At 55.5% G+C, this 41,155-nt stretch carries 29 protein-coding genes; 17 read left to right on the top strand and 12 right to left on the bottom strand.

The window, feature by feature from the left end:
- The first annotated feature begins 834 nt into the window (after positions 1-834).
- Positions 835-1,656 carry a hypothetical protein gene (locus SBI19_RS26045; RefSeq protein WP_317972446.1) on the top strand — a complete coding sequence of 274 codons (822 nt, stop codon included), beginning with the start codon at positions 835-837 and terminating at the stop codon, positions 1,654-1,656.
- Positions 1,657-2,135: 479 nt separating this feature from the next.
- Here the strand turns inward: SBI19_RS26045 and SBI19_RS26050 are convergent, their stop codons facing one another.
- Positions 2,136-4,154, bottom strand: coding sequence for a glycoside hydrolase family 127 protein (locus SBI19_RS26050; RefSeq protein ID WP_317972447.1), 2,019 nt, complete (start codon positions 4,152-4,154; stop codon positions 2,136-2,138).
- Between the two features lie 164 nt (positions 4,155-4,318).
- Between SBI19_RS26050 and SBI19_RS26055 the strand changes: the two genes are divergently transcribed.
- The 3 genes from SBI19_RS26055 to SBI19_RS26065 all read left to right on the top strand — a co-directional run bounded on the left by SBI19_RS26055 (position 4,319) and on the right by SBI19_RS26065 (position 6,398).
- Positions 4,319-5,170, top strand: coding sequence for a helix-turn-helix transcriptional regulator (locus tag SBI19_RS26055; protein ID WP_317972448.1), 852 nt, complete (start codon positions 4,319-4,321; stop codon positions 5,168-5,170).
- 78 nt (positions 5,171-5,248) lie between these two features.
- Positions 5,249-5,917 (top strand): SOS response-associated peptidase, encoded by a 669-nt coding sequence (locus SBI19_RS26060; protein ID WP_317972449.1) that lies wholly within the window; start codon positions 5,249-5,251, stop codon positions 5,915-5,917.
- 37 nt (positions 5,918-5,954) lie between these two features.
- Entirely contained in the window at positions 5,955-6,398 is a 444-nt protein-coding gene (locus SBI19_RS26065) for a VanZ family protein (RefSeq protein ID WP_317972450.1), read from the top strand.
- An 80-nt stretch (positions 6,399-6,478) separates the two neighbouring features.
- Here the strand turns inward: SBI19_RS26065 and SBI19_RS26070 are convergent, their stop codons facing one another.
- Positions 6,479-9,241, bottom strand: coding sequence for an alpha-mannosidase (locus SBI19_RS26070; RefSeq protein ID WP_317972451.1), 2,763 nt, complete (start codon positions 9,239-9,241; stop codon positions 6,479-6,481).
- A 240-nt stretch (positions 9,242-9,481) separates the two neighbouring features.
- Between SBI19_RS26070 and SBI19_RS26075 the strand changes: the two genes are divergently transcribed.
- From SBI19_RS26075 to SBI19_RS26100, 6 genes are all read left to right on the top strand, one after another.
- A complete protein-coding gene (locus SBI19_RS26075) occupies positions 9,482-11,113 on the top strand; it encodes a response regulator (protein ID WP_317972452.1) in 1,632 nt (543 codons plus the stop codon).
- Complete coding sequence (locus tag SBI19_RS26080; protein ID WP_317972453.1) at positions 11,106-12,911, top strand: sensor histidine kinase; 1,806 nt, start codon at positions 11,106-11,108, stop codon at positions 12,909-12,911. The genes SBI19_RS26075 and SBI19_RS26080 overlap by 8 nt, the downstream gene beginning before the upstream one ends.
- Positions 12,912-13,185: 274 nt before the next feature.
- The gene (locus SBI19_RS26085) at positions 13,186-14,112 is read left to right on the top strand and encodes an ABC transporter permease (RefSeq protein ID WP_317972471.1); all 927 of its coding nucleotides are present in this window, start codon (positions 13,186-13,188) and stop codon (positions 14,110-14,112) included.
- A 24-nt stretch (positions 14,113-14,136) separates the two neighbouring features.
- Positions 14,137-15,018, top strand: a complete 882-nt coding sequence (locus SBI19_RS26090) for a carbohydrate ABC transporter permease (protein WP_317972454.1) — start codon at positions 14,137-14,139, stop codon at positions 15,016-15,018.
- Positions 15,019-15,121: 103 nt separating this feature from the next.
- Entirely contained in the window at positions 15,122-16,690 is a 1,569-nt protein-coding gene (locus tag SBI19_RS26095) for an extracellular solute-binding protein (RefSeq protein ID WP_317972455.1), read from the top strand.
- 116 nt (positions 16,691-16,806) lie between these two features.
- Positions 16,807-22,140 carry an S-layer homology domain-containing protein gene (locus SBI19_RS26100; RefSeq protein ID WP_317972456.1) on the top strand — a complete coding sequence of 1,778 codons (5,334 nt, stop codon included), beginning with the start codon at positions 16,807-16,809 and terminating at the stop codon, positions 22,138-22,140.
- Between the two features lie 243 nt (positions 22,141-22,383).
- On the opposite strand, the gene SBI19_RS26105 is transcribed toward SBI19_RS26100, so the two are convergent.
- Complete coding sequence (locus tag SBI19_RS26105) at positions 22,384-25,026, bottom strand: glycoside hydrolase family 3 N-terminal domain-containing protein (RefSeq protein ID WP_317972457.1); 2,643 nt, start codon at positions 25,024-25,026, stop codon at positions 22,384-22,386.
- Positions 25,027-25,251: 225 nt separating this feature from the next.
- Between SBI19_RS26105 and SBI19_RS26110 the strand changes: the two genes are divergently transcribed.
- Positions 25,252-26,475 carry an enolase C-terminal domain-like protein gene (locus tag SBI19_RS26110; protein ID WP_317972458.1) on the top strand — a complete coding sequence of 408 codons (1,224 nt, stop codon included), beginning with the start codon at positions 25,252-25,254 and terminating at the stop codon, positions 26,473-26,475.
- Between the two features lie 43 nt (positions 26,476-26,518).
- Positions 26,519-27,376, top strand: a complete 858-nt coding sequence (locus tag SBI19_RS26115; protein WP_317972459.1) for an NAD-dependent epimerase/dehydratase family protein — start codon at positions 26,519-26,521, stop codon at positions 27,374-27,376.
- 93 nt (positions 27,377-27,469) lie between these two features.
- Here SBI19_RS26115 and SBI19_RS26120 read toward each other — a convergent pair whose 3' ends face one another.
- Positions 27,470-28,741 (bottom strand): stalk domain-containing protein, encoded by a 1,272-nt coding sequence (locus SBI19_RS26120; RefSeq protein ID WP_317972460.1) that lies wholly within the window; start codon positions 28,739-28,741, stop codon positions 27,470-27,472.
- 325 nt (positions 28,742-29,066) lie between these two features.
- Between SBI19_RS26120 and SBI19_RS26125 the strand changes: the two genes are divergently transcribed.
- Positions 29,067-29,540: a GNAT family N-acetyltransferase gene (locus SBI19_RS26125; RefSeq protein ID WP_317972461.1), complete on the top strand. Its 474-nt coding sequence runs from the start codon at positions 29,067-29,069 to the stop codon at positions 29,538-29,540.
- Between the two features lie 433 nt (positions 29,541-29,973).
- Here SBI19_RS26125 and SBI19_RS26130 read toward each other — a convergent pair whose 3' ends face one another.
- A complete protein-coding gene (locus SBI19_RS26130; RefSeq protein WP_317972462.1) occupies positions 29,974-30,816 on the bottom strand; it encodes an AraC family transcriptional regulator in 843 nt (280 codons plus the stop codon).
- A 131-nt stretch (positions 30,817-30,947) separates the two neighbouring features.
- On the opposite strand from SBI19_RS26130, the gene mgrA reads away from it, so the two are divergent.
- Positions 30,948-31,946, top strand: a complete 999-nt coding sequence (mgrA, locus tag SBI19_RS26135) for an L-glyceraldehyde 3-phosphate reductase (protein ID WP_317972463.1) — start codon at positions 30,948-30,950, stop codon at positions 31,944-31,946.
- A gap of 97 nt (positions 31,947-32,043) precedes the next feature.
- On the opposite strand, the gene SBI19_RS26140 is transcribed toward mgrA, so the two are convergent.
- The 5 genes from SBI19_RS26140 to SBI19_RS26160 form a co-directional block, all read right to left on the bottom strand.
- Positions 32,044-32,250, bottom strand: coding sequence for a hypothetical protein (locus tag SBI19_RS26140; protein WP_317972472.1), 207 nt, complete (start codon positions 32,248-32,250; stop codon positions 32,044-32,046).
- Between the two features lie 163 nt (positions 32,251-32,413).
- Positions 32,414-32,767, bottom strand: coding sequence for a DUF4870 domain-containing protein (locus SBI19_RS26145; RefSeq protein WP_317972464.1), 354 nt, complete (start codon positions 32,765-32,767; stop codon positions 32,414-32,416).
- 147 nt (positions 32,768-32,914) lie between these two features.
- Positions 32,915-33,898 (bottom strand): ABC transporter ATP-binding protein, encoded by a 984-nt coding sequence (locus tag SBI19_RS26150; protein WP_317972473.1) that lies wholly within the window; start codon positions 33,896-33,898, stop codon positions 32,915-32,917.
- A 30-nt stretch (positions 33,899-33,928) separates the two neighbouring features.
- On the bottom strand, positions 33,929-34,720 hold the full coding sequence (locus SBI19_RS26155; protein WP_317972474.1) for an ABC transporter permease: 792 nt from the start codon (positions 34,718-34,720) through the stop codon (positions 33,929-33,931).
- Positions 34,720-35,496: an ABC transporter permease gene (locus tag SBI19_RS26160; RefSeq protein WP_317972465.1), complete on the bottom strand. Its 777-nt coding sequence runs from the start codon at positions 35,494-35,496 to the stop codon at positions 34,720-34,722. Before SBI19_RS26160 ends, SBI19_RS26155 begins: the two co-directional genes overlap by 1 nt.
- A gap of 175 nt (positions 35,497-35,671) precedes the next feature.
- Between SBI19_RS26160 and SBI19_RS26165 the strand changes: the two genes are divergently transcribed.
- Positions 35,672-36,373, top strand: coding sequence for a hypothetical protein (locus SBI19_RS26165; protein WP_317972466.1), 702 nt, complete (start codon positions 35,672-35,674; stop codon positions 36,371-36,373).
- A gap of 60 nt (positions 36,374-36,433) precedes the next feature.
- Here SBI19_RS26165 and SBI19_RS26170 read toward each other — a convergent pair whose 3' ends face one another.
- On the bottom strand, positions 36,434-36,991 hold the full coding sequence (locus tag SBI19_RS26170) for a glutathione peroxidase (protein WP_317972467.1): 558 nt from the start codon (positions 36,989-36,991) through the stop codon (positions 36,434-36,436).
- Positions 36,992-37,237: 246 nt separating this feature from the next.
- Here SBI19_RS26170 and SBI19_RS26175 point away from each other — a divergent pair, with 246 nt between their 5' ends.
- Together SBI19_RS26175 and SBI19_RS26180 are read left to right on the top strand one after the other, a co-directional pair.
- Positions 37,238-38,521 carry a stalk domain-containing protein gene (locus SBI19_RS26175; protein WP_317972468.1) on the top strand — a complete coding sequence of 428 codons (1,284 nt, stop codon included), beginning with the start codon at positions 37,238-37,240 and terminating at the stop codon, positions 38,519-38,521.
- Between the two features lie 19 nt (positions 38,522-38,540).
- Positions 38,541-39,776 carry a stalk domain-containing protein gene (locus SBI19_RS26180; protein ID WP_317972469.1) on the top strand — a complete coding sequence of 412 codons (1,236 nt, stop codon included), beginning with the start codon at positions 38,541-38,543 and terminating at the stop codon, positions 39,774-39,776.
- A gap of 188 nt (positions 39,777-39,964) precedes the next feature.
- On the opposite strand, the gene SBI19_RS26185 is transcribed toward SBI19_RS26180, so the two are convergent.
- Entirely contained in the window at positions 39,965-40,969 is a 1,005-nt protein-coding gene (locus SBI19_RS26185; RefSeq protein WP_317972470.1) for an electron transfer flavoprotein subunit alpha/FixB family protein, read from the bottom strand.
- Positions 40,970-41,155: the final 186 nt, after the last annotated feature.

Below are 41,155 nucleotides of genomic sequence, written 5' to 3' on the forward strand. Positions count from 1 at the left end.
GGAATAAGTGTGGTAGAGCCGCGCTTAAACGTGTGTAAACCTCGTGCACGGTGGATTAAGTGTGCTATCACCCACACTTATTGTCCTGCAGACGTTCGAGCAATGGGACGTCAACTGGAATAAGTGTGGTAGAGCCGCACTTAAACGTGCGTAAACCTCGCGCACGGTGGAATAAGTGTGCTATTACCACACTTATTCCCCTGCAGACGTTCGAGCAATGGGACGTCAACTGGAATAAGTGTGGTAGAGCCGCACTTATACGTGTGTAAACCTCGTGCACCGTGCAATAAGTATGCTATCACCACACTTATTGCCCTGCCGCTGTTCGAGCAATGAGCCGTCTGCTGGAATAAGTGTGGTAGAGCAAGCGCTTAAACGTGCGTAAACCCCGCGCACGGTGGAATAAGTGTGCTATTACCACACTTATTCCCCTGCAGACGTTCGAGCAATGAGCCGCCCACTGGAATAAGTGTGGTAGAGCCGCACTTAAATGTCTGTAAACCTCGCGCACGGTGGAATAAGTGTACTATCACCACACTTAATGCCCTGCAGACGTTCGAGCAATGGGACGTCAACTGGAATAAGTATGGTAGAGCCGCGCTTAAACGTGTGTAAACCTCGTGCACGGTGGATTAAGTGTACTATCACGACACTTAATGCCCTGCAGACGTTCGAGCAATAAGCCACCTGCTGGAATACGCCGTCATCAAACTGTTAAATTCTGCGGTCTGAGTTTTCCAAATGAGGGTTGACAATGCAATTGATAATCGTTATCATTGGAAACAACCAATTGATAACGATTATCAAACAATTCGGTGCGAACAGGAGGCTGGCATGATGGAGGGCGGAGAAACGCTCAGCAAGCAGACGCCATGGGATTGGATGACGTATCCGTTCTCGTCGGTAAAGACAGATGGCAGTCTTCTATACGCAGCTTCACCTGGCAATGGCATCTACTGCAGCGATGAATCCGGCGGATGGCAGCATATTAGCAAGCAGCTGCCGGAAGAGCTCGTCGTCAATCGGCTGCAGCTGATTCAAGGCAAGCTGTATGCTTGCACGAATGAAGGCTTATATACATTTGAGGATGGGCAGTGGGAGCAGCCGATGCATGCCATCCCATGCTACCAATATAAAACATCAGGACAATGCAGCTTTATGGCGACGGACTATGGCTTATGGCATCGGTGTGGAGATGGCGCTTGGCATAAGGTCGCTTACCCGGAGCGCAAAGTGTACGATTTTATAAACGTGCCTCAGTTTCTTATTCTTGGACATGAGGAAGGCGTCTCCGTCTACGATCGATTCACCGACGAGTGGGTGGACTTCGCGCTGGGCGTTGGCGTTACATCCTTGACCGTGTACCACGGCCATCTGCTCGGTGCAGGTGAAGGCGGGGAACTGATTGTCGGCAATAAGCAGGGCGGCTTCGATGTTGTCCAATTCGGCAATCGGCTTGTGTTCACACTCATTCGGCATGGACGCGATGTCTATGCTTGTACGGATAAAGGTTTGTATCGGATCGGCTACTTATGCGGTCAGATCACGATGTTCGCCGTTAAACTGGGATTCCCGGTGACGGATGTCGATACGCATGATGGCCAGCTGTATATGGCAACGCTGTTCGAAGGCATTCAACAGATGGACCTTCCGTAACCGCAAGGGCGCGCTGAAGCAAGAAGCAAGAAGCAAGAAGCAAGGCCCGACGTCGCAGGCGTGTGTACGTCGGGCAATGATGGCGAATGCTTCACTCATTCGCGTTTCACGTTTCGTACTACCCCCTTTTAATTAAATAAGGCAGCGGCGCTATGTGCCGCGCCACTGCCTTGCCCTGCCGGAGATGCCGGCAGGTCTTTTTTTTTATGGAGGAGATATCGTTAACGGTTGCCAGAGTGCTTATTCTTCTTTATAGCGCCGTTGAATCAAGCTTACGGTTACAGTGAAGCTTATTTGTTCGAATTTATCTCGTTCTTGATTATTTAAGCTCCAATCAATTCGCTGACAACCGTTATCCCAATGAAACCGTTGATTCAAGCACGATACCTTCAATAGCAACCGTTGGGCGATCGGATGCCAGCTGTTCGCTGTCGAGGCGTAAGGATGACGCATCACAGAATGATTCTCTATTACTGCAGCTAGTTGCGGTAGCGCACCCAGACCGACATCTCGCCCGGTGTACGGTTGCCCCACAGCGCATACGGTACGGCGCGAACTGCAGCCGCTTCTGGCTGCGGGATGGATGCCGCGCTGTACAGCTGATCCGCTTCGACAACCTCGGCATCCCGGTACCCTTCGCCTACGAGCACGACAGCGCCTGGAAGCAGGTTGTCGTTCTGTTCGGTCGTAAACTCGCCATCGGCTTTAATCGAGAGCGATGCGAGCTTGCTCCCGTTATCCATTTCTTCGAGGCAGTAGACAAGCGGGCCGCGCTGGAGAGCGAGACGTCCTGCATTGTAGCGAACCTCGGCATTCGCAGTCAGGCGTAGAACAGGCATCTCGAGCGTCAGCTCAATCTTATCTTCATTGTTCCATTCGCGCGTAATGACCAGGTAACCGTCGCGAATTTCAGCCGCGTTGTCAGCAAGCGGTTGACCGTTCAACAGCACAGTCGGACGATTGCCGTTCGACCAGCCTGGCAGGCGGAATGCGAGCGAGAACGAAGCGGCGGAACCGCTCAGCTCGCTCAGCTTGAACGAAACATTGCCGCTCCAAGGCATTGCCGTCGTCTGCGACAGGGTGAACGAAGCGTCGCCGAGCTGTACATTCGCTTCGCTGCCGATGTACAGATGCGTATAGGCCGTACGAGTTGCGGCATCCGTCGTGTAGATGTATTCGCCGAGCGAAGTGAGAAGACGCGCGATATTCGGCGGGCAGCAAGCGCAGCCGAACCAATGTTGGCGAACCGGCTTCACATGATGTTTGCCTGGATTGCACGAGCATGCATGCGGCCACACCTCAAGCGGGTTGACGTAGAAGTAGCTTTTGCCGTCGAGCGCGATACCGGAGATAACCGTGTTGTACAACGCGCGCTCCAGTACGTCCGCATACTCAGCCTTCGGCTCCAGACGCAGCATGCGGCTGGCGAAGAAGACGAGACCGATCGATGCGCATGTTTCCGCATAGACGGTATCGTTCGGCAGATCGTAGCTAGCTGTGAACGCTTCGCCATGATGCGTCGAGCCGATGCCGCCCGTCACGTACATTTGCTTGCGCGTCATGTCCTTCCACAGCGTGCGGCAAGCCTCCAGCAGCGTTGGATCATTGTTCAAGCCTGCGAGATCGGCCATTGCCGTGTACATATAGACGGCGCGTACCGAGTGGCCAACTGCGTGCTTCTGCTCGCGTACAGGTACATCCGCTTGGAAATATTTCAGATCCGGCTTGCGCGTATTGTCCGGCATATGCGGGTTCGGCGACCAGATCGAAGTACGGCCGCGCTTCTCGAATTCATCGAGGAAGAAGGCAGGAGACTTGCCGCGCTCATCGATGAAGTAAGCAGCAAGCTTCATATAACGCGCTTCGCCCGTTGTTTGGTACAGCTTCACAAGCGCAAGCTCGATCTCTTGGTGGCCGTCATAGCCTTGGATCTTGCCAGGCTCTGTGCCGAAGGTACGGTCGATGCAGTCTGCGAAACGGCAGGCGATGTCGAGCACCTTGCGTTTGCCGGTCGCATGGTAGTACGAGACAGCCGCTTCGATGAGGTGGCCTGCGCAGTACAGCTCATGCGCTTCCGTCAGGTTGGACCAACGTTTGTCCAGTCCGTTGATTTGATAGAAGGAGTTAATGTAGCCATCCGGCAGCTGCACTTTCTCGAGCAGGTCGATCGCTTCGTCCGCAATCGCCTCCCAATGAGGGTCCGGATGGGTGGAGAGGCGGTAGCCGACGGCTTCCAGCCATTTGTACAAGTCGCTGTCTTGGAATACAAAGCCGTTGAAGCTTCCCTGCTCGATGCCAGCCGCGATACGCAGATTCTGAATCGCATAGCTTGGTTCAGCGCCTTCGACACGGTCGTTAAGCGCTTCCCATTGATACGGAATGACCGCTTCGCGCGCCAGATTGGCATAAGAAGTCCAGAACGGGTCGTGGATGGAGACGCTCTTCAGCGGGACGGCGGATGCAGGATTAAGCTTTTCGTTCAGACGATCGATTGCCATATTGTCAGTCTCCTTAATTTTGCAAGATTCGTTCACATATAAGACGATATAAGTTTGCTTTACAACCCTATTTTATTTGATAAAATGAAAGGGAAACAGCAACTTATACAATGTTAATTTTGCATAATTACACAGTCTTCTAACTCGAGAAAGGGTTGCTCCCGATGACGAACCAGCAGCTGCTCACTTATTTATCGCCGCCGCTTCCTTATTTTATTGAATCCAACCGTACAACCTACGCGGCTGGAGAGGAGCATCCAACGAGGGCGAACCTCGGGGTGTTCGACATGTTATTCGTACATAAAGGCATGCTGCACATCGGGGAAGAGGATAAACAGTGGTCGCTCGGAGAAGGGCAGATGCTTATTCTTCGGCCGGATCGCTGGCATTACTCGATTAAGCCGTGCGAGCAGGAAACGGTGTTTGACTGGATACACTTCCAGGCGCCAGGCAACTGGGAGGAGACGGATGGACCGCAATCCGGCACGCTGCGAGGCGACTACTATACGTATGCGATTCGGCTGCCGAAGCATATGACGCTCTCCTATCCAGACGAAGCGAAGGAGATGTTCGCGGGCTTGCATGAGGCGGCGAGCGGATCAACCCACGCTGCATTCTGGGACCGCCAGCAGCGGTTTCTTCATCTGCTTCAGATGCTGGATGAAGGGTGGCGGACGGACGAAGCGAAGGCTGCCGTATCGGTTGCCGAACGGGCCGCTGCTTATATGAAGCTGAACTACCGTTCATCCGTCAGTAATCGCATGTTGAGCGAGGCGCTGCATCTGCATTCCAATTACATTGCTCGCTGCATGACCGAGGTGTTCGGCTGCACGCCGCAGCAGTTTCTGTTGTACTACCGACTCGATCAGGCGAAGCTGCTGCTCATTAAGACGGACTGGCCGATCGCACGTGTGGCGGAGGAGACGGGATTTAGGCAGACGCCGCATTTTTCAAGATTATTCTCCGAGCATACCGGTCTGTCGCCGCTTCGATTCCGCAAACGATTTACCGTCTAGAAATTGCGCTTCGCATGCATAATGCACCCGCTTTCTGCCAGATACTACCGTATCCTAGAGTGAAGGCAGGCGTGGCGTGTGGAGCGATTTGCACTGCGGTCGGATGTTACAGATATCGTCGATCAGTTTAATGTATGGAAGGTAAGGAATTGCATGGCCAATCGGTTCAATATTGCGCCGAGGCAGGCGGTGTCGATTATTATGAGCGATCGGCTGCGCCAGCGGACGATCGATTCGGCCCGGTGGGGCTTGTATCCGTTCTGGGCCAAGGAATCGGTGAACGCTGACGGCGAGCGGGTGGAATCGAAGCGGTATTTTTACCGGATGCTGAAGAGTCAGCGGTGCATCGTACCTTGCACGGGTTTCTTCGGCTGGAAGCCGGACGGGGTGGAGCGGGATCCGCGAGCGATGCATATCGTTGTGGACCGTCAACCGCTGTTCGGGATGGCAGGCATCTATGATATCTGGGTCAATCCGCAAGGCGTGGAGGAGCGGGCGTTTACGATTCTAACCGTGCCCGCGTCGGGGCCGATGGCGGCTTGGCAGCCGAGACTGCCGGTTGTGCTCGATGCCGAGGCCGTGGAAGACTGGCTGAATCCGGACATTACCGATTTTGCACAGGTGCGCACGTATGTTCAGCCGCTGGAGCCGTTCCAGCTGCGCTCGTATCCGGTGACGAATGCCGTGAACGACGAGGGCTATGAAGCGCCGGATTGCACGCTGGAATTGAATCTGGGAACGATATAGCTTTGTTGAGACTGTAGGAAAGCAGGTCTGCGTCAAATTGAGAAATGTTGTAATGGTTTTATGGTGCGTCGTTATTTTCGTATGCGTGTGTACGGTTAATTTTCAACAGCTGCTCGATCACGGGATTGTGACGTTTCAGTTGAATAAACACCCGAACTTGAGCGATTACACGTTGGTGAAGGACATTGATCTGCACAGCAGAATTTATGTCACGCAGAAGATCGGTCATTTCTCCTGCTTCTTCGTTCTGACGCTGATCGCGATTATCGGCGTGAAGAGCCGTCGGGCGTTCAAGCAGGGCGTGATTATTGCGCTTGGTTATGCGGTGTTCACCGAGCTGCTGCAGCCGTTCTTCGGCCGCGACGGACGCATCGTCGATATGTTCATCGATAGCGCCGGCATTGCGCTGGCAGCGACGATCGTATACTTAACGGGCGCTGTGAAGCGGAGCAATCGCCGTAGCAGCCGCATGTACTATTAGCAAATGAAGAAGGGACAGAGCCGCGGGCTCTGTCCCTTTGTTTTGTGTACTTTTTTCAAGCGGATGCGTGAACTAACATGTTAGTTATCGGATGCTTGCAGCTGACAACCGAAGGTTGAGATGGAGTAGCCGCCGATAGCTGTAGTCGAAGCTTCAATCGTATTGCCTCGCTGCTCCATGACATCGCTATTGTAGAAGCTGCCGGTTGGAGGGGTGGGCAGTGTCAATTCCGTTGGCGAATCGGACAGGTTATACCAACGCATCATCCAGTCGTCGCTTGCTTCGCCGACTTTCAGACTGGAGAACGCAAGCCGCTCGCCTTCCCAATCCAGGAAGCTTGCGCGGCTGTCGACAGCCCCTTCGTGAATGCCGGCGGCAGCGACGGTGTTCGGCACTTGGAAACGGTAAGCTTCACGATAAGCGCTGAACCGGCGGTCGCCGCCATGCGGGATAATCATCCACTCGGCATATTGCCGGCCAAGGCACTGTGCATCCGGCGTAGGGAAGACGCCCCAGTCGCCGAGCTCGCCGACGCTGCGCAGCAGTGTGAGCGCGATTGTGCCGGCCGCGTCCTGCAGCACCTCGTATTCGTTCAGTCCTTTGCCAGCGACAACAAGTCCGCGCTGCTCGTTATGCACGTCGACGAAAGCCTGCATATGCTGGCAGTTGCTCGGGTTCTGCCATTCCGGCGCAGGCACGGTTTGCCGCTCAGCCACCTCGAAGATCGAGTCGGCGTAATGAACGGCCGACTTGACTCCTGCAGGGACAAGCGCGCGAAGCCGATGGTCCTTGCTCTGGTTGTCGATATCGGTGCGAATGCGAACGCCGCGGCCGGAACGATCCAAGCTGATCGTCGTCTTGATCGTGAGCGGCACCATCCGATCGGAGCGTCCGGCTTGCCGTTTCATGAAGGGCACCATGGTTGCCACTTCTCCTGCGAGACGCGAATCTGCCCCGTCCGGGATGGCGACGACGTGGGTGATTTCGAACGCAGCGCGATAAGGCGTATCTTCTATAAGCCTGATGGCAGCAGGCAGTCCTTTCGTCGTAATCGCTTGGTCGCCATGAGGCTGCATGAAAATATACTCGTTGCCGATATCGCCGACGTTCTCGTATACGCCAAGCCCTGCGTAAGCCTCGCCGTTAAGCTTATCGAACAACTCGAAGCTGCCGTCGCCGACAATTGTAATGCGAATCTTATCGTTCTCCATCGTCCAGTCGCCCGTTACGAGCGAGACATTTCCCGTTACTGCTGCTAGTACTGCAGCTGTATCTTGCGTCGTCTGATCGTTCCGTTCAGGCACCCATGCATAAGCGCGGAAGCCGATCGCAGGAAGCTGATCGGTCTCGAACGTCAGCCGGAGGGCGCGGGCGTAATAAGGGGCACGGAATTTGTCCTTCGGCAGATCGTAGCCGAATCGGATGCCGAGATCGATCAGCGTATGGTCAATCCGCTCGCCCTTGTCGTTCACGAGATAGCCGGACGCATGCGTCCGGTCCGCTACTTCGCGCGCCACGGCAATCGGGTCTTCGCTTTGATTGAAATAACGCTTCGACCATTCGACTTCGACCGTGACGACATTCTTGCCTTCATAGCCGCTTGTGTTGAGAACGATGAACGGTTCAGCGGACTCGCCGTAAGCGGCGAAGGCTGAAGTATCGGCTTGTGCAGCGATGAACTTCGCGCTTTCCTCCGATAACGAGCGGGCGACCTCGGTGCTCTTGGCGAAACGCGTCTTCATCTCGTGGTACACTTCGTCCACGCTGCAGCCGCAGATGCTGTCGTGCGGATGATTCTGCATCAGCGTCTTCCATGCATAGTTAAGCAGAGCATGCGGGTAAGGCTTGCCAAGTAGAGAGGCAACAGCGGCCAGCGGCTCCGCCACTTTCTCCAGCAGCGTCTGATTGTGCGCATTAAGCTGTTTGATATAGACCCGGGCTGAAGCGGTGTTAGCCAGCGTGAACCAGCCGTCCGTGCGTTGTCCACGAAGCTCGCCGCGCGTTACGCTGAGCCGATCCGGCAGCGATGCCTGAACGGACGCAACATAATCTTCGAAGTTTGAGTGGACGAACTCGTAGTCCGGGTACAGCTCTCTTGCGACGCGGAGCGCTTCGGACAGGTCGGTCTGCACAGGCTGGTGATCGCATCCGTTCATGAGCAGCAGATGCGGCGTCGACGCATACTTTTGCGCCATCGCAATGCGATGATCCCAGTAGCGCTTCGCTTCTTCGCGGTCGACCGGGATTTCCATCCCGTTGTTGTACCAGTTGGCGAAGAGGATGCCAAGGACGCGGGAGCCGTCCGGCGATTCCCAGTAGAGCTCCGAATAAGGCGATTCCAGACTTGCCGAGTCATCGACCTGGTTGTTGAAGCCTGTCGCCTTGACGCCGCGTCCGAAGACAGCGGTATCGATGCCGGCCTGCTGCAGGATCTGCGCTGCTTGCCCCATATTGCCGAACGAGTCGGGGAAGTAGCCGAGCTTGGAGACGGGACCGAAACCCGCCGCATCGCGGTGGCCGATCTGGAGATTGCGGATATTCGCTTCGCTGCTGGTCAGAAATTCATCCTGCAGAATGTACCACGGGCCGGCGGACAGCTTGCCTTCTTGGACGAGCCGCTCCAGCAGCTCTCTTCGCTCCGGATACACTTGCAGATAGTCTTCCAGCACGATCGTCTGGCCGTCGAGATAGAAGCTGCGGAATTCGGAGTCTCGTTCGAACGTCTCGAGCAGCGTATCCATCGTCTCGATCAGCTTGACGTGATGGGCCTCGTAAGGCATATACCATTCGCGGTCCCAGTGCGTATGGGAGACGACGTGAATGACGGGTTTGGTTGGGTTCATTGGACAGTCCTCGTTTCATGGGTAATTGACGCTTGTATGGCTGTAATTATAAAAATCGGCCCGTCCGCCCACAATGAGGCAATAGCAAACTTTCCATGGCAGGCTTATCGTGTCCGAATGGAAGGTGAAAAGAGATTAGAATCGCCCATGCTAATATAAGATTGCCTCATTGCGGTATCTGCTTCGAAGACATAAAATTACGAATTACAAACCATTTCTTCATGGAAAGGCGGAGCCTGCATGCGCGTTTTGATCGTAGATGACGAGCTTGAAATTCGTGAGGGGCTGAGGACGAAGTTTCCATGGGCGGATTACGGAATCGATGATGTGGCGACGGCGGAGGACGGGGAGCAAGCCCTTACGGCTGCTCGTGAGCTGAAGCCCGAGCTGATCGTGACAGATATCAAGATGAAACGGATGAACGGTCTGGAATTTATACAAGCGCTGGCGCAGGAGCGGGGCGAGGGGTGGCGGTCGATCGTCATCAGCGGTTATGACGACTTCGCCATGGTCCGCCAAGCGATGAAGCTCGGCGCGATGGATTACGTGCTCAAGCCGATCAATATTACCGATCTGGGCGAAGTCGTCCGCAAGGCGATCAGCCAGCTGGAGCGAGAGCAGTTGGAACGGACGAACCAGTCGCTGATGGACAGCCATGTTCAGAACGCGATGGCCATCATGCGCGAGGAGCTGCTGCGCGAGATGGTCGAGCAGCCGTACAGCGCCGCGCGCGAGAGCCGGATCGTGCATCGGCTTCAGACGCTGCAGCTGGACTGGATGCTTCGGGATAAGCTGGCGGTGATGGTCATGGAGGCGGATGACCTGAAGGCGATCGAGAACCAGCGGGCAGGCAGCGAGAAGGATCTGATTCTGTTCGGCGTTGGAAACGTTGTCAAGCAAACGCTGGAGGAGGACACGCCGCTTGCTGCTGCGTTGTGTCAAGACGCGAAGGGACGCTGGGTTGTTATTGCCAGCTGTCCAGACCAGCCTGCAATGGAGCGGTGCATGGAGCTGGCTCAGCTGTGTATCGAACGAGTAAACCGATTCGTGAAGGTGAAGGTCAGCATCGGTCTCTGCTCGCTTACAGGCTCGTATTCGAAGCTGCATCACTTGTTCATGGAGAGCGGCGGCATTCTGGAACAGAAAGCGGTATTCGGCGGCAATCGGCTCCTGACGAGCCGAAGCTGGGAGGAGGAAGCGACGCAGGACAACCCTTCGATCCGCAATCCGGACGAAGTGCTCGACCTTATCCGCTACGGCTCCGACGAAGACATCGCGGGACTGATGGACGGATTCGTCGAGATGGTGCATTCGTGGTCGCTGTCGCATATTCGAGATATTCACCAGCAGCTGTTCGAATGGCTGCTGCATGTATATAGGAAAGCTGCTCAGCTCGGCTGGCAGGATCGCAGCTGGGAACGCAATCCGATCGCGCTCTGGGAGCAGCTGGAGCAGTACGACACGCTGGAATCGCTGCGCGGCAAGGCGGAGCAGCTGCTGCTCGCGGTCGCGCATGACTTCCGCAGCTACGCGTCGTCGCCGAGTCAGATCATTCAAGAGGCGGATCGCTATATTGCGAAGCATTACGCGGAAGGGCTGACGCTCCAGAGCGTTGCGGCCGAGGTGCATGTGACGCCCGTGTGGCTGAGCAAGCTGTTCAAGAAGGAGAAGGGCAAGACGTTCCTCGAGCACGTGACGGACGTTCGGATGGAGCACGCGAAGCGAATGCTGTCCGACGTGCAATATAAGATCTATCAGGTAGCCTCCGGCGTCGGTTATAAGGACCCGGTGCATTTTACGAAGCTGTTCAAGAAGCATATGGGGCTTACGCCGAAGGAGTTCCGCAACTTGCAGGGAATCGCGGATGATTAGAAGAGGACCGTTCCAGCTGCTATCGTCGTTTCGCAATCGGATGTTTCTCATCTTCTTCGCCATTATTATCGTACCGTTCCTGCTGTTCGCCTACTATGCGCACATCAAATCGATTGAGGGCATCATGAACGCCAATACGTCGATCCAAACCAGCTATCTGCTGCAAGCGAGAAAAAACTTCGAGATTTACTTGAATGACGTAAACGATCAGGTCAATGACTTGATCGGCAACAAGCGGGTCCAGGAGCTGCTGGAACGGGAGCCTGCCAACGGCACGGAGGAGGAGAACTTCACGGTCAACATGCTGACCGTGTTGTATCAGAACATGCCGCTCGTCGACGCGTTTCGGGTGAGGTTGTTCCCGATGCATCCCCAGGTCTATCCGACGTATATGAATACGATCCACGAATCGATGGATGTCATCACCGAAGACTGGTTCCGTCAGTCACAGACGACCGTCAGACCTTCCTGGCATTTGTCTCTGCCGGCTAAAGGCAAATCTTCGCGGCCGCTTCTTTCGTTCGTGAAACGATTCTCGGGGCTCTATGATCAGACGCCGCGGGGCATTATTGTGACCGATCTGTCGGAGGATCAGATTAAGCGGTATTTCTCCCCGTCCGATCAGGTCGTCGACCAGAAGCTGCTGCTGCTCGGGGATGATGGCACCGTTCTGTACGATTCCGCCGCGAATGAATGGACGGGAACTTTGTTTCCTTCGAAATCATTTGCGCTAGACGGCGAAGGTTCCGATTCGATCGAGATCAACGGCAGGACGTACTTGGCTACTTCTGTAGGCATGGACAGCGAGCCGTGGCGCATCGTCAGCTTGACGCCGATGGAGCAGCTAACAGGCACGATCGATGAGATTACAAGGCTGCTCATTATTATTCTGATCGTCTATTTGATTTGCTGCTTTGGGGTTGTCGCTTATATTACGGTCAGCTTTACCCAGCCGATCGTGAAGCTTGTCCGATCCATGCGCCGTTCGGAGGGGGGCGATTTCCGCTTCTCCCGTTCGCTTGCATCGCGATTCGACGAAGTGGGATGGCTGTACCGCGGCTACAGCAGTCTAATTGAACGAATTGAAGGGCTGGTAGAAGAGGCTTCCCGTTCCGAGCGGAAGAAGAAGGAGCTGGAGTTCCAGGTGCTCAGCCACCAGATCAATCCGCACTTCTTGTACAACACGCTGGAATCGATACGCTGGAAAGCGGAGAATCACGGCCGGACCGACATCAGCGAGATGGTATCGGCGCTTGGCAATCTGCTGCGGCTGAGCTTGAATTCGGGCAAGGAGATTACGACGCTGGGCAGGGAGATCGAGCAGGTCAAAGCGTACGTCCTTATCGAACAAGCACGGATGGGCAAGCCGGTGCGTATTCTATATATTTTCGATGAGGAGACGCTCGCTGTGCCGTTCCTGCGGCTGCTGCTCCAGCCGCTTGTGGAGAATGCGATCGAGCATGGCATTCGTCATCATCCGGAGCAGGGCAAGATCGTTCTGACCGGACGGACGGAGGGACGCGATGTCGTCATCGAGCTGTCCGACAATGGGGACGGCATTCCCCATGAAGTGCTCCAGCGGCTCGGGTTGGAGTCGGAGGAGGACCAGCGTTCGGCTGCTTCCGGCTCGTCCAGAAGCGGCGTTGGCCTGCGCAACGTGAACGACAGGCTGAAGTTGTATTTTGGCTCAAGCTATAAGCTAAGCATCGAGACCGGCGAGGGAATCGGGACCCGTATCACGCTCCGCCATCCGATCCTTCGCGAAGGGGCGCAGTCCGCCTCGGATCTGCTTCGTTAGGCTTGGTTGGATTTACACATTTCGTTACGAGAATCTCAAGTATGGAAGATGAGGGCCGTCCGGCAGCGGGCGGCTTTTTTGCTTATGTCCGCTGAACGGCATGCATGCCGGCGGGGGCCGAACCGGCTTCATTTGGAACCGATTGCAAGAGAGTTTTGCCGCTTGTACGCTTCGGGCTAATATCGCCCTGCAAACGTTAAGATCAGCTCATGGTGGCATGATTAGGCTTAACGCTAAGATAGAACTATCAAACAACGAAGAAAGGTAGATGGTTATGAGAACGAATGGCATCATGCGAGAGCTGATCCGTAACCGAACGCTGCTCCTGATGTTCCTGCCGGTTGCGGTGCTCCTCTTTCTGTTCAACTACCTGCCGCTTGCCGGACTGGTCATTGCCTTCAAAGATTTCAACTTCAAGGATGGCATCTTCGGCAGCGCATGGATGGACCCCTTATTCAGCAACTTCGATTATCTGTTTTCTTCCGATGTGGCGTTCCGTGCGATTCGCAACACGATTCTGCTGAACGCGCTCTTCATCGTCGTCGGCCTCGTGTTCGAGGTCGGGCTGGCGCTGCTGCTGAATGAAATGCGCAATAAATTTTTCAAACGCGTATCGCAGTCGCTGACGTTCCTGCCGTTCTTCATCTCGTGGATCGTCGTTGGCGTCTTCGCCTACAACCTGCTCAACTTCGAGAGCGGCGCGGTGAATCGATTCGTCATGTGGCTCGGGTTCGAGCCGATCGATTTCTACAGCAACGCAGGCTTATGGCCTTTCATTCTTACGATGGCGATCCGCTGGAAGGTGACGGGCTATGGCACGATCGTTTATCTGGCAGCTCTTACATCGGTTGATAACTCGTATTACGAGGCGGCTTCGATCGACGGAGCTTCCCGATGGCAGCAGATTCGATATATCAGTCTTCCAATGCTAAGGCCGACGATCATCATTCTGACGCTGCTTGCGGTAGGGCGCATCATGAACGCGGACTTCGGAATGTTCTACGCGATGGTCGGCGACGCTTCGCTCCTGTTCCCGACGACCGACGTTATCGATACGTTCGTCTATCGCAGCTTGCGCAAATCCGGCGATATCGGCATGGCATCCGCGGCAGGCTTCCTGCAATCGGCGATCGCATTCGTGCTCGTCTTAGCCAGCAACTATGCAGCACGGAAGATCGATAAGGATTCCGCTATTTTCTAACATCTAAGGAGGTCATGAGCCCTTATGGCCAGACGATTCTCGCTCAGCCAGACGATCATTGTTCTCGCTGTCTCGCTGTTCAGCTTATCTTGTCTATTCCCGTTCATCATGGTCATCTCCGGCTCGCTCAGCACGGAGAAGGACATCGTGAACTTCGGCTACTCGCTGTGGCCTAAGCATATTACGTTCGACTCGTACCGCATTCTGCTGCTTGGCTCCAATCGGATTCTCGATGCTTACGTCGTCAGCATCATTGTGACGGTTGTCGGCACGATCCTGTCGCTGTTCGTGACGAGCATGGGCGCTTATGTCATGGCAAGGCGGTCATTCAAATACCGGAACATCCTGTCGGTCTACGTCATCATCACGATGCTGTTTAATGGCGGCCTTGTTCCTTGGTACATCATCTGCGTGAACTATTTGCACCTGAAGGATACGATGTGGGCGCTCATTCTGCCGCCGCTGGCCAACGCCTTCAACATGTTCCTGATCCGCAACTTCATGCTCTCGATTCCGGAGGACCTGCATGAGTCTGCCAAAATAGACGGCGCCGGCGAGCTTCGCATCTACAGCCGCCTCATTATGCCGCTTGCACTTCCCGTTCTTGCAACCGTCGGTTTGTTCGTCGCGCTGGGCTACTGGAACGATTGGTTCCTCGGCCTCATGTTCGTCGACAAGCAGGAGCTTCAGCCTCTGCAATTGCTGCTTCGGACGCTTATCTCGAACGTCGAGTTTCTGAAGAGCTCGAGCAACGCCGCCGCTATGCAGCGGATCTCGGCGCAGATACCGTCCGAATCGATCAAGATGGCCCTTACGGTCATTACGATCGGGCCCATCATTTTCTTATATCCGTTCCTTCAGCGGTATTTTGTCAAAGGCTTGATGGTCGGAGCAGTAAAAGGGTAATCGCGTGGCTAAATCGGCTAGAATAGAGCGAGGGCAATCGATCGATGCCAAGCCGCGATACGGCCGTTTAGTATATACATTTTCACACAGGGGAGAGGTTGACATGAAGCAAGGGAGAAAGGCAAGGCTGATCCTGTTCACCACGATGATACTGCTTCTTAGCATGGTGCTTAACGCTTGCGGTGGCAGCGGCGGCAGTAACGAACCCGAGAAGAGCGCAGATACGGGCACGAAGCCAGCCGAAGAGACAAGCACGGACAAAGGAAACGACGAGGAAGAAGTGACGCTCAAGTTCTACTTCGGCGGCGACAAGAAAGCGGCAACGGATGAAGTATGGTCCGCAGTCAGCGATTATGTGAAGAGCAAGGGGCTCAACATCAAGTTCAATATCAACTTCATTCCGTTCGGCGATTTCAAAGAGAAAATGCTCGTTATGGCCGCTTCCGGCGACGAATGGGATATGAACTTCGACGGCGACTGGCTGTCGTATAAGCAAATGGCTGCTAAAGGATCCTACATGGCGCTCAACGATCTGCTTCCGAAGTATGCGCCGAACCTCTATAAGAAGTACGAAGAGCAGGGCACGCTTACAGCGGCTACGGTGAATGGCCAGATCGTTGGCCTGCCGTGGACAATGAAGATGAACGAGCGTAAATTCGCAGGCTGGCGTTCCGACCTGGCTGAGCAAGCAGGCATCGACGTATCCAAGGATTCCGTTAAGACAATCGAGGACATTGATAAGCTGCTCCGCGATCTGAAGAAAGCTTTCCCGAACGAGAAAATCTCCCGTACGACGCCATTATCCATCTATATGATTCGGGACGAGTGGGTTGACCTGAACTTCCACGGTCTCGGCTTCTATCTGGACGATCCGAAGATTACGGTGCAGCCGATCGAGCAGCAGCCGTTCTTCATGGAAGCATCGAAGCTTGCGAAGGTATGGTATGACGACAAGCTGATCAACCGCGATGCGATGATCGACAAGGAAGGCGCCGAGTCCCAATGGCGTAACGGCAAGCTGTTGTTCACGGTTACTTCCCACGAGTGGGCGAATGCGAACCCAGGCTTCGCGGACAGCTCGTACAAGCAGGAGATGTCGCTGCTCTACCCAGACAAGCGGTACGTTAACCGTACAGCACTCGCTAACGTAGTAGCGATCAACCAGAACTCGCAGCATCCGGACCGCGTGCTTCGTTTCCTCGACATGCTCGAGACGGACCGCACGTTGTATGACCTCGTACAATATGGCATCGAAGGCAAGACGTACGTGCTGAAAGGCGATGCAGCGGAATATCCGGAAGGCATGCAGACGACGACGAGCAACTACATGGAGTGGGGCGGCCAATGGGCGTTCTGGAAGCCGCAATACATGCGTCCAACGATGACGTACGGCCAAGACTTCTGGCTGAAGGAAGCGGAATTCGCAAGCCAACCGAACAACGTGAACTCGCCGATCGACGGTCTGTTCATCGCCGAGGATGCGATGCGCAACGAAATCGCGAAGCGCGACCAAGCATCTGACGAAATCAGCCGTCCGATCGAATACGGTATGGTGAAAGACGTCGAGAAGTCGGTTAACAGCTACATCGAGACGCAGAAGAAGAACGGTCTTGATAAAATCATTGCCGAAACGCAGAAACAAATCGACGCTTATCTGGCCACCAAGAAGTAATTCCGACACCACAGAGAGGCCGACCTTGCAAGCAAGCTACAGCTACGGCTACGGCGACAGCGGGCGAGGCCTCTCTTTTTCTATGCCCATAATGGACATGAACGGAGGAAATCCAAGTGAAGACGAGACGATTGCGGGATCAAATACGCATGGCGGCAGCTGCGGTATTAGCGCTGCTGCTCGCGGTTACCGGGTTGAACATTCCGCCTGCTTCTGCGCAGGCTAATAATGAAAGCGTTAGCATCACGCTTGGCGACGTACCCGTATCAAGCGGCATCGAAGCAAGGTCTGGCGACGACGCGACGGGACTCGTGACCGGTACCCTCGATAATCGCGGTTACTGGCAGACGAACAAGACGGATGGCTCGCGGATCATTTATTTCTATATGAACGTAGACGACGCGTACTTATACGATAGCGCGAATTACGACGTTGAAGTGAGCGTCGATTACTACGATCAAGGAAACGGCAGCATCGTGCTGCAATACGATTCGCAGACGGCATCGTACAAAGACGCGCCGCTGTTCAACTACACCAACACGGGAACGTGGAAGACGCATACGTTCAAGGTGACCGATGCGAAGTTCGCGAACCGGACGGGCGGCGGAGACTTCCGCATCGGCATCGAGGGCGGCGGCGCGAGCTATCAGACTAATGCGGATTTGAAGCTTGCTTCCGTTACGGTGAAGAAGACGCTGAAGGGCGCTGCGGCGGACAATGCCAGCATCGTGCTCGGCGATCCGAACATCGAAGCTGGCATTACGGCTAGAGCGGGCGATAACGAGAGCGGGCTGCTGAAAGGCGAGACGGCCGGCAAGAGCTATTGGCGCACGAACAGCGCCGCGCCTGGCGATCGGACGCTGTACCTGTACATGAACGTGGACGACGGTTATTTGTACGATAATAGCACGCAGGATGTTTATTTAACCGTCGAATATCTTGACCAGGGCAGCGGCACAATCGTGCTGCAGTATGACGCGGTCGGCGATGGAGCGTCGGCTTTTAAGGATGCGCCGCTCTTCGCCTATGGCAATTCCGGTCAATGGAAGAGCTATACGTTCAAGCTGAGCGATGCGAAGTTCGCGAACCGAACGAACGGCGCAGACTTCCGAATCGGCGTCAGCGGCGGCGGTGCGCCGGCGAACAACCCGGACGTCAGCATCCATGCTGTGACGGTCACGAAGGCTAAGCGGGTCGGCGCACCGGCACATGCGAAGGTGTATACGACCGTATATCCGACATCGGATGTCGTCATCGCTGATTACAATGCACGCGACTTCGGCGCACTGGGCGACGGCGTTGCGGACGATACGGAGGCGATTCAATTCGCGCTCGACGCGGCGGGCAACAATGGCGGCGGCGTCGTGTTCCTGCCTGCTGGCACATACCGCGTGAATGGCAGCTTCATCGTGCCGACGGGCGTGACGCTGCGCGGCGATTGGGCAAGCCCGGAATCGCAGGGCGGCGCGGTACGAGGCACGATTCTTGCTTCCTATGGCGGTCGCGGTAGCGAGAACGGCACGAGCTTCATTCGAATGGAGCCGGTCAGCGGCGTGACGAATCTGTCGATCTGGTATCCGGAGCAATCGGCGTCCAGTCCGACAGCGTACCCGTGGGCGATCGAGCAGCTGTCGGGCGACAGCATGACGGTTAAGAACGTAACGCTCGTGAACGCGTACAACGGCATTAAGATCGGACCGGTGTGGAACGAGCTGCACTACGTGAACAATCTGTATGGCACAGCGCTGAAGACGGGGATCTTCCTCGATTTCACGACGGACATCGGCCGACTGGAGCGCATTCGCTTGGCGCCGGATTATTGGGCGGGCTCCGGACTCGCGGGCGCGCCGGATCAAGCATCGCTGCGCAGCTATATGACGGCTAATGCGGAAGGCATCGTGATGGGCCGCTCGGACTGGGAGTATATGTCCGATATCGCTATCGCAGGTTTCAAGAACGGCATGCGCATTACGACGCGCACGGGCTCGCTCGAGACGGCGAATGCGCAGATGTACCGCGTTAACATCGAAGATTGCAACGTAGCGCTCAAGATTGAAGGCGTGAACGACTTCGGACTGCTCGTCTCGGACAGCAGCTTCAAGGCTAGCGTAGGTGACGCGCCGAAGGCGATTTATGCGACGCAAGGCTTCCATTCGATCGTTCAGTTCAGCAAGGTTAAGGTCGGCGGCAGCCCGCTGCATGCCGTGCTGAATGAAGGAAGCGGCGTGCTGTCGTTCGAGAACAGCACGTTCGAGAATTGGAATGAGGCGCTGGGCGGTTATGCGATCGCTGCCGAAGGCGGTTCCATTATTCTAGGTCAGTCGGATTTCGCTAAGCCGGACCACCATGTGCTGTTGAAAGGCGGCGTCGCAGAAGTACGCTCGCTCAATTCGGGGAATAACGGGCAGTTGAAGGTGGACGACCAGAGCGATGGCGCTGAGTTGAACATTCATCAGGACGCTCGGTATACGTTGAAGGAGCTGCCGCAATCGGTTGCGACCGATTGGGCGGAAGCGCCGAAACCGACCGGCGCCGGCCTGTTCGATATTACGCAAGCACCTTACAGCGCAGATAAGACAGGCGGGGCGGACGTCTCCGACAAGATCCAAGCGGCGCTCGATGCGGCAGCAGCTGCAGGCGGCGGCACGGTTTATCTGCCAGCTGGCATCTACCGGGTGGAACAGCCGATTACGGTGCCAAGCGGTGTCGAGCTTCGCGGCTCGTGGGATGTGGCGCATCATACGATTGGCGGCGGCACCGTTATTTTCACTAACTATGGAGAAAACGACGCGGACGGCGAACCGCTTATCGCGCTGGCGGCATCGGCTGGCGTACGCGGATTGTCAGTCTATTACGACCAGCAGAGCTGGAATGCGGTGAAGCCGTATGCATGGACGATCCAGGGCCGAGGTCATGGGGTTTATGCGATTGATACAACGCTGATCAACTCGTATCTGGGGCTTGATTTCGCAAGCTATGATACGAGCGGCCACTATATCGATTACGTATCGGGATCGCCGCTTAAGGAAGGCATTGCGATCGGCGGCGGTGCAGTTGGCGGACTCGTGCGCAACGTCCAGTTCAACCCGCACTATTACGGGCGGAACAACTTCCCGAACCACCCTTCGACGGATGCGGATTTCCAGAAGGTATGGGATTATCAGAAAGAGAACCTTGACGCATTCCGCGTCGGCGACGTGAGCGGACAGACGATTTTCAACACATTCGTGTATGGCTCTGAGTACGGCATTCACTTCGAGCATGCGAACGGCGGCGGACCGGAAGCGGTTATCGTCGGTCATGGCACAGACGGAAGTAAGAAAGGTGTTTATCTCGAAGGAGCGGGAGAGAAAGGGCTGGCCTTCATCAATACGGAGCTTGTCTCGCTCAGCACGACGGATAAGGTGTACGTGACGACGGCACCGACATTCGATGGGGAAGCGACGTTCTTCAACAGCTCCATGTGGGGCGACACGACACGGTCGATCGATGCTTATAACGGCAAGCTTCATATTCAACAAGCGAACTTCACGAATGTCGGCGCGCGGGGCGTGAATGCGTTAGGCGGCAACGTCGAATTGTACGACTCGTACTTCCAGCAGACTGGTACGACGCATGTATTTGCAGGTACTAGCATTGAGCGACTAAACGTGAGCAACAACTTATTCAAGAGCGGACTGCAGCTCGCGAACGAAGCGGGAGGCAAAGTGGTCGGAACGAACCTTGTTCCCGTTACGCTGATGCTGAACAAGGGCAGCTTCGACGAGGCGCATCCGGCTGTCTCGAACCTGTCGCTTTCGATCACGAACGCAACCGATCCGCAGCCAGTGAGCGGACGCATCGAATGGCTGCAACCTGCCGATTATGCGGGCATCCTGACGCCGATTCGATTCGAGCAGCTTGGGGCTGGCAAGAGCGTAACATTCCCGCTGCCATACGTGGCTGCGGACTCGCTGAAATTCAAGGTTGTGCTTGATTCGGGCTATTCGTACGTCACTTCTGTCAAAACGAAGCAGTCGTTCGCCTCGAAGCGCGGCGGCACGACTGACGCGCCGTCGGTGGAACTTCGTACAGCAGATCAATACTTCAGCCTTGGCGGCAAATGGAACGGCGTAAACGACTTGAGCTTGCAGTCGAACGTCACATGGGACGACCAGAATCTATACGTTGCGATCGATGTCCGCGACGATCACCAAGCGCAGGCATGGACCGGCGTTGATATCTGGCAGGGCGACAGCATACAGATCGCACTTGACTTGTCCCGCCAAGATGGCGCAAGCAGTGCGAACGTCAGCGAGCTTGGCTTCGCGCTAAGCGATACGGGCACGGTGACGCAGTGGAGATGGCGGGCGCCTGCAGGCCTTGCGACCGGCAATCTCGATGGCGCACATACGTCGATCGTCCGAGACGAAGACGTTACCTCCTATGACATTACGATTCCTTGGGCGCAGCTGCACGGGTCCGGCACGACATTCGACCCGTCCAAGCCGATCGGATTCGCGCTGCTGGCTAACGAGAACGATGGTGCGGGACGTGCCGCGTTCATGGAATACAATCAAGGCATCGGCACAAGCAAAGATTCGACCGCATTTGGCGATCTATATCTGCTGAACGGAAGCTACAACACGCTGCTGGAAAGCTCGGCTTCACGTGCGGTTCAGGATGCTGTATCGAGCGGAACGAAGACGCAGTTGGACGCGGCGCGCGAGTTTGTGGTTCTGCTGCCGACAGGCACGCTTAAACAATCCCTCACTGCGCAATTGAATGCGGCTGGTTCTGGCGGATCGACTGGCCCGACGGGTCCAACAGGTCCAGTCACTCCTACGGAACCGACCAAGCCTACTGAACCAACCGAACCATCAGGTCCTTCCGTACCGGGCAATCCAGGTGACGGCTCGAGCGTGAAGAAGTTCGCCGACTTAGCGAATGTTCCTTGGGCGAAGGAAGCGATCGAAGCGCTTGCTGCCAAGGGCATCGTGAAGGGCGTTAACGAGAAAGAGTTCAAGCCGAATGCGGCGATCAAACGCGCTGACTTTGTTCTGCTGCTCGTTCGGGCGCTTGGGCTGAATGCGGAATTCAAGGGCGGTTTCAGCGATATCACACCATCGGCGTATTATTATGAAGCGCTTGGCATCGCTCGTGAGCTCGGCATTGCAACTGGCCGTGGAGACGGCACGTTCGATCCGAACGCCAGCATCACGCGCGAAGAAGCGGCCGTTCTGCTGGCTCGCGCATTAAAGGCGAAGCAAGCGGAGCTGGCGGCAGGTGCGCCTGAGAGCCTGTCCGCTTACAAGGACGCGGCTTCAGTCTCGTCATTCGCGACGCAGGCGATGGCATCGCTTGTTGAGGCTGGCCTGTTGAAGGGAAGCGGCGGCAAGCTGAATCCGCATGGCGCGCTTACCCGCGCCGAGACGGCGGTCCTGTTGTATCGGGTGATCTCGATTGGATAACAGCATGATAGAACAATTTCTGTAATGACTCATTAAAGGCGGCGAGACTGGCTATGTCCAGCTCGCCGTTTTTATTTTGGGTATGGGGTAAGGGATGCGAGGGGGAGAGGGGAGTGTGGAGAGCAATTGATCTATGGAGTTAGAGCGATCGGGGAGAACATGTCACCAAAAAGCCTTGGATCACCTGCTTCGGGAAGAAGCGGTAACCAAGGCTTTGTCATATGGTTGGTCAGCTTGTGAAAGTTACACCACTGTAATCTCCGCAACAAGCGCGGCCCGATCCGAACTTGGACCGATCTGCAGCGCAAACGTGCCAGGCTCGACGACCCAAGCCAGCTGCTTGTTCAGCAGCGCGAGATCGCGCGGCTTCACCGTGAAGGCGATCGTGCGTGTCTCACCTGGCTGCAGCGAGAATCGGGCAAAATGTTTCAGCTGCTTCTCAGGCAGCGCGATGGATGCAACCTTGTCGATGACGTACAGCTGTGCGACCTCATCGCCTGCCATCGTGCCGTCGTTCGTGACATTGAACGAGACGTGTATCTCTTCGTTCGCCGAAATGACCGATTTCGCGACGTGCAAGTTATCGTAACGGAACGTCGTGTAGCTGAGCCCGTGGCCGAACGCATACAGCGGTTTGTTATCGCCGCCGACATAATGCTTCTGGCCGCCGCGGCGCTTGTTGTAGCAGACCGGAATCTGGCCGATCGTCCGAGGGAACGAGATGGGCAGCCGGCCTGCCGGATTGTAGTCGCCGAAGAGCACCTCCGCAACCGCCTCGCCGGCACGTTCGCCGCCGTACCATACCTCGACGATGGACGGAATGTGGCTGGACTCCCAATCGAGCGTAATTGGTCGACCGTTCTGTAGTACAAGCACGACAGGCGTACCCGTCTCATGGATTGCCTTCAGCAGTCGGAGCTGGTGGCCAGGCAGGTCGAGATTGGAACGGTCGACGCCTTCGCCGCAAGTCCGCTCGGAGTCGCCGAGCGCAACGATTGCGACATCGGCTTGACGTGCCAGTTCGACTGCTTCTTGAATGCCTTCTTCGTCGCGGCTCCAGCCGAACGTAATGTCGACGCCGTTCATGTCTTTGACGTATTCGACTCGCAGGTCATATTCGCGACCGGCATGCAGAGCGACCGGAACGCTGGCATTCGCGTTTTTATCCTTACCCCAGCCGTCGACGAGCAGCTCGCCGTCGAGCCACAACCGCATGCTGTCATGCGTCGCCGTTCCGATAAAGCCGGAGAAGCTCAGCGCAGGCACGAGCTTACCCGTCCAGCGGACGGAGAACCCATGCGACTTCAATTGCTGGTCGGCTTTCGTAATCGCCCAGTTGAAATGAATGTGCGGATCGTTCCGCACAAGCGTCGGCGCACCTTCCAGCTCTTCATTGTTGTAGTACTCGCCTCGAAGCCCTTCGCCGCCGCTTGGTTCGCGGAACCATGCCATCGGAATCGGCTCGAGCTCGCCGTCCAGAATGCCCGTGCCCGCAGCGTGCAAAACCCGGGTGCTCGAGGATACAGCTTGCTGGATGCCTTGAAGGACAGTCGACGGCTGGAAGCCCTCGATATAAGGCGTGTAGTCGCCGAGTCTCGCTTTGTCGGCGCTTGGCCCGATGACGGCGATCGTGCCGATATCCTTGCGAAGCGGAAGCAGATTGCCTTCGTTCTGCAGCAAGCAGATCGATTCTCTTGCCGTCTGCAGCGCCGTGCGAAGATGGCCTTCGCTGCGTACTACTTGTTCCGTCCGATTAGGATCGGCATACGGCTTCTCGAATAAGCCGAGCATGAATTTAACCCTCAGCACGCGTGCTACAGCGAGATCGACTGTTTCCTCCAGCAGCTCGCCGCTTTGCACCATTTCGATAAGAGCTTGCTGGTACACCTCATGTGGATAATCGTAATACTGCATGTCGACGCCTGCCTCCAGCGCCTGACGAATCGCTTCCTTCGCAGAGCCGGCCGTGCCGTGGGCATGCTCGAGCCGCGCAATGGCTCCTAGATCAGACCGAACGAAGCCCGGCATCTGCCACTCATCCCGCAGCACGCCTGTCAGCAGCTCGAAGTCGGATGCGCAGGGAATGCCATCGGTCGCGTGGTAGGCGCACATTGCGTTGATTGCACCGCCTTCCTTGTAGGCTGCTTCGAATACAGGCAGGTGGTACGTACGAATATCGTTTGCGCCGATGGAGACGGGCGAATGGTTAAGCCCGGATTCCGGAATGCCGTGTACGGCAAAATGTTTCGGCTCGGCGATAATGCTGTCCTCGTCGCGCAGCGAATCGCCTTGAAGCCCCTGAATCATTGCGACGCCCATGCGGCTCGCCAGATGCGTGTCTTCGCCGAACGTCTCCTCTACGCGGCCCCAGCGTGGGTCGCGGGCCAAGTCGAGCACTGGACCGAACGATTCGTGGATGCCGGCGCTGCGCGTCTCGGCCGCGATCTCGCGTCCGATCTGCTTCGCAAGCTTGGGATTCCATGTCGACGCCATCGCGATGGCGTGCGGATAAACGGTCATTCCCGGACGCAGCAGACCGTGAAGCGCCTCTTCGCTGAACAGGATCGGGATGCCGAGCCGCGTTTCCTCAACCGCGTAGCGCTGCAGCGCGTTGTTCATCGCGGCCGTGCCGTACAAGTCGTGTATGCAGCCGATGCCGTCCAGTCCGACTATCTCTTTGATTTTGTCCCAATCGATCTCGGCATCCTCCGCCATGACCGTAATCATATGGGGATGAGTTGCGCTAACGAATGACGTCCCGAAGTATTGGTCCAGCTGCCGAACTTTCTCTTGAATCGTCATGCGCGACAGCAAATCTTGAACCCGCTCGTCGATTGAAGCGGCGGGGTTGCGGTATATGGCAGTAGACAGCGTAGGCTTCGTCATGGCCTAATTCCTCCTAGCGGTTGTTGGCTTTCTTCTCGCAGCCGGGCGCATGCAGCAGCGTGCGAACCGGCGCTCTCAACGCCAGTCTATCGCATTCGCGCAGGGGCGGCATCGCTTCGGGCGGAACAAGCTAATAATGCGGTGCAAAGTTTAATAATGCCTCATTAAGCGGCCAAGCCGATCTCGATACAATGGACTCGACACCGCAATAGGGAGGGCTTGGACGTGGCGATAATTACGGGCATCACATGCATTCGGACAAGAGCGAACGGCGTCTGGACGATCGTGAAGGTGACGACGGATCAAGACGGGTTATATGGCATCGGATCGGCATCGGATATGTATAATCCAGAGGCCGTCATAGCGGTAATCGAGCAGTTGCTGGCGCCTCAGCTGATCGGCAGAGACTCGGCGAATATCGAAGATATATGGCACACGATGAATTTGAGCGGTTATTGGCGCAACGGTGCGATGCTGCAGACGGCGATCGGCGGCATCGACATGGCGTTGTGGGATATAAAAGGCAAGGAAGCGGGCATGCCCGTCTATCAGCTGCTTGGCGGCGCGAGCCGTGCGGCGGTGCCGTGTTATGGGCACGCGGGCGGCGCGGACATCGCAGAGCTGAAGGAAGACGTGGCCCGTTACATGGAGGAAGGGTATACCGTCATCCGCGCACAGCTTGGCGGTTATGGCGGAGGCGGCTTCATTCCGCCCGAGCGGGCGAACTTGCCCAAAGGCGCATGGACCAGGGGGCCGGTGTTCGACGAGCAGGCGTATCTGCATGCGATTCCGCATATGTTCGAAGAGCTTCGCGTCGCCTTTGGTTCGGAGATCGCATTCACGCATGACGTGCACGAACATCTGTCGCCGATTACGGCGATTCAGCTTGCTAAGCGGCTTGAGCCGTATCATCTGTTCTTCTTGGAAGACGCGCTTGCGCCGGAGCAGATTGGCTGGTACCGCCAGCTTCGCCAGCAGAGCGCAACGCCGCAGGCGGTCGGCGAGCTGTTCGTGAACGGGCAGGAGTGGCTCAGCCTCGTGCAGGAGCGGCTGATCGACTTCATCCGCGTGCGCGTGTCCAAGGCTGGCGGCATAACGGCCTGCCGCAAAATCGCTGCCCTGTGCGAAGCGTTCGGCGTCCGCACAGCATGGCAGGAGGGCGGCGAGAACGACCCGGTCAACCAAGCGGCGGCCGTTCATTTGGATATGGCCGTATGGAATTTCGGCATTCAGGAAGTGAATCACTTCAAGTCTGAAGAGCTGGAGGCATTCCCTGGCCATGTGGAGCGGAGAGGCGGTTATCTGTATCCGTCCAGCAAGCCGGGTCTTGGCATTGAGCTGGATGAACTGAAGGCAGCGATGCTGCTTGAAGAAGGATGGAATCGCACAACGTATCATATGCCTTATAAGCTGGACCGCAAAGCGGACGGGACGCTTGTTCGACCGTAACGAAGCGGTTGCTTGAAAGAGTAGCTAGAGAGGGGCTGACACAGTGCCAACACAACGAACAATCGCCGTTACCGGCGGAAGCGGCAAGCTTGGTAGAGCGCTCATTCCTGAGCTGAAGCGCCGAGGCTGGGAGGTCGCGTCGCTCGATACGAAGCGGTCGGACCTTCCCGGCGCGAGACAGATTACGGTAGACCTGAACGACTTTGGACAGGTGGTCAGCGCGCTGCACGGCGCGGAAGCGATTGTCCACCTCGGTGCGATTCCAGCGCCGCTCGGTTATCCGAACGCGACGATTTTCGCCAATAACACGGTGTCGACCTATCATATTCTAGAGGCTGCATCCATTCTCGGCATCGATAAGGTGGTGGTTGGTTCAAGCGAGTCTTCGTACGGATTCGCTTGGGCGTCGAACCCGTTCGCGCCGGACTACGTGCCGGTGGATGAAGATCATCCGCAGAAGCCTCAAGAATGTTATGGTTTGTCCAAAATCGTGAACGAACAGACGGCAGCGATGTTCGCGCGGCGCAGCGGCATGAGCATCTTATCGCTGCGATACTCGATGATCGTCGGCGTCCACGAATATGCAGGGCTGGCGACGCGCCAGCCCGAGCGTTATACGCGCAACCTGTGGAGCTACATCGACATTCGCGATGCGGTAAGCGCAACGATTGCGGCGCTTGAGGCGGATGTGCCTGGCGCGCATTGCCTGAACGTGACCGCAGACGACACGCTTAGCGATTGGGAGACGGAGCGGCTGCTGGAGCATTTGTTCCCGGAGGTAAGGGATATTCGCGGGAATGTGTCGGGCTGGCAGGCGGTCGTCAGCAATGAACGGGCAAAGCTGCTGCTTGGCTGGACACCTGTTCATTCGTGGACGAATCAGCCGTCCAAGGAAGAATAAAGAAGACTGCCTAGAAACTCTAGGCAGTCAAGAAGGGACAGAGCCACGGGCTCTGTCCCTTTGTTTTGTTGTGCCGACCGCGACAACCACTGCTTAGTGAATCGGCGTGATCGATTGGCCGATAGCGCTCATCACTTTATCGCCGATGAGTCCGATTCGCCAGATCGCGACGCCTTTGAGCCCGTAGCGTTTGGCGAGTCCGATTTTGCTGCCGATCGATTGTTCGGTCTCGCTGTAAGTGGATATGCCCAGCACCAGCTTCGATTTCGGCACTTCCTTGAGCGCCAGCTGAATCGCTTCGTTCACGAGCGTAAGCGGCTCGGGAGCCTTGGTGTACGTTTTATAGTCATAAGCCATAATGATGATTTCGTCTGCGTAGCCGGACAATGTCTTATAATCATAGCCGTGGTACGAGCTGTTCAGCGGGTGGAGCGCCAACGTTAGTGTCAGATCTGCTGCTTCTGCCTGCTTGTCGAGCTTTTGCACGAAGTTATTGAATGTTTGCTGCACCGCTTTGCGGTCACCCGTTAGGGCAAGACCCTCGAAGTCCAGTGTAATCCCTGTAAAATGGTGCGTGGTCGCCAGATCGATCAATTGATCGATCACGCGCTGCTGTTGTTCGGGATTGCCGAGCAGCTTCGTAAGCTCACCATTGCCGTCCATGGCTGCCGCCATCAGATTCGCGCTGCTGCCTTGCGCGGTAGTGTCATTAACGATAGAGTCCGGCGTAACGCTGCCTGCTGCTTCCGGCCAATAGAAATCTTTGCCCTCCAGCGTAAGATCGCCAGTAGAAGGATCGATTCGCGTCCAGCCGTACGAGACGGCATCGAAATTTTTCACAAGCTCAAGCTCGAAGAAGGAACGAATCGCATAGAAGGCTTCCGTATACATCGGCTCAACAGGCGAAGTAATCGTAACCGTCTGCGAGGGTCCATTCCAGCCAACCTGCGCTCCGAATTGCGTGCTGAAGAAGCTGAGCGGAACGAAGATGGTGCCGTTTCGGTTGATCGGCGCTTTGGCGAGCTGCTTCTTCTGTCCGTTAACCGTCGCAGTCAGCTGGGATTGACGGAGGATTACTTCCGTTGTTGCGTCTTCCCGAACCTTCTTAGCCGTTAAGGTATGGGTCTGATTCGACCAGACGACTTGAATGTTCAACGCCTCCGCGATCGCGCGGAAAGGCACCATGATCGTTCCGCCCGAGTTGAACGGAGCGGCAGGGAACGGAAGCGGGAAACCGTCGAGCATCACGGTGACCGGCTTGGTCTGTGCGGCGGCATTAACGGTATGGCTCGTCCCCGGAATAGCTGTAAGCAGCATGGTCGCTGCGCAGCAGGCGAGGAACAAGTTTCGCAATTTCATTCGCATCGTGTATCTCCTTGTCATTATCGGAATGATCGTCAAGCCATTGGCCGAACGTAATAGCGCTTCTCCGATCATAACGCGAAACGTAAGGGGATAGTTGCACAATTCTAGTTAAATATATGGAAAACGTGTATAGAATAAACAAAACGAAGGGATGGATAGATGGAACGTTGCGTTAGGCGGGAGCGGTGAGTTTTGTCTCTGACTGACGGGTTAGAGGTGAGAGATTGCTCCTTAGCGTCTGCTGGTGCGTGGCTGGCCGAATTGGAGCGAGATATCGCCCATTAACAAAGACAGGATAAACCTTATAGATAGGGGCGGCAGCAGGATGATCAGAGCTATACAACAAGGAGATAATCGAGAGATTGAGACCATTATTCGGAATTGTTTGATCGAGTTCGGCGGTAACCGTGCGGGGCTGGCGTGGGAGGACGAGAGCTTGAGTCATCTGTCCGATTATTATAATCATGAAGGCAGAGCCTATTGGGTTGCGTTAAACGACAGCGGGAAACTGCTCGGCGGCTGCGGGATTGCGGAATTCGGTTCGCCTGAGGGCGGGGTCTGTGAACTGCAGAAGATGTATTTGCTGCCGGAGGCGCGAGGGACAGGCCTTGCCGCTGACCTGCTTCGGCATGCACTCGCGTTTGCAGGCCATCATTATCGAACCTGCTATCTGGAGACGCTCCAAACGATGCAAGCAGCGAACCGCTTCTATGTGAAACAGGGCTTTCGAGCGTTGGAGGCACCGCTTGCCGGGTCCGAGCATTACTCATGTGATGCATGGTATATTCGCGAGTTATAAAAAGACGCCTCGAGTAAAAAATCTCTGGGCGCCTTTGCGTACAGTCTGATTAGTGAGATAGAAGCAAAAAGCGCTGGACGGATAGGATACGAAAGTATCCTAAGTGGCGTGAACGGCGAGCGGTGGAGCAGATAGAGCACAAAAAAGTATCCTAAGTGGCGTGAACGGCGAGTATGGAGCAGATAGAGCACAATAAAGTATCCTAAGTGGCGCGAACGGCGAGCGTGGAGCAGATAGAGTACATAAAAGTATGCTAAGTGGTGCGAACGGCAAGTATGGGGCAGATAGAGCACAATAAAGTATCCTAAGTGGCGCGAACGGCGAGCGTGGAGCAGATAGAGCACAAAAAAGTATCCTAAGTAGCGGGAACGGCGAGCTTGGGACGGACAGGATACATCAAAGTATCCTGTCCGTCCCAGCCCATCCCACCGCGTTACTGTTCCGTCTCGCGGGTGTACTTGCTTGGCGGAACGCCGACGACTTTCTTGAACATGCGCGAGAACAGCAGCGCATCTTTGTAGCCGACGGAGCGTGCGATCTCGGCAACCGTTAGTCCCGTGCTGCGCAGCAGCTCGCAAGCTTTGTCCATCCGATAGCGGAGCAAATATTGCTGCGGCGGCAGGCCAAGCGACTCGCGGAACAGCGTAGCGACATATTTGCGATCGAGTCCCAAATAGTCGGACAGCTGCTTCATCGACACTTCCTCGTCGTAGTGACGGTGGATGAAGTCCGCGGCGCGTCGCACATATTCTTCGCGAGGCTTAACCGTGTCGGGATTGCTGGCAGGAGCAGGCGCCTGTTTAATAAGCGCGGCAAGCAGCTCGAACAAGACGCCCTGCAGCAGCAGATCGCCGCCCGGACGATCCGACATGTCGGACAGCCGATCGAACCAGCTTTCATTCACGGCAATCGGGTTATCGAACACCGGTCGATCCGGCAGCGCCGTCCGACCGATAATCGCGCCAGCCTGACTGCCGCTGAAGCCGAGCCAGCTGTACACCCAGGGTTCGTCCGCATCCGCGGTATAATGAACAATCTCATTAGGCGGTGCATAGAAACCTTGTCCCTCGCTAAGCTCATAGGTCACGCCGCGAAAGCGCAATACACCCAGGCCGCTATGGATAAAATGAAGCTTATGATGATCGCGGACCCCTGGTCCCCAGGTATGTCCTGGCGGACAGGGCTGCGTGCCCCAATACGAGACGTGCAGATCGTTGTTCCCGCTCGAAGGGGCTGTTTTTTTGCGAATGCCATCCTTGGTTGGTTGTATGTTCAAGCGATATAACACCTGCTAACTTTATTATTGGAATTCTGACATTATACCATATGTTCTCGTCATTCTGTCATTGGGGATTGTTGTCACGAAATGCTACAATATTGGCATAACGGACAAGGAGTTGAACCCTAATGGTCTATGTTGCAGATGAGAAACGCTATGACACCATGACATATAATCGCAGCGGCAGAAGCGGTCTGCGCCTTCCAGCGCTGTCGCTTGGATTGTGGCACAATTTTGGCGGTATCGATAAATACGAGAACGGACGCGCGATGGTTCGCAGAGCGTTCGATCTGGGCATTACCCACTTCGACCTTGCGAATAACTATGGTCCGCCTCCAGGCTCGGCAGAGACGAACTTCGGGGAGATCATGCGTCAGGACATGGCGCCATACCGCGACGAGATGATCATCTCGACGAAGGCTGGCTACCATATGTGGAAAGGCCCTTACGGCGAGTGGGGCTCGCGCAAATATATGCTGTCGAGTCTTGATCAGAGCTTGAAGCGGATGGGACTGGAGTACGTCGATATTTTCTACTCGCATCGTCCTGATCCGAACACGCCGCTGGAAGAAACGATGGGCGCGCTGGATAGCGCTGTCCGCTCCGGCAAAGCGCTCTACGTCGGCATCTCGAACTACTCGCCTGAACAGACGGCAGAGGCTTCGGCGATTCTCAAGCGTCTCGGCACGCCATGCCTGATTCATCAGCCATCGTATTCCATGCTGAACCGCTGGATCGAGAACGGCCTTCAGGATGTGCTCGACCAAGAAGGCATCGGTTCGATCGTCTTCTCGCCGCTGGCTGGCGGCGTGCTGACAGACCGTTACCTGCAAGGCGTACCGGCCGACTCTCGTGCAGGGGGCTCGAGCGTGTTCCTGCATGAGCGCGACCTGACCGATGGCAAAATGGCGAAAGTCCACAAGCTGAACGACATCGCGCGCGAGCGCGGCCAGTCGCTGGCGCAGCTTGCGCTCGCATGGGTGCTTCGCGGCGGACGCGTTACGTCCGCGCTTATCGGCGCAAGCCGTGTGGAGCAAATCGACGATAACGTAGCGGCGTTGAACAACCTGTCGTTCACGGAAGAAGAGCTTCGCCGTATCGAAGACATTCTTGCGCTGCCGAACTAATCGCCGCAAGGCGCAGCCTGTCAACCAGAAGAGAAGCCTTCAGAACCGCTTATGCGGCTGAAGGCTTCTTCGCGTTATATGCCTATTCAAGTTGATATTAACGGCAAGCAGGGAATGGGATGATATCCGCGACCTGGTTGATTGGATAATGGAACGTTGCGAACTGCGATTGGTACAAATATTGAAGCACATAGATCTCGCCGCCTTGAACACTGCACAGAATGCCGGAATTGCCCGTGCCGTTGCGCATCGAGATGCCGACGGGGCGCCCGATCAGGCTGGTTGCTTTCTGCTGCAGCGACATCGCCCCAGGCTGCATCGCTCCTGGCATAGGGCCTGGTGTTGGCATGAACATACGAATATCTCATCCTTTTCTATGAGGTCTGGGATATTGTATGCGCCCGCCCGAATGGATGCCTGCTGATCAACAGTAAAATAGGCATAGCCAACAGCCTAATCTCTTGCCGTTACTTCAAGAAACGAATCGTAAGCGGGTACTGATAATGCCGCCCCTCATACGCGCGCAGCGTGCCGATGATGGTCAGGACGATCCAGGCGATTCCGATGATGATCGAAGTCAGAATGCCAATGAAGATGATGATCAGAATGCTGGAGATAATGCCGTAGATCAGCATGCTGATCTGAAAATTGAGCGATTCCTTGCCCTGCGCATCGACGTAAGCGTATTGCTCGCGTTTGATCAGCCAGATGACAAGCGGTCCGATAATGGACCCCAGCGGGACGACTAGTCCGACGAAAGCGAGCAAATGACACAGCATGCCGTACAAACGTTCATCACTCGACAACTGATTGGGCAGCATTGCTTACCTCCTCGAATCCGGCCTGTGAGCGGCGCGGATTGGAATGTTAGCCTATCGATCAACGATATGCGGTAAGCGGTCCTGACATTCGGCTCTAATATTGCGTGTTCAAAAAATCCGGTTGTCAGCGGTTTTCTTGAACAACCTCTAATAAAGATTATGGATCACATCTTCAAAATGCGGCTCCTCCATATGCACATCCTCAATGTCCCCGTATTGCTCCAACAGACGGAGCGCCTCCATCGCGCTGATCGCTTCGCGATTGCATTCGGCTGTAAGCGTACGGCCATCGATTTCCGCTAAGCGGAGCGATGTGTCGCCAGCATCGAGATCGACAGAAGGCAATACGGGCGCCTGCCGATACGTAACCCGAATGAGCGTCGGCAGCCCGATACGGCGCCGGAGCTCATCGATCGTACCGTCGAAGCCGAGCGTTCCGCGATTGATAACGATAACGCGGCTGCATAGCTGCTCAATATCGTCCATGTCGTGGGTCGTGAGCAGCACGGTTTTGCCAAGCTCTACGTTAATGCTGTGCAGATACGCGCGAATGCTGCGCTTCGCCACGACATCAAGTCCGATCGTGGGCTCGTCGAGGAACAGCACGTCGGGATCATGCAGCAACGCCGCTGCGAGATCGGCGCGCATTCGCTGGCCGAGCGACAGCTTGCGAACAGGCGTGTCCATGAACTCGCCAAGCTGCAGCAGATCGGCGAGTTCGTTCATGCGTGCATCCTTGCGTCCTGCATCGATACCGTACATCGCAGCGAGAATGTCATACGAGTCGCGAACGGGCAAGTCCCACCACAGCTGCGTGCGCTGGCCGAACAGGACGCCCAGCCGCCTTGCCACACGGCGTCGGTCCCGATGCGGATTAAGGCCGTCGATCCGAACGTCGCCGGACGTCGGATGGAGGATGCCGGCGAGCATCTTGATAGTTGTTGACTTGCCGGCGCCGTTCGGGCCGATATAGCCGACGAACTCGCCGGGCGCGATGGAGAAGCTGACGCCGCGCACGGCTTCCTTCTCCGTATATTGACGGGACACCAGCGTGCGCAGCCCGCGGAAAGGTCCTTCCGGCGCCGCGAGCGGCGAACGGAAGCTTTTGGACAACTGATTGACGGTAATCATTGGTTTCATCCGATTTCCTTCTCCTCTTCTTCAGCTTCCTGTGCTCTGATATCGGCTAATGCCGAATCGCCAGAATAATAGAGCGAACGCGAACAACGTGCAGGCGATGCCAGCGCTCAGCGGCAGCATCCACCAGCCTGTATCGCCGCGCAGCACGAACAACCCCGGCATATAGTTGGCGAAGCCGACGGGAATAATGCCGACCAGAATGCCCTGCAGCCAGCGCGGATAGATCGACATCGGGTACTGAACAGCGGTGCGGGCAGCATCTTCGGTAATGTTCTGCAGCTCGGTTATCCGTGTCAGCCAGAAGCCGGCAGTTGCCGTCAGCAATCCGATAGAGAACAGCAGCACAGCGCCGGACAGAATGACGAATAATGTAAGCGGGATGGACAACCAGCCGATCTGACCTTCCCTCATTAGCGTCGACATACTGACCACGAGAATACCGATGCCTTGGAATACTTCGCCGAATCGGAACGACACGTTGCGCGACATGAGTGCGGTGAGCACAGGAATCGGGCGCAGCAATAGACCGTCCAGTTCGCCGCTGACGAGGTAGCTCTCGATGTTGTGAACATCGTTGGCGACCGTCCGATAGAGCGCTCTCGACAATGACAATACGCTGAACAGCCAGCCGGCTTCTGCTAGACTCCAGCCCTTGATATGGCCGAATTTGAGCAAAATGATCGCGAGCAGCAGAAATTCGACGATGCTTATAACGGCCAGCATGACGGAGGAGAACCAGAAGTTGAATCGGTATTGCATCCGGCTTCGTATGCTCGCTCGGAACAACAGTCCATACATGCGCAATCCGTTCATCATCCGCCTTGCACCTCCACCTTACGCCGCATTATGCTTGTCAGCCCCAGACAGAGGACAGTCAAGAGGACCGCCCATGCCACAGATCCCACTAGCAACGAGGGAGAGGACATGCCCAGATAGATGCGAGTCGGAATATAGTTCATCGATGGATAGAAGGACCAGCGGGCAATGAAGGCAAGCGGCTGCGGCAGCCATTCCAACGGGATGAGAAAACCGGACAGCAGCGTACTGAACGCATGATTCACCCAATACAGCCAACGTGACTCTGTCGTCCATAGCGCAGCGGCACCGATGATGTAATTGATGCAGATCGATATGTAACCGGCGAGCAGCAGCGCAGCGGCTGTTGCCAGCCAAGTGACGAGCTTATGAGGCATGTAAATCGGGATAACGACGGCGTACAGGGCATAGATCGGCAGAAATTTGTAAATAAACTGGTACGCGATCTGTCCCCATTCCTTGCACATGAGCTGGTAGAACAGGTGAGTTGGACGCATAAGCTCCAGCGCGATGCCGCCCGTCCGAACCGATTGCTCGATGCCGAGCCCATTGGTTAAGAAGGCTGCAACCCATAGGCTGCATTGGTTGAATGCAACATAACTTATGATGCCGGCGCGACCATACTCGCCAAGCGGTTGATCCGAAGCAATTGCTGCCCAGATCGAGATGTAGATAAAGCCGAATAAGGAGCTTGCAATCGTGTTGATTAGATGTGCGCCGCGATACTGCAGGTTGCGGGCGTATGTTTTGCGGGCTAATACGTAGAACAACATGACAAGAGACACCTCCATCCTTTAACGTTAAGGCGAAAGTGCGTAGAGAGCGGAAGAAGAATATAGCATAAGGTAGTAGGATTTGACAACAGATTTGTCCTGCTGCCATTATTTAACTTTTAATAGAGGGAATAATTGTTTAGGATGAATGAAAACAAACAAGTGGGGCTTTCGTATGATAGGTAAAGTGAATATCGCACTATTTTTTCTTATTGCTGTTATTGTAGCTTTTTTTGCCGGCGTTCAGTTGTCCGATAATGTGAAGTCTGCTTTGAACCTTGGCGATAGCGTGGTGAAGATCGGGGAACAGAAGAATCCGAATGCAGAGGGGCCTTCTGCACCAGCTGCAGATCCAATTGTGGAATCGACAGAGAATGAAGCAGGTGTTGAAGAAGCAGGATTGAATGCAGGAGAGAAGGAAGTATCCGAGGATAAGATGCCGGAGGAATCGGATTTTCCATCGGATAATGATACAGGCAATATACTGGACAATGATACGGCTAGAGCAAGTGAGCGTTTCTCGGAACCAACAGATTTCAACTTCGGAAGAAATTCGGTTGATGGCATAACCCTATCTTGGTTTGCGAACAATTTGTCCGGCAAGAAGATCAATTACTATACGCTCAATGTCAGTACGTATAATGCAGTTGGCGATCCTTCGTACGATCAGCATTCAGGGGAGAGCACGTTCCGAATTAAGTATGTCGGGCCCGTAGAGGCTGGAGAAGAAATCGTCGTATTCAATCTTTTCACCTACCAGAGCGCATTGAGCTCCATCGTGATCGACTCTATCGATCTGGAGTATGCGGATGGAACCAAAGAGACGGTAGCGTATGACCGTTCCACATCGGATGACAGCGGTCTGAACGAGGGGTAGCGGGGAAAGGTGCTGTTGAACAGGGAGACCTGGTCGACAAGCACCTTTTTGTGCTAGGGCTTAATAGGGCTGGGCTAACAGTTGTCGGAGATCATCCTCTATCGCCGCTGGTTCGATCGTCGGTTCGTATCGGCGCACCACTTGGCCGCTGCGATCGATGAGAAACTTCGTGAAGTTCCATTTGATGCCGCTGCCCTCAAGGATGTCGGGATATTGGTCCTGCAGAAAATGGTGCATCCACTCGCCGCTCTGCGTACTGCGGTCGAAGCCTTGGAATGGAGCTGTCTCCGTCAGGTATCGAAACAGGGGATGAGCGGATGAATCTCTTACCTTGATCTTCTCGGAGAGAGGGAACGACACGCCGAAGTTCTTCTGGCAGTAGGTATGGATTTCGTCAGGGGCGCCCGGTTCCTTCCCGTTGAACTGGTTGCATGGAAAACCGATTACCGTGAATCCCTGCTCCTGATAGCCGGCGTAGAGTTGTTGAAGACCTGCGAACTGGCGCGAGTATCCACACTTACTGGCTGTGTTCACAATGAGCAGCACTTGGTTCTTGAAGCGGGACCAATCAAGAGGTGATCCGTCGATTGCGTTTACGGGATAGTCGAAGATGGACATTGTACAAACCTCCTTATGAGCGATGATGTAGGTGTTGGACTTGTTGGATCTATCATAAGGGGAAGATTTTTATTGGTCTAATATATAAATATAATTAACTTGATAGGAATTTACAATAAGTGGTTGAGGGGTAAAAATTCAATAAAATGAGGGTTGTTCCAGAACATTTCCATTTTATTTCTCGTTTAAGTAGAGGTGATGGTGTAAGTTTACTAAGTGAAGTTGAGATAGGAATGGTGAATCGGAATGAGGTTGACTTGGAGGGTAAGCAGGAAACAAGGGATCGCGATCAAAGCGATCGGAATGATGCTGCTGGCGGCGGTTCTTATTGGTTCATTATTAGCAGGGACAGTCGGGCAAGTCAGCGCGGATGGGATGCCAGGGCCTCAATATGGCGAGAGGGGACCATCATCGAAAGACCCGATGCCGGCTTCGATTGAATTGAAGCCTTCCAGCTGGGTGCTGAAGCTGCAGACGAAGGACCCCTCCGTTATTGTGACTGATGGGATGACCTATGTGTCCGTGCAGCGGCTGTCCAGCATGTTCACCGATTTGCTGTGGGTTGCGGATTACAAGGCGGGCGTGTTCCGATCAGCTGGCCCCAATCATACGTTGATCTGGCCGAAGGGCTCGAAGCAGGCTGTCGTGAATGGAAACAAGCGGACGATGGCGGGCGCGGCGCTGCTGAAGGATGATATGTACTACCTTCCGCTGCGCGATGTCGTGAAGTGGGCGGGCGGTTCGATCGAGATGAAGAAATCAGGTGAAGTAGAGGTTCGATATACGGTGAGAAGCATGCGGACAGGCAATCAACAGCAGTGGTTCTGGGTGCGAAGGGATAATGGGATCGTCTACACGTCGACCGGTACCGAAATGCCGCATTGGATCGGCCAGACGCCGGTTCGAGCGGAGGAGGAGTATTCGATTAGTACGGTGAAGTTAGCGGATGATTCGACGATGCTGTCGGTTATCCATAGTTATGGACCGGAGATAGTGGAAGGACAGCGATGGCAAAGCGATCGATATCGAATGATCGTGTACCGAGGCAAGCTGGTGCGACAGTCGTTTGTTCATTATACAGGTAGGGATCCCATTCATTATCCGGAGACTGCGGAAGGTTATGCGCTGCTTCTGGATGGCAACGAGCTGCAGATCGTGAAGCCTGATGGATCCTTGAAGCAGAGGATTAATTTGAAAGATGTGATGGATAACAACGGTTATCCGTACGATATCGCTTGTATGGTGGAGTACGTGTCGCCATCGGAGGGCATCGCGTTGATTAAGCCTTATAGGTTGGTCAAGAACATGCTGCTGTTCGATTTTCGTACGAAGAAGGTTGTTGAGCTGTATAAGGAGCTGCTTACGGAGGATGAAATCGCGATCATCGATAAGTGGAAGATCCCGTCGGATATGGGGAATACGGGCGATATGATTGAATTTGTCCGCAGGGATGGCAATGAACTCGTCTTTAAGCATGCGCATTTGGTGAATGGGACGGTTTCCGAGCTGCGATATACGTTGAGCTCATAAAGGGAGAGGTTGTGGCGAAATGAAATTAGGTAGAAAACGGCTTGGAGCTTGGCGCATGGCAATGGCGGCTGTGCTGACTATCATAATGGTGCTGTCGCCAATCCATGTGGCAGGAGCCGAAGGGACGAGAACGGAAGCTGTGATGGATCAGTCGGCGTCAGTTGCAGAGCAAGTGTCTCCAATAATGGCATTGTACGCTCCGCCATGGGTATACGACTTTAAAGGGAAGGACCCGTCGGTTCTCGTTAAGAACGGTATAACGTATATGGCGCAGGAGCAGTTGGCATCTATGTTGACCGATATGGCGTGGGACGTTGATGTCCAAAAGGGGATTGTTAAAATATCGGGTCCAAATCATACGCTGAGCTGGGCGAAAGATTCAAAGTATGCAATTGTGAATGGAATCAAGCGGAAGCTATCGGGAGCGCTGCTGTACAAGAATGGCCAGTTCTACATGCCGCTGCGCGATGTGATCACATGGGCTGGAGGTACAGTGAAAGCAGCGAATGATAGAGAGCTGATCGTAGCGTATACCCCGCTTAGCGTGATCGGCGGCGATAAGAATCGGTGGTATTGGGTACGACGGGACAATGGCATCGTCTATTCAGCAGTCGGCAGCGAAATGCCCTATAACATCGGCAAGTCGTCGGTTCAGGGATATCAGTCTGTATCGTTGGAAGTCAAGCAACTGACGAATGACTCGACTTTGCTCACTGTGACCCATGTGCATGGCGAACCGATGCTGGCGGATGATATTTATAAGCTGATCGTGTATAAGGGCAAGATTGTCCGGCAATCCGCCGCGTATTATTATGGGTTCCACAGTGCCTCCAGCATGAACGAAACCGAAGGGCAAATTGTGATGTTGAACGGCAATGAGCTGCAGCTTGTACGTCCCGACGGCAGCTTGCAAGGGCGTTACGATTTGGAGAAGCTGACGGGTTATAAGAATGAGCCTTTTACGGTGCCGTATGTTTCATCTTCGGATGGAATTGCGCTCGTTGAGCCTTATCGGACCTCTATCATGCTGCTAGTCGATCTTCGCACAGCGAAGGTCATTGAGCTGTATAAGGAGCTGCTCCCGGAAACGGAGCAGAAGATGCTTGCTGAGATGAAGCCGTATATGAATGATTTTGATTACCAAGGCGACCGGCTGGCGTTCGTGAAGCGGGACGGGGATACGTTCGTATTCAATCATGGGACGCTGCCGGTCGGGGAGAAAACGGTACAGTTGACCTATACGTTGAAGCGTTAATGGATTGCTGCAAAGCTGTATGGCATGATGATAGGGAGAGGAGGTGCTATTGATCAGGGTGAGCCTGGTCGATGAGCACCTCCTCTTTATGTGAAATTACGGTGAGGATGGGGGACGGATATGACAAAAGCGGCTCATTGTGAGTTGCTTTTTGTTATGTTTGACGGTGTGGATGCGCAGAAGGGGCTTCAGCCAGCACCAAGGATGCGGCGGAACTCGCCAGTGAGCAGCGGCACGACGTCGAACAAGTCGCCGACGACGCCGTAATCAGCAACGCCGAAGATCGGCGCGTCGGGGTCTTTGTTGACGGCGACGATGACGCGGGAGCCGCTCATGCCGGCGAGATGCTGGATCGCGCCGCTGATGCCGCAGGCAATGTACAGCTGCGGCGTGACGACCTTGCCGGTCTGGCCGATCTGCAGCGCGTAGTCGCAGTAGCCGGCATCGCAGGCGCCGCGGGAGGCGCCGACCGCGCCGCCGAGCAGCGAAGCGAGCGTCTGCAGCGGGGCGAAGCCATCGCTGCTGCGCACGCCGCGACCGCCGGAGACGATGATGTCGGCTTCCGCCAAGTCGACGGCGCCGGTCGTCTTGCGGACGACGGAACGCACCGTCGTCCAGAGCGTCGGCGCGCTGTAGGCCAGCGCCGACACCGCGCCAGGCGCGGCTCCTGCCGGCAGCGAGTCCGCTGGCGGCAGGTTGTTCGGGCGCACCGAGATGACCATCGGTGCGCCTGGGGCGATGCGCAGCCGCTCGACGGCTTTGCCGGCGTAGAGCGGCCGCGCGAACACGACGTCACCGCCATCGCCAGATGTTGCGATGGCGGTGACGTCAGCCGCGTGGCCTGCGCCGATGGCGGCGGCCACGCGGGGCGCGACTTCGCGCCCGAGCGCGGTGTGGCCGAGCAGCACCGCGTCTGGCCGCGCTGCGGCAATGGCGGCGGCGATGGCCGCTTGCACTGCCTCGGGCGCGCCGTCCTTGAGCGCCGCGTCGTCGGCGACGTGCACGACGGCCGCGCCGCGCGAGGCGAGCTCCGCCGCAGCCTCGGCGAGCGCGGTGCTGTCCGCGCCGGCGACCAGCGCGTGCACAGCGCCGCCGTCTGCGGCAAGCTGCCGCGCGGCGCCAAGCGCCTCGAGCGCGACGCGGCGCAGCTTGCCGTCTTTGCATTCTGCGAAGACTAGGCAGGTTATGCTCATATAGGGAGACCTCCTTGGGCGAATAGATGATCGGATATCGCTATAACCAAGTCGATACGACAGTACCTATGACAATCAAATCTCTGCACCATATCGCACGTCCAGCGCCCGCATCACGCACATGTGGTGCAAAACTGCACCTTATTTCGCTGTCAGCGACCGTATCACGCACACGAGGTGCAATAC

Origin of the sequence: Paenibacillus sp. CCS19, assembly GCF_033239625.1 — a bacterium.
Taxonomy (GTDB): domain Bacteria; phylum Bacillota; class Bacilli; order Paenibacillales; family Paenibacillaceae; genus Paenibacillus_T.

What these genes read in the sequence shown, in the direction of transcription:
- SBI19_RS26095 (WP_317972455.1), top strand. Translation starts at nt 15,122, where the DNA reads ATGAAGCAAGGGAGAAAGGCAAGGCTGATCCTGTTCACCACGATGATA.
- SBI19_RS26070 (WP_317972451.1), bottom strand. Translation starts at nt 9,241, where the DNA reads ATGAACCCAACCAAACCCGTCATTCACGTCGTCTCCCATACGCACTGG.
- SBI19_RS26090 (WP_317972454.1), top strand. Translation starts at nt 14,137, where the DNA reads ATGGCCAGACGATTCTCGCTCAGCCAGACGATCATTGTTCTCGCTGTC.
- SBI19_RS26075 (WP_317972452.1), top strand. Translation starts at nt 9,482, where the DNA reads ATGCGCGTTTTGATCGTAGATGACGAGCTTGAAATTCGTGAGGGGCTG.
- SBI19_RS26155 (WP_317972474.1), bottom strand. Translation starts at nt 34,720, where the DNA reads ATGAACGGATTGCGCATGTATGGACTGTTGTTCCGAGCGAGCATACGA.
- SBI19_RS26170 (WP_317972467.1), bottom strand. Translation starts at nt 36,991, where the DNA reads ATGTCCATCTTCGACTATCCCGTAAACGCAATCGACGGATCACCTCTT.
- SBI19_RS26165 (WP_317972466.1), top strand. Translation starts at nt 35,672, where the DNA reads ATGATAGGTAAAGTGAATATCGCACTATTTTTTCTTATTGCTGTTATT.
- SBI19_RS26175 (WP_317972468.1), top strand. Translation starts at nt 37,238, where the DNA reads ATGAGGTTGACTTGGAGGGTAAGCAGGAAACAAGGGATCGCGATCAAA.
- SBI19_RS26055 (WP_317972448.1), top strand. Translation starts at nt 4,319, where the DNA reads ATGACGAACCAGCAGCTGCTCACTTATTTATCGCCGCCGCTTCCTTAT.
- SBI19_RS26145 (WP_317972464.1), bottom strand. Translation starts at nt 32,767, where the DNA reads ATGCTGCCCAATCAGTTGTCGAGTGATGAACGTTTGTACGGCATGCTG.
- SBI19_RS26105 (WP_317972457.1), bottom strand. Translation starts at nt 25,026, where the DNA reads ATGACGAAGCCTACGCTGTCTACTGCCATATACCGCAACCCCGCCGCT.
- SBI19_RS26085 (WP_317972471.1), top strand. Translation starts at nt 13,186, where the DNA reads ATGAGAACGAATGGCATCATGCGAGAGCTGATCCGTAACCGAACGCTG.
- SBI19_RS26120 (WP_317972460.1), bottom strand. Translation starts at nt 28,741, where the DNA reads ATGCGAATGAAATTGCGAAACTTGTTCCTCGCCTGCTGCGCAGCGACC.
- SBI19_RS26125 (WP_317972461.1), top strand. Translation starts at nt 29,067, where the DNA reads ATGATCAGAGCTATACAACAAGGAGATAATCGAGAGATTGAGACCATT.
- SBI19_RS26080 (WP_317972453.1), top strand. Translation starts at nt 11,106, where the DNA reads ATGATTAGAAGAGGACCGTTCCAGCTGCTATCGTCGTTTCGCAATCGG.
- mgrA (WP_317972463.1), top strand. Translation starts at nt 30,948, where the DNA reads ATGGTCTATGTTGCAGATGAGAAACGCTATGACACCATGACATATAAT.
- SBI19_RS26160 (WP_317972465.1), bottom strand. Translation starts at nt 35,496, where the DNA reads ATGTTGTTCTACGTATTAGCCCGCAAAACATACGCCCGCAACCTGCAG.
- SBI19_RS26050 (WP_317972447.1), bottom strand. Translation starts at nt 4,154, where the DNA reads ATGGCAATCGATCGTCTGAACGAAAAGCTTAATCCTGCATCCGCCGTC.
- SBI19_RS26140 (WP_317972472.1), bottom strand. Translation starts at nt 32,250, where the DNA reads ATGTCGCTGCAGCAGAAAGCAACCAGCCTGATCGGGCGCCCCGTCGGC.
- SBI19_RS26045 (WP_317972446.1), top strand. Translation starts at nt 835, where the DNA reads ATGATGGAGGGCGGAGAAACGCTCAGCAAGCAGACGCCATGGGATTGG.
- SBI19_RS26185 (WP_317972470.1), bottom strand. Translation starts at nt 40,969, where the DNA reads ATGAGCATAACCTGCCTAGTCTTCGCAGAATGCAAAGACGGCAAGCTG.
- SBI19_RS26180 (WP_317972469.1), top strand. Translation starts at nt 38,541, where the DNA reads ATGAAATTAGGTAGAAAACGGCTTGGAGCTTGGCGCATGGCAATGGCG.
- SBI19_RS26150 (WP_317972473.1), bottom strand. Translation starts at nt 33,898, where the DNA reads ATGATTACCGTCAATCAGTTGTCCAAAAGCTTCCGTTCGCCGCTCGCG.